Annotated in this window: 56 protein-coding genes, 1 tRNA gene and 2 rRNA genes (2 of these 59 cut by a window edge); 13 read left to right on the top strand and 46 right to left on the bottom strand. The window is 34.9% G+C overall.

The window, feature by feature from the left end; translation table 11 throughout:
- From nifK to modA, 8 genes are all read right to left on the bottom strand, one after another.
- On the bottom strand, positions 1-895 hold the 5' portion of the coding sequence (nifK, locus tag EKH84_RS05525) for a nitrogenase molybdenum-iron protein subunit beta (RefSeq protein ID WP_127065501.1). The gene continues 470 nt to the left of window position 1, outside the view; the window shows 895 of its 1,365 coding nt (coding positions 1-895); it begins with the start codon at positions 893-895; the stop codon falls past the left edge of the window.
- Complete coding sequence (locus tag EKH84_RS05520; RefSeq protein ID WP_127065500.1) at positions 895-2,505, bottom strand: nitrogenase component I subunit alpha; 1,611 nt, start codon at positions 2,503-2,505, stop codon at positions 895-897. The genes nifK and EKH84_RS05520 overlap by 1 nt, the downstream gene beginning before the upstream one ends.
- Before the next feature lie 11 nt (positions 2,506-2,516).
- Positions 2,517-2,909 (bottom strand): P-II family nitrogen regulator, encoded by a 393-nt coding sequence (locus tag EKH84_RS05515; RefSeq protein WP_127065499.1) that lies wholly within the window; start codon positions 2,907-2,909, stop codon positions 2,517-2,519.
- 12 nt (positions 2,910-2,921) lie between these two features.
- Positions 2,922-3,248 (bottom strand): P-II family nitrogen regulator, encoded by a 327-nt coding sequence (locus EKH84_RS05510; protein WP_013655495.1) that lies wholly within the window; start codon positions 3,246-3,248, stop codon positions 2,922-2,924.
- A 125-nt stretch (positions 3,249-3,373) separates the two neighbouring features.
- Positions 3,374-4,192: a nitrogenase iron protein gene (gene nifH, locus EKH84_RS05505; protein ID WP_127065498.1), complete on the bottom strand. Its 819-nt coding sequence runs from the start codon at positions 4,190-4,192 to the stop codon at positions 3,374-3,376.
- A gap of 317 nt (positions 4,193-4,509) precedes the next feature.
- Positions 4,510-5,547, bottom strand: coding sequence for a sulfate/molybdate ABC transporter ATP-binding protein (locus EKH84_RS05500; RefSeq protein ID WP_127065497.1), 1,038 nt, complete (start codon positions 5,545-5,547; stop codon positions 4,510-4,512).
- Positions 5,544-6,245: a molybdate ABC transporter permease subunit gene (modB, locus tag EKH84_RS05495; protein WP_127065496.1), complete on the bottom strand. Its 702-nt coding sequence runs from the start codon at positions 6,243-6,245 to the stop codon at positions 5,544-5,546. The genes EKH84_RS05500 and modB overlap by 4 nt, the downstream gene beginning before the upstream one ends.
- A gap of 28 nt (positions 6,246-6,273) precedes the next feature.
- The gene (modA, locus tag EKH84_RS05490) at positions 6,274-7,152 is read right to left on the bottom strand and encodes a molybdate ABC transporter substrate-binding protein (protein ID WP_127065495.1); all 879 of its coding nucleotides are present in this window, start codon (positions 7,150-7,152) and stop codon (positions 6,274-6,276) included.
- Between the two features lie 351 nt (positions 7,153-7,503).
- On the opposite strand from modA, the gene EKH84_RS05485 reads away from it, so the two are divergent.
- Genes EKH84_RS05485 through EKH84_RS05470 form a run of 4 tightly spaced genes read left to right on the top strand, consistent with a single transcriptional unit; the run spans position 7,504 to position 9,473 of the window.
- A complete protein-coding gene (locus tag EKH84_RS05485; protein ID WP_013655490.1) occupies positions 7,504-7,716 on the top strand; it encodes a TOBE domain-containing protein in 213 nt (70 codons plus the stop codon).
- A gap of 34 nt (positions 7,717-7,750) precedes the next feature.
- Positions 7,751-8,710 carry a helix-turn-helix transcriptional regulator gene (locus EKH84_RS05480; RefSeq protein ID WP_127065494.1) on the top strand — a complete coding sequence of 320 codons (960 nt, stop codon included), beginning with the start codon at positions 7,751-7,753 and terminating at the stop codon, positions 8,708-8,710.
- A 14-nt stretch (positions 8,711-8,724) separates the two neighbouring features.
- Positions 8,725-9,015 (top strand): PqqD family protein, encoded by a 291-nt coding sequence (locus EKH84_RS05475; protein WP_127065493.1) that lies wholly within the window; start codon positions 8,725-8,727, stop codon positions 9,013-9,015.
- 23 nt (positions 9,016-9,038) lie between these two features.
- Complete coding sequence (locus tag EKH84_RS05470) at positions 9,039-9,473, top strand: hypothetical protein (protein WP_013655487.1); 435 nt, start codon at positions 9,039-9,041, stop codon at positions 9,471-9,473.
- Between the two features lie 123 nt (positions 9,474-9,596).
- Here the strand turns inward: EKH84_RS05470 and EKH84_RS05465 are convergent, their stop codons facing one another.
- From EKH84_RS05465 to ndk, 4 genes are all read right to left on the bottom strand, one after another.
- Positions 9,597-11,633, bottom strand: a complete 2,037-nt coding sequence (locus EKH84_RS05465; protein WP_127065492.1) for an amylo-alpha-1,6-glucosidase — start codon at positions 11,631-11,633, stop codon at positions 9,597-9,599.
- Between the two features lie 393 nt (positions 11,634-12,026).
- The gene (locus EKH84_RS05460) at positions 12,027-13,364 is read right to left on the bottom strand and encodes a DUF4179 domain-containing protein (protein WP_127065491.1); all 1,338 of its coding nucleotides are present in this window, start codon (positions 13,362-13,364) and stop codon (positions 12,027-12,029) included.
- Between the two features lie 3 nt (positions 13,365-13,367).
- On the bottom strand, positions 13,368-13,838 hold the full coding sequence (locus tag EKH84_RS05455; RefSeq protein WP_127065490.1) for a sigma-70 family RNA polymerase sigma factor: 471 nt from the start codon (positions 13,836-13,838) through the stop codon (positions 13,368-13,370).
- Between the two features lie 203 nt (positions 13,839-14,041).
- Positions 14,042-14,440: a nucleoside-diphosphate kinase gene (ndk, locus tag EKH84_RS05450; RefSeq protein WP_127065489.1), complete on the bottom strand. Its 399-nt coding sequence runs from the start codon at positions 14,438-14,440 to the stop codon at positions 14,042-14,044.
- A 504-nt stretch (positions 14,441-14,944) separates the two neighbouring features.
- On the opposite strand from ndk, the gene EKH84_RS05445 reads away from it, so the two are divergent.
- The 4 genes from EKH84_RS05445 to EKH84_RS05430 all read left to right on the top strand — a co-directional run bounded on the left by EKH84_RS05445 (position 14,945) and on the right by EKH84_RS05430 (position 17,774).
- Positions 14,945-15,619 carry a DUF969 domain-containing protein gene (locus tag EKH84_RS05445; protein ID WP_127065488.1) on the top strand — a complete coding sequence of 225 codons (675 nt, stop codon included), beginning with the start codon at positions 14,945-14,947 and terminating at the stop codon, positions 15,617-15,619.
- Positions 15,619-16,536, top strand: coding sequence for a DUF979 domain-containing protein (locus EKH84_RS05440; protein ID WP_127065487.1), 918 nt, complete (start codon positions 15,619-15,621; stop codon positions 16,534-16,536). The genes EKH84_RS05445 and EKH84_RS05440 overlap by 1 nt, the downstream gene beginning before the upstream one ends.
- A 36-nt stretch (positions 16,537-16,572) precedes the next feature.
- On the top strand, positions 16,573-17,214 hold the full coding sequence (gene pcp, locus EKH84_RS05435; RefSeq protein ID WP_127065486.1) for a pyroglutamyl-peptidase I: 642 nt from the start codon (positions 16,573-16,575) through the stop codon (positions 17,212-17,214).
- 146 nt (positions 17,215-17,360) lie between these two features.
- Entirely contained in the window at positions 17,361-17,774 is a 414-nt protein-coding gene (locus EKH84_RS05430; RefSeq protein WP_127065485.1) for a gamma-glutamylcyclotransferase family protein, read from the top strand.
- A gap of 194 nt (positions 17,775-17,968) precedes the next feature.
- On the opposite strand, the gene EKH84_RS05425 is transcribed toward EKH84_RS05430, so the two are convergent.
- Positions 17,969-18,439: a HugZ family pyridoxamine 5'-phosphate oxidase gene (locus EKH84_RS05425; RefSeq protein ID WP_127065484.1), complete on the bottom strand. Its 471-nt coding sequence runs from the start codon at positions 18,437-18,439 to the stop codon at positions 17,969-17,971.
- 351 nt (positions 18,440-18,790) lie between these two features.
- Between EKH84_RS05425 and EKH84_RS05420 the strand changes: the two genes are divergently transcribed.
- A complete protein-coding gene (locus EKH84_RS05420; RefSeq protein WP_127065483.1) occupies positions 18,791-19,105 on the top strand; it encodes a helix-turn-helix transcriptional regulator in 315 nt (104 codons plus the stop codon).
- Positions 19,106-19,381: 276 nt separating this feature from the next.
- Here EKH84_RS05420 and EKH84_RS05415 read toward each other — a convergent pair.
- From EKH84_RS05415 to EKH84_RS05315, 21 genes are all read right to left on the bottom strand, one after another.
- A tRNA-Met gene (locus tag EKH84_RS05415) sits at positions 19,382-19,454 on the bottom strand.
- 41 nt (positions 19,455-19,495) lie between these two features.
- Positions 19,496-19,613, bottom strand: a 5S ribosomal RNA gene (gene rrf, locus EKH84_RS05410).
- A 65-nt stretch (positions 19,614-19,678) separates the two neighbouring features.
- Positions 19,679-22,581 (bottom strand): 23S ribosomal RNA (locus EKH84_RS05405).
- 373 nt (positions 22,582-22,954) lie between these two features.
- On the bottom strand, positions 22,955-24,154 hold the full coding sequence (locus EKH84_RS05400; RefSeq protein WP_127065482.1) for a hypothetical protein: 1,200 nt from the start codon (positions 24,152-24,154) through the stop codon (positions 22,955-22,957).
- A 976-nt stretch (positions 24,155-25,130) separates the two neighbouring features.
- Positions 25,131-25,964: an ABC transporter ATP-binding protein gene (locus EKH84_RS05395; protein ID WP_127065481.1), complete on the bottom strand. Its 834-nt coding sequence runs from the start codon at positions 25,962-25,964 to the stop codon at positions 25,131-25,133.
- A 12-nt stretch (positions 25,965-25,976) separates the two neighbouring features.
- Complete coding sequence (locus EKH84_RS05390; RefSeq protein WP_127065480.1) at positions 25,977-26,753, bottom strand: ABC transporter permease; 777 nt, start codon at positions 26,751-26,753, stop codon at positions 25,977-25,979.
- Complete coding sequence (locus tag EKH84_RS05385) at positions 26,753-27,814, bottom strand: ABC transporter substrate-binding protein (RefSeq protein ID WP_127065479.1); 1,062 nt, start codon at positions 27,812-27,814, stop codon at positions 26,753-26,755. Before EKH84_RS05385 ends, EKH84_RS05390 begins: the two co-directional genes overlap by 1 nt.
- 367 nt (positions 27,815-28,181) lie before the next feature.
- Positions 28,182-28,526: a P-II family nitrogen regulator gene (locus EKH84_RS05380; RefSeq protein ID WP_127065478.1), complete on the bottom strand. Its 345-nt coding sequence runs from the start codon at positions 28,524-28,526 to the stop codon at positions 28,182-28,184.
- Between the two features lie 12 nt (positions 28,527-28,538).
- The gene (locus EKH84_RS05375) at positions 28,539-28,865 is read right to left on the bottom strand and encodes a P-II family nitrogen regulator (protein WP_013655476.1); all 327 of its coding nucleotides are present in this window, start codon (positions 28,863-28,865) and stop codon (positions 28,539-28,541) included.
- Positions 28,866-28,932: 67 nt separating this feature from the next.
- Positions 28,933-30,648, bottom strand: coding sequence for an allophanate hydrolase (locus tag EKH84_RS05370; protein WP_127065477.1), 1,716 nt, complete (start codon positions 30,646-30,648; stop codon positions 28,933-28,935).
- 4 nt (positions 30,649-30,652) lie between these two features.
- A complete protein-coding gene (uca, locus tag EKH84_RS05365) occupies positions 30,653-34,243 on the bottom strand; it encodes an urea carboxylase (protein ID WP_127065476.1) in 3,591 nt (1,196 codons plus the stop codon).
- Positions 34,244-34,265: 22 nt separating this feature from the next.
- The gene (locus EKH84_RS05360) at positions 34,266-34,919 is read right to left on the bottom strand and encodes an urea amidolyase associated protein UAAP2 (RefSeq protein WP_127065475.1); all 654 of its coding nucleotides are present in this window, start codon (positions 34,917-34,919) and stop codon (positions 34,266-34,268) included.
- Positions 34,920-34,985: 66 nt separating this feature from the next.
- On the bottom strand, positions 34,986-35,705 hold the full coding sequence (locus tag EKH84_RS05355) for an urea amidolyase associated protein UAAP1 (RefSeq protein WP_013655472.1): 720 nt from the start codon (positions 35,703-35,705) through the stop codon (positions 34,986-34,988).
- A gap of 303 nt (positions 35,706-36,008) precedes the next feature.
- Positions 36,009-36,758: a response regulator transcription factor gene (locus tag EKH84_RS05350; protein WP_190283494.1), complete on the bottom strand. Its 750-nt coding sequence runs from the start codon at positions 36,756-36,758 to the stop codon at positions 36,009-36,011.
- Between the two features lie 230 nt (positions 36,759-36,988).
- Complete coding sequence (locus EKH84_RS05345; RefSeq protein WP_127065473.1) at positions 36,989-38,983, bottom strand: FtsX-like permease family protein; 1,995 nt, start codon at positions 38,981-38,983, stop codon at positions 36,989-36,991.
- Positions 38,976-39,743 (bottom strand): ABC transporter ATP-binding protein, encoded by a 768-nt coding sequence (locus tag EKH84_RS05340; RefSeq protein ID WP_127065472.1) that lies wholly within the window; start codon positions 39,741-39,743, stop codon positions 38,976-38,978. The genes EKH84_RS05345 and EKH84_RS05340 overlap by 8 nt, the downstream gene beginning before the upstream one ends.
- Positions 39,744-40,149: 406 nt before the next feature.
- The gene (locus EKH84_RS05335; RefSeq protein WP_127065471.1) at positions 40,150-40,716 is read right to left on the bottom strand and encodes a hypothetical protein; all 567 of its coding nucleotides are present in this window, start codon (positions 40,714-40,716) and stop codon (positions 40,150-40,152) included.
- Between the two features lie 4 nt (positions 40,717-40,720).
- Positions 40,721-41,026, bottom strand: a complete 306-nt coding sequence (locus EKH84_RS05330) for a DUF4176 domain-containing protein (protein WP_127065470.1) — start codon at positions 41,024-41,026, stop codon at positions 40,721-40,723.
- Positions 41,027-41,062: 36 nt separating this feature from the next.
- Positions 41,063-41,920, bottom strand: a complete 858-nt coding sequence (locus tag EKH84_RS22325; RefSeq protein WP_207669758.1) for a hypothetical protein — start codon at positions 41,918-41,920, stop codon at positions 41,063-41,065.
- 897 nt (positions 41,921-42,817) lie between these two features.
- Positions 42,818-43,828, bottom strand: a complete 1,011-nt coding sequence (locus tag EKH84_RS05320) for a sensor histidine kinase (RefSeq protein ID WP_127065469.1) — start codon at positions 43,826-43,828, stop codon at positions 42,818-42,820.
- Between the two features lie 222 nt (positions 43,829-44,050).
- Positions 44,051-44,728: a response regulator transcription factor gene (locus EKH84_RS05315; RefSeq protein ID WP_013655454.1), complete on the bottom strand. Its 678-nt coding sequence runs from the start codon at positions 44,726-44,728 to the stop codon at positions 44,051-44,053.
- Positions 44,729-44,993: 265 nt separating this feature from the next.
- Between EKH84_RS05315 and EKH84_RS05310 the strand changes: the two genes are divergently transcribed.
- The 4 genes from EKH84_RS05310 to EKH84_RS05295 all read left to right on the top strand — a co-directional run bounded on the left by EKH84_RS05310 (position 44,994) and on the right by EKH84_RS05295 (position 47,626).
- On the top strand, positions 44,994-45,551 hold the full coding sequence (locus EKH84_RS05310) for a manganese efflux pump MntP (RefSeq protein WP_127065468.1): 558 nt from the start codon (positions 44,994-44,996) through the stop codon (positions 45,549-45,551).
- A 201-nt stretch (positions 45,552-45,752) separates the two neighbouring features.
- Complete coding sequence (locus tag EKH84_RS05305) at positions 45,753-46,145, top strand: molecular chaperone DnaJ (protein ID WP_127065467.1); 393 nt, start codon at positions 45,753-45,755, stop codon at positions 46,143-46,145.
- Between the two features lie 12 nt (positions 46,146-46,157).
- Positions 46,158-47,063: a DUF5685 family protein gene (locus tag EKH84_RS05300; RefSeq protein ID WP_127065466.1), complete on the top strand. Its 906-nt coding sequence runs from the start codon at positions 46,158-46,160 to the stop codon at positions 47,061-47,063.
- Complete coding sequence (locus tag EKH84_RS05295; RefSeq protein ID WP_127065465.1) at positions 47,063-47,626, top strand: hypothetical protein; 564 nt, start codon at positions 47,063-47,065, stop codon at positions 47,624-47,626. The genes EKH84_RS05300 and EKH84_RS05295 overlap by 1 nt, the downstream gene beginning before the upstream one ends.
- An 818-nt stretch (positions 47,627-48,444) precedes the next feature.
- Here EKH84_RS05295 and EKH84_RS05290 read toward each other — a convergent pair.
- The 12 genes from EKH84_RS05290 to EKH84_RS05235 form a co-directional block, all read right to left on the bottom strand.
- Positions 48,445-49,008, bottom strand: coding sequence for an HAD-IB family phosphatase (locus EKH84_RS05290; protein ID WP_127065464.1), 564 nt, complete (start codon positions 49,006-49,008; stop codon positions 48,445-48,447).
- Positions 48,996-49,664 carry a hypothetical protein gene (locus EKH84_RS05285; RefSeq protein WP_127065463.1) on the bottom strand — a complete coding sequence of 223 codons (669 nt, stop codon included), beginning with the start codon at positions 49,662-49,664 and terminating at the stop codon, positions 48,996-48,998. The genes EKH84_RS05290 and EKH84_RS05285 overlap by 13 nt, the downstream gene beginning before the upstream one ends.
- Positions 49,664-50,518: a glycosyltransferase family 2 protein gene (locus EKH84_RS05280; RefSeq protein WP_127065462.1), complete on the bottom strand. Its 855-nt coding sequence runs from the start codon at positions 50,516-50,518 to the stop codon at positions 49,664-49,666. Before EKH84_RS05280 ends, EKH84_RS05285 begins: the two co-directional genes overlap by 1 nt.
- A gap of 20 nt (positions 50,519-50,538) precedes the next feature.
- Positions 50,539-51,357, bottom strand: coding sequence for a glycosyltransferase family 2 protein (locus EKH84_RS05275; RefSeq protein ID WP_013655443.1), 819 nt, complete (start codon positions 51,355-51,357; stop codon positions 50,539-50,541).
- Between the two features lie 10 nt (positions 51,358-51,367).
- Positions 51,368-52,303 carry a UbiA prenyltransferase family protein gene (locus EKH84_RS05270; protein WP_127065461.1) on the bottom strand — a complete coding sequence of 312 codons (936 nt, stop codon included), beginning with the start codon at positions 52,301-52,303 and terminating at the stop codon, positions 51,368-51,370.
- Positions 52,293-53,576, bottom strand: a complete 1,284-nt coding sequence (locus EKH84_RS05265; protein WP_190283493.1) for an oligosaccharide flippase family protein — start codon at positions 53,574-53,576, stop codon at positions 52,293-52,295. The genes EKH84_RS05270 and EKH84_RS05265 overlap by 11 nt, the downstream gene beginning before the upstream one ends.
- A 301-nt stretch (positions 53,577-53,877) precedes the next feature.
- Entirely contained in the window at positions 53,878-54,384 is a 507-nt protein-coding gene (locus EKH84_RS05260) for a CarD family transcriptional regulator (protein ID WP_127065459.1), read from the bottom strand.
- A 67-nt stretch (positions 54,385-54,451) separates the two neighbouring features.
- Positions 54,452-54,670, bottom strand: a complete 219-nt coding sequence (locus EKH84_RS05255) for a protein pyrBI (protein ID WP_127065458.1) — start codon at positions 54,668-54,670, stop codon at positions 54,452-54,454.
- Positions 54,671-55,109: 439 nt separating this feature from the next.
- Positions 55,110-55,706: an FMN-dependent NADH-azoreductase gene (locus tag EKH84_RS05250; protein WP_127065457.1), complete on the bottom strand. Its 597-nt coding sequence runs from the start codon at positions 55,704-55,706 to the stop codon at positions 55,110-55,112.
- 38 nt (positions 55,707-55,744) lie between these two features.
- Positions 55,745-56,626, bottom strand: a complete 882-nt coding sequence (locus EKH84_RS05245; protein WP_127065456.1) for a pirin family protein — start codon at positions 56,624-56,626, stop codon at positions 55,745-55,747.
- A 71-nt stretch (positions 56,627-56,697) separates the two neighbouring features.
- On the bottom strand, positions 56,698-57,063 hold the full coding sequence (locus tag EKH84_RS05240) for a MarR family winged helix-turn-helix transcriptional regulator (RefSeq protein ID WP_243118641.1): 366 nt from the start codon (positions 57,061-57,063) through the stop codon (positions 56,698-56,700).
- A 289-nt stretch (positions 57,064-57,352) separates the two neighbouring features.
- A protein-coding gene (locus EKH84_RS05235; protein WP_127065455.1) for a hypothetical protein crosses the window boundary here: on the bottom strand, positions 57,353-57,671 show its 3' portion. Its footprint extends 254 nt past the window's final position; the window shows 319 of its 573 coding nt (coding positions 255-573); its start codon lies off the right edge, out of view; the stop codon is at positions 57,353-57,355.

Here is a 57,671-nt window from a genome sequence, read left to right as displayed (position 1 = left end):
TCATATCCACTAGCTGACCTCTTTCTTCTTCAATGTTTGCAGGTACATCCTCTTTAGAAAATGCTTGAAGTGCTAGCATGAATTCATCAGTTGCTTCAACACCCATAGGAAGAGGTAATGATTTAAAAGGTACACTGCATTTTTTCTTAAGTGCCTCTGCTGAAGCTTCTGAAGTCTGCACCCCTAATGCAATGGTTTCTTTACAATCTCCAAGGGCTTTAATATCATTAATTAAAGTGCCTCCCTTTGGAAACATCTCGTATTTCCCTGTCATTGGTCCATCTAATACACCAGTTGTATCAGGAAGCATAATGAAAGGTACTTTCATAGCATTTAACAGCTTTTTATACTCTCTCATATCTCCTGGATTTACAAAGCCTGGCATCAAACATACTTTTTCATTAGAGGTCCCTGTTTTAGTGGCTAAGTAGTTAATAAATCCTGTTACCATGTTAGTGAAACCAGTGACATGAGAACCTTTATAGCTTGGTGTATTACAATGAACCACATATTTGCCTTCTGGAATGCTCATATCTGTAATCAAAGCATTAAGGTCATCACCAATAGTTTCTGATAAGCAAGTCGTATGAACAGCAATGATTTCTGGATCATATAAATCAAAAATATTCTTTGTAGCTGTTTTTAAATTGCTACCACCACCAAATACAGAAGCGCCTTCTGTGAAGGAACTAGATGACGCCATAACCGGGTCTTTAAAATGTCTTGTTAAATACATTCTGTGAAAAGCAACACAGCCTTGAGAACCATGACTATGAGGTAAACAACCATGCACACCTAAAGCTGCATATAATGCACCTACTGGCTGACAGGTTTTAGCTGGGTTAATACGAAGTGCTTTTCTATCACATATTTGTTTTGGTGTATAATTAAGCATTATGCTTCACCTCCTAATGTACCTTGAATACTAGGAACCTTTTGCCATGGCGCTCTAATATAACTCCAAGCTGGTGTATAAAGTCCCATGACAAGGTCATGACCAAATGTTATAGCTCCTCTAAAACCTGCATAAGGCCCACTATAATCATAAGAATGTAGTTGCCTTGAGAGCATACCATTTTTCTGAGTCACAAATTTATCTTTAATACCTGAGAAAAAGACATCTGGTTTTAATACCTTTAAAAATTCTTCTGTTTCAAAATGATTTAAGTCATCAGTGATAATAGCGCCTTCTTCCATGCCCTTAAACATACCTTCATAATAGTTAAGCGCTACACCTTTTTCAAGGAGTTTTTCTTTTTGCTCCTGTGTTAAAAGTACTTTGTAATATTTGGGATCTGGCTCTACTTCAATACTTTCAATATTCTTGCTATCTGCATCTGGCTTAATATCAGGAATAACTTCTCTTCCTTCATAATCATCTCTATGAGCAAATTCATAACCAGCTAATACTGTACGTACACCGAAATCCTTTAATAAAAGTTGATAATGATGGGATCTGGAACCTCCTACATAAAGAGCTGCCGATTTACCTTTTAGCTTGCTTTTGTAGTAATCTAACTCATCAGTAATGGCCGCTATTTCATCAGCTATCACTTCTTCGATTCTAGCTTTTAGCTCTTCATCCCCAAAATATTCTCCTATGTCTCTAAGAGATTTAGCACTTGATTCAATACCTACAAAATTAACTTTCAGCCAATCAATACCATATTTATCCTGCATCATCTCAGCTACATAGTTAATGGAACGATGGCACTGAACAAGATTTAAGTGAGCTAAGTGGGAATTTTTAAGGTCTCGATAGCTACCACCACCTGTAAATACAGAAACAACTTCTATACCACAGCGTTTTAAAAGTCTCTCAACTTCCCAGCCATCACCACCGATGTTATATTCACCTAATAAATTCACACTGTATTGGGTCTTTGGTTCTTTATCTCCTGTGCCTATGATATAACGAATCAATTGATTGTTAGCAATGTGATGACCTGCTGATTGGCTTACACCCTTGTAGCCTTCACAGCTAAAAGCAATGGCTTTGGTTCCAAGTTCAGTTTCAGTCCACCTTGCTACTGCGTGAATATCATCTCCAATCAGCCCAACTGGACAAGTAGAACAAATAAGCACGATAGCAGGATGAAAAATATCAATTACTTCTGTAATCGCTTGTTTTAACTTTTTCTCACCACCAAATACAATGTCTGGCTCTTGCATATCTGTTGAAAAGCAGTATTCTAAATAGCAATCTGCTTTCTCTCCATCTTTTTCATCTGCAAAAGCTTTATGTCTTCTAGTTCCCCAAGCATAGAAAGCACATCCAATAGGTCCATGCACAATGATAGCTGCATCTTTAATAGGCCCCAGTACAACACCTTTACATCCTGCATAGCAACAACCTCTTTGGGTGATGATGCCAGGTATGGCTCTTGTATTAGCCGTTATGGTATCTTTATTTCCTTCACCAATGGCAATAACATGCTCTTTTCTATTTTTATAAACTCTCGCACTATACTTCTCTAATACTTTTTCTCTTAAATCTGAAGCCATATCCTCACCTCCTAATAGGAAGAATCTATATCGTCTACGGTTTTTCCATCTCTTACACGATATGATTCCATAATAGGTAATACAAATATTTTGCCATCTCCCGGATTCTCTGTACTATTCACTTCCATAATGACTTCTACAAGGCGTTTGATCTCTTCATCAGGTACTACTAACACAAAACACCTTTTAGGAATTAGTCTTGAAGCTTCTGTAATATACTCACCTACTGGTGAAACAGGCATAGCTTCTGCTTCTAGAATAGTCTTTACTACGGATGGGTCTATAGGCTTTTTGCCTCGACCCATCACTTTTCTACAGGTGAATGCAGGAAAACCCGCTTCAGCTAATGCATTTTTTGTAGCATTAACCTTATTCTGTCTTACAATTGCCATGATTTCTTTCATAGACAGCCCCTCCTATAAACCTGATGATTTCGTACTAATGGTGTAAGCTTCTTCTACTGGACTTACGAAAATACGTCCATCACCAAAGTTACCTTTTTCACCTGTTCTTGCATATTTCATAATCATTTTAACCACATCATCTTTATCTTCATCTTTGACAACCATTAAAAGCATCTCTTTTGGAATCTCATCATAGTAAACCTCTCCTACCTTAACACCTTTCTGTTTACCACGCCCAAATACATCCATCTTGGTAACTGCAGGAAAACCCGCTGAAAGAAGTTCAGATAAGACCTCTCCTACTTTATGAGTTCTAATAATTGCACGAACCAATACCATATGTTCTACCTCCCTTAATTTAAAATAGTAGTAAGCAATTAATAATGAATAATTGTAAGTGATTGGTTTGTTTTATCTTTCATTTTCATTCTTAATTCTTACTTTTTAATTCTTAATTGCTCTTCTCAGTCCAAAATACCATGTTGCATTAAAATAGATTCTAGCTTATCTATTGATAATGGTTTAGGAATAACAAACATATCATTGCCATCTACTTTTCTTGCAAGTTCTCTATATTCATCTGCTTGTGGTTCTTGTGGACTAAAATCTATAACTGTTTTTTTGTTAATTTCTGCCTTCTGTACGGCATTATCACGAGGTACAAAGTGAATCATCTGAGTCCCTAACTCCTTAGCAACAGCTTTCACCAGCTCTGCTTCCCCATCTACCTTTCTTGAATTACAAATCAGTCCACCAAGTCTTACACCACCTGTACTTGCATATTTCATAATACCTTTAGAAATATTGTTAGCTGCATAGAGTGCCATCATCTCACCTGAACATACAATATAGATTTCTTGAGCTTTACCTTCACGAATAGGCATTGCAAAACCACCACATACAACATCGCCTAATACATCGTAAAATACATAATCTAAATCTGATTCATAAGCACCCAACTGTTCAAGTAGGTTAATAGAAGTAATAATACCACGACCTGCACAACCAACACCTGGTTCTGGTCCACCTGATTCTACACCTTTGATTCCGCCATAGCCCTCTTTTAAAATTAAGTCAAGATCGATATCTTCGCCTTCTTCACGAAGGGTATCAAGTACTGTTTTCTGTGCAAGACCTCCAAGTACAAGTCTAGTTGAATCCGCTTTAGGGTCACATCCAACGATCATAACCTTTTTTCCCATCTCAGCTAAACCTGCTGTTAAATTTTGTGTTGTTGTTGATTTACCAATTCCGCCTTTACCATAAATCGCTACTTGTCTCATAACCCTACCTCCTATTTTTGAGTACTATGCTTTTATTTTATAAACACTTAGAGAACCTATTTACTTTTACTTCCCGGGCTAGTAAAAATAAAAACAGCGCAGAAAATGATACTACTCATTTTTCTACGCCGTTGTAAAAAACGTTATTTATTTTTGTGATTCCCTATGCTCTCATTATAGGAATCCTTATATGGGCTTTCAATGATATGATATTACTAAAAATTATTCACAATTTACTGAATATTTTTGTTTATAATAACACATAACCTTTTGGAAAAAAAGAGGTAATTTTATCAGAAAGCATTTTGAAAGCCTCTCTACTCTAAGAGTATCAAGGTTTCAGGCGGAATAAAAATATTTATTTCTTTTGAATTTGGCACTTGCGCTTTAGAAAACTTACAGCATAAAGGCTGTGCAGGTCTACTTTTTTTCTCCTGTACTAAATAGTCTATTTCAAAGGGAAATTCTAAATAACTCAGTATTTCCATGTTAAAATAGTTATCGTTTACTTGACCTTCTAACTTAATATCATGTGCTCTAACCCCTACATATTTAGCGGATGCTTTAATTTCTTCTTTAGTGGTCAGCTTAAGATTCCAATCCACTGCCAAAAGCTGATGTTTACCTAATCTTTTTATAGGAGAAATATTTTTACAACCCGTTAACTGTGCTACTGCCATTTTCCTTGGCTGGCAAAAGATATCTTTTGTACTGCCTTCTAATAAGGCCCTTCCATTCTCCATGACAATGAGCTGATCACAAAAGGTATAAAGTTCATCTCTACTATGAGATACCATAATCATATCTCCTTTAAAATCTTCCAAGACTTCTAGAAGTTGTTTCGCTAAGGCATCCTTTAAAAAACTATCTAAAGCTGAAAAAGGTTCATCTAATAGGAGGACCTCTGGCTCATACGCTAAAATTCTAGCTAGGGCTACTCTCTGCTGTTGCCCACCCGAAAGCTGTGAGGGATAATGCCCTTCCAAACCCTTTAATCTGAACCTTTCGATTTGATCACTTATCTTTTCTTTGATTTCCATCTTACTTCCTCTCATGCCTATACTAATATTTTCTTCAACCGTCATATGAGGAAATAATGCATAATTTTGAAACAAATATCCTACCTTTCTTTCTTGAGGGGGTATATTAATTCTTTGTGCTTTATTAAAAAGGGTTTTATCCCCTAATCGAACTACTCCTTTATCTGGCTTTTCCAAACCAGCTATACATTTTAAAGTCATACTTTTACCACAACCAGATGCCCCTAAGATTCCCGTGCATTTTCCCCTTGTTGTAAAAGCCATATCTAGTTCAAAGCCCTTTAGCTTTTTATGAAGTGCCACCTCTATACTCACATAGTCCACCTCCTCATTTGCTTCATCCCCTTACCGGAAATCATGTTAATGGCTAAAACAATCACGAAGGAGAGAATGACTATAACTGTCACCCAAAATCCTGCCACTTCAAAATTTCCTGCTGATACTTCTGAAGCAATAGCTAAAGCTATGGTCTGTGTTTTCCCTAAAATATTGCCTGCTAGCATAGAAGTAGCGCCATATTCGCCAATGGCCCTAGCAAAGGTAAGAACTGTCCCTGATGCAATCCCCGGCATGGCAATAGGCATAACAATCTTCCAAAAGATTTTTCGCTCTGACATCCCTAAGGTTCTACCTGCAGCAATCATATTTACATCTACCTGTTCAAAAGCTGCCCTTGCATTACGATACATAAGTGGAAAAGCAATAACTGCTGCTGCTAATACACATCCTGGCCAACTAAGTACTACCTTCACCCCAGTATTAATCCATAAATATTTGCCAATTGGCCTTTTAAGGCTAAATAGAAGTAATAAGAAAAAACCTGCTACTGTAGGAGGTAATACAAGAGGGAGAGTCAAAATGCCATCTACAATCCACTTCATCGTATTCCCTAATTTCATTACAAATCTAGCTGCTAAAATCCCTATGAAAAAAGCAAGTATAGTTGCTACTATTCCTGTTTTTAAAGAAATAAAAAGTGGACTCCAATTTACTTCTGTAAGCAGTGCCTCCATTGTACTTCCCTCCTTTTATAATCAAAATTTATTTGTTATGACTAGTAAAGCCATAGGCTTCTAAAACCTTGATTGCATCTTCCGTTTGTAAGTAAGCTACAAATTCTTTAGCTGCTGTTGTCTCTGCATCACTGGCTTCTGCATTCTTGATAAGTCCTACTGGATAAACAACTGGCTTTTCTAAACTTCCGGCAGGTGCTTCGGCAATAATGTCAACTGAGTCTTTAACAGAATTAGCATCTGTAGCATATACTACACCTACTTCATTACTGCCTTCGCTGACGGCTGACAGGACTGCTGTTACATTCGCACCTTCATTAATTTCCATAGCCATGACTTGATCTAAGATGCCAAGACTGGTAAAAATCTCTCTTGCATACGAGCCAACAGGTACATCTTCTCCTGCCAAAGCAAGATTAGCAGCTTTCGTAATATCTTCAAAACCAGTAACAGCTGTTTCACCTCCTACTGGTTTAATAAGTACAACTTTGTTCTCTAATAGCTGTACAATTGAATCTGGTAATACATAACCGCCATCATTAAGTACATTCATTTGTTTCATTGCTGCTGAGAAGAAAACATCACACGCTGCTCCTTCTTCAATTTGTTTTTGAAGGGTACCAGAACTATCTGCATTAAATGTAATCTCTACTTCGGGATGAAGCACCTCATAATTGTTTTGTATTTCTGTCATAGCATTTTTTAAACTAGCTGCTATAAATACTTGCAAGTTAACTTTTTCCTTTGGTGTTTCTGTAGGCTCAGCTTCTGGTGTTTTCGTTTCCTTTGCCACCTCAGGTGAAGCTGAGACCTTAGCTTTATTAGCTTCACTTTCCTTGGCACTACATCCAACAAGTACTACTAATAACACTAACATCATCATTAAAAGTCTTACACGTTTCTTCATATGCTCTCCTCCATTTCACTATTTTGTTGTTTTGTTTCCTTTTGTTAAGTTTTGTTCATTTTGGTATAGGAACATCTAACTACATGAGCCCCCTTGTGTCAACGAATGTAAGTCATTTACGTCTATATACAGTAGCCAATTCATTTTTCTCATCCATGTTATACTTCATTATGTACTATCCACGGATTGTTTGAGCCAGTATTTTTATTCATAATCAAGTATGCCTGCTTCTCATAATCATTATGTTCTGCATGAAATTTTACATTCTTTAGCCTTCCTATATACTTTTATCCTTAAACCCCTATAATAAAAACTATATTTTTATATGACTACTTTAGGAGGTGCATAGCCATGAAGGTTAGTGCAAGAAATCAACTCAAAGGAAAAATCGTTAATATTAGTGAAGGCGCCGTTAATTCTATTGTTTCTTTAGATATAGGGGGCGGAAATATTATTGTTTCTACTATTTCAAAATCAGCCGTAGAGGATTTACAGCTTCAGATTGGTTCAGATGCTTATGCCCTGATTAAAGCCACATCTGTTATGATTGGCATAGAAGATTAAGGGTAAAAAATCACTCCAGAGAGGGGGTAGAAAGATGGAAAAACTATACAAACCTCAAGAGATAGCCGATCAGCTCAAAATTAAAAAGCACACTGTCTATGACCTCATTAAAAGAGGTGAATTGCAATCTACCAAGATTGGTAAACAACTTAGAATATCTGAGGTTCAGCTTAATACTTACTTGCAGCTTTCTCCTTCTACAGTAGCCACATCCTCACTTGTTAATCATACTTCTACTCCCTCTTCTCATTACCCGGAAAATGCCCTACTTAAAACTGAGTTTTTAAAGCATTCAAGTGGTCTCATTATTTGTGGCCAAGATCCTGTTCTTGATATGCTTTGTTCCTATATTGAAGCACACCCTTTGGGTCTACCTACTCTTCGTTCTTATATGGGCAGTTATAATAGCCTTTATGCCCTATACTTTGATAAAGTTCATTTGGCTACTACTCATCTTTGGAATGGAACAGATCATTCCTATAACCTTTCCTACATCCATCATTTGCTTCCTGGTGTAGAGACAGTAGTCATTCATCTTTTTAAGCGTATGCAAGGTTTTTATGTACAAAAAGGTAATCCAAAGTTGATTACTGGATTTCAAGATTTAGTTAAACCAGGCATTACTTTTGTTAATCGTGAAAAAGGAAGTGGTACAAGAGTATTGTTAGATGAACATCTTCGTCTTAAAAACATTTCTCCTCTCTCCATTGTCGGTTATGAAAAAGAAGTTTTATCTCATACCACTTGTGCAGGTCAAGTAGCGATGGGTATGGCAGATGTGGCCATAGGCCATGCCAATGTCCTAGAACAATTTCCTACCCTTGATTTTATTCCTATCCAACAAGAAAACTATGATATCGTTTTTAAGAAATCTGCACTCAAAGAACAAGTTTATGAGGTAATTACTCAGATTATCCAATCAAAGACTTTTAAAAATCAACTTTCCTGTTTATCCGGCTACGACTTATCAGAGACTGGAACTATTATTCATTAAGAAAGGAGCCTCCAATGTTTATTAAAACACTTAAAATCAAAAAAGGATTTATACTTAGAGAATTAGGTGGCGAGTTTTGTTTAGCTTATGAAGCAGACACCAATAACGGCGCATTAGATGGCCTACCTTCTATTAATGAAACTGGCATCTTCTTATGGGACCAATTAGAAAAAGGCTGTACACCTGAAGAACTCGTTTCAGCCCTTGTTACTAAAAAGTATTTAGACAGAGAAGATGCTGAAGCAGATGTTAGTGAGTTTTTAGCTAAACTTATTAATGGAAAAGTTGTAGATTATACAAAATAAAAGTGATTTAAAGGGGGATTCATATGGATTGTAGTAAAAAAATAAATTGTAAACTTTTTATAGATGAGAAATATTATAAGAAATTAAATGCTACAGGAAAGGAAATATTCATATATGATGAAGCTTCTGGCCTTTACTATAGTTATTTCCCAGCTGAGGCTTGCAGTGAAGAAATACTTTATAGTTGTATTATTGCTTACTGTGAAATAACCCTTATTGACTTTAATAATATTTATAGTATTACTGACCAAGTGGATTTGAGCTGTGATATTTTTAGACTAGGTACCTCCAAACAGTATTTTACCCTGCTCATCACTATTACTTATCCGGATCAAATAGAAGCCTTTCATGATATGATGACCTTTGAAATTACGAGGCACACTTCTAATAGCTTTAACTTTAAACTTCTTGGTGACCAAACGATTTTTTCCTTAGATCAACTGAGTCATACATTCTAAAATCACTCTAGCCATTTCATTAATATTTTATATATTAATCCCTCCTACTCTTTGTAATAATAAAGGCCTACAAGTGCTGCATCGCTTGTAGGCCTTTATTATTAATAATCGAAATATTATCTTCTAGCAAAACATCTTTTTGTGTGCTTCTTCAAGTTTTATTCTACCACCCAAAAGGTCTTCATAATAAACTCTTAGTAATTCTCCCACGCTCCAAGCCTGGGCATAGCAGCCTCTTGCAAAATGTGGGCTGTCTCCATCGAATATTTCTGCAATCGTTCCCAAACATTGATTTTCAAGGTCTACCTCTTGATCGCTCACAAGACCTTCTACAAATTCTAGTGCTTCTTTACTATACTGATTTACTTTGCAATAAGCCGTAAAAAATGCTCCTATAGGAAAGCCCCAAGTTGTTCCTTGATGATAAGCCATATCTCTATCAAATAGTTTTCCTTTATAAGTCGGATGATAGTCTGGATGAGCAGGGGTTAAGCTTCTTAAACCATATGGCGTATATAAATCTTCAAAAACCTTACGAACCACACTTCTTTCTTTTTCTTTTGGAAGCATAGTAAAAGGAAGTGAAACTGCCCAAATTTGATTTGGCCTTATGCTACTGTCCCCACCTTTTTCATCCACTACATCATACAAACAGCCATCTGCTTCATTCCAAAAAGCCTTATTAAAAGATATCTTTACCTTTTCTGCAAGCTCTTCATAACCTTCTTTTTGCCCATTTTCAAACTTCTGCTCTAAACACGCCATAATCTTTAATGCATTATACCACAAAGCATTAATTTCTACTGGCTTGCCATGTCTTGGTGTCACTACAATATCGTTTACTCTTACATCCATCCAAGTGACTTGGTCTAAGCCTGATCCTGCCCAAATAAGACTATCCTCCCCCATATGTATTGAAAAATGTGTACCTTCCTTATAAGCTTTTATGATTTTCTTTAAATAAGGATAAATCTCTTTTTCTACAAAAGCCGTACTTTCTTCATGATTGCTATAAAGTAAATAACTATAGGTAGCATGTACAAACCATAACGAAGCATCTACTGTATTATAAAGAGGCTTTCCTTGATTACTAGGAAACATATTAGGAATAAGGCCATCTTTTTCATATAATACAAAGCTCTTTAGTATTTCCTTAGCATCCTTAAAACGTCCTGTAGATAAAGTCAGTCCATTAAAGGCAATCATAGTATCCCTACCCCAATCTAAAAACCAAGGATATCCCGCCAAAATCGTTTTACTATTGATGGAATCTCTTTGTACAATAAAATGGTCTGCAGCTATAGGTAAGTATTTAGCCATTAATCTCTCTTCTTTAAAGGTATTTCTAAGTTTACTTATGCGAAGCTTTTCTTGTTTGACTACCTTTGCTGGATTTATGTTTTCTTTTTCTAAAGTACATACAATATAAACAGTTTTCTTTTCATAAGGTGCTATATTTATTTCATAACTCCCAGGCTTATAAAGCTGCTCAGTGCAAGGGTCTCCGGTGGTTTGATCCACATCATAAAAGACTTTTTCAGTAAGCTGCTCTTCATCTTTAAAATCTCCTTCTGTACTCCAAAGACGAATAAGCATTTCTTTATTAAATTGAGGAATAAACTGCTGCTCATTTTTTAATGCTTTACTTGTTTTATTATTTGTTTGATTTCTTCTTTCAAAAGTTAAATTAACCTTTTTAGAACACTCACCAGGATTTCTACATGTCAAAAATGGTGAAACATCTAACACGGCTTCCTTACTATTATTGCAAATGTCATACGCAATAACGACCGTATTTTTTCCATATGCCAAAGCTACTTGCTTATCAATCACCAAGCCATTAATCACATAACGGTAATGTGGGAGGCCATCATAGGAAAAACTTTGCTGATTCTCATAACCCTTTACAATATTTTTTTGATATTTAGTGGTTGTTAAAGGATATCCTTCCCCCTCACAAATCACTTGTTCTTGCAATTTATTTAATATCATATAACGCTCTTCTGGCGAAGTTAAACAAGCTATCAGTAGACCATGATACTTTCTACTATTAGCCCCTGTCATAGTGGCTCCTGCAAAGCCACTACGACCATTCGTAATGAGCCACTCTCTTTCTATGCCTCTTTCATAACTCGTCCAATCTCTTTTTCCATATCTCATTATATTTTCCCCTTAAATGAACTTTATTAATTACTCTATTGTAACTATTCATTTCATTATAATTCATTTTTTGAAAAATTTTAATTAGATAATTATATTCTTGAGTACATTTATATAGATGTATTTAAAATAAAGCATTAAACCAGAGTCTATTCAGCTTAGTTCCTAGATCAGGTGCACCAACTAAACTAAATAGAGCTCCTCCTATTTGATTTAAGCTTTTACTATGAGCTACGCTAAACCTCCAAGAAGCATCAAGGTACTGAGGAGCTACTTATAATGCCTTTTTAGAGGAAAGTTCGCTAATAGTGAAGCTAAAAACAAGGAGCTGGGAAAGTAAAAGCTGAGTTAACCATCATAGGGCTAACTCAGCTTTTTTGTGTGTATTAAGATTTACTTGATCTTTATAGCTACTGGGTTTTCCAGCTGAATATAATGTGAAAAAATAGGTGTCATATAAACTGTATCATATGGATAATCTTCTAGTAATATCTCTACAAAAAAGGTATTTGGTTTACTGATATACTTTTCTTCTTTTTCACTCCAAATCCCACTAACTGTTGACCAACCATTGTATTCATATTCTTTACCTTGTTCATCATAATAGATGCCATTCCATATTTGATAATTTTTATTCTCTTCATACTGGTTTCCACTAAATGTTAAATACCAGCTCTTACCTCTTCTCTCTGCACTTTCAAAAGTCACACCCTCTGGTAAGCTTTCAGCACTTGTATTTGCTAAATCTAGCTTCATCCTTTGCTTATCTTTATCTAGCCATTCTGCTTCAGTAATATATAAAGTAAGCTCTTTACTCTCAGAGAAAAATGCACTTTCCACCCTATAGACATTCATCATAGGAGAATCTATCTTCCCTGTTGCTGAAATACCATTGGCTATTTTATCAAACCGCTCTCCTTTTTCATTTTCTAAGTAAAAGGTCATACTTTTAAGATAAGCAGCGTTTTCTTTTTCATCTTCAAGTATAATTCTCATATGTGTAGGATAAATTTCTACTTCTTCTAATGTTAGTTTTTGCTGATCTATTATAATGGATTGACCTATTGTTAATTTCTCACCTTGTGCTGTGTAATGAGGATCAAATATTAATTTAAAGGTAAACGTACTAATAGGAAGATCATAACTAGACTTCATATCATAAACACCTATTTTTAAGGTTAATCCTTCGGGCACTTCCCCATCCACAAAATCTATGGTTATATAATTAATCTTTCCATCTGGCATACCATAACTACTAGAAGCCAAGGTATAACCCTCTAGTGTATCTCCATTTCTATCGTCTATCTCAGGTTCTATATTCACCTCTCCATAATCCTTAGATTCTAACGAATAAAAAACATTGACCTGTTTCTGATCTACAATAAGGTATTCAATGCGTGCTTTCATATGATTAATCACTTTTTCTTGGTTAATTGGCTGCACATACTTATTTTCAATTGCTGCATCTAAAGAAGGAGAAAAAGCAACAGTCTTTGCTAATTCCTTTATAAGAGGAATATTACCACAACTATAGGCAAAGGTAGGAATACTATTAACTAATATGGTAAACACCAGCAAAAAAGTCAAACCTGTTCCTATCGGTATTCCAAAGAAACGCTGCCATCTATTGGCTTTTACCTTAGCTTCTGTACGCTGAATTGCATATTCTAGCCTAACGGGTGTTACCTCTATTTCTTGCATTAATAGTTCGTATTCTTCTTTTCTGTTCATTCCTTATTCCTCCTCTCCTAATTCTAATTTTAGTAACTTTAAAGCCTTTCTCTGCCTGGTAACTACTGTGCCCTGTGGAATATTTAATGCTTTTGCAGCCTCAGCTAAAGTATATCCAGAAAAGTACCGCAAAATAACCACATCCTTCAGCTGTGTTGGTAAACTTCTAATAGCCTCTTTAAGAGGTAATTGATCATAATCATAGTCTTCACTTTGCTTCGTCACTAATGATTCTTGGCATTTTATCCTAGATAACCTTTTTAGTTCTTTCTTACACTCATTAATGAGAATGCGTGTCATCCATGTGGTAAAATAGTCTTCTTCTCTAAGCTGCCATAGCGCTTTATATCCTTTATAAATCGTTTCATCAACAACATCTAAGGCATTTGCCTCATTACCTAAATATAAATAGGCGGTCTTATAGAGCTGCTTTTTTATTATTTCTGCCTGCCTGACAAATTCCTTCTTGTTCATCTCCCTATTTCCCCTCTTTTATGCATGTTCTACTTATTAGATTACTTTGTATGAATTTTTGATTCAATAAAAATAAATTTTTATTATCGTTATCTGTTAAATCCATTTAGAAAAAGCCTCAACTACTAGACGAAAAAAAGCTAAGTTAAGCACACGGGCCTAACTCAGCTTTTTAATTGATTTCTTATTGTTGTATTTACTTTTTAATTAAACCAAAGGTTTATTTCTCTTTCTGCATGCTCTAAGGAGTCAGAACCATGAATGAGATTTCTAGTTACTGTATTAGCATAATCACCTCTAATAGTACCTGGAATAGCTTTAATTGGATCTTTATCACCCATAATGCTTCGCATAACCGCAATCACATCTTTTCCCTGTACCTCCATAGCCATCACTGGTCCTTCTAATATATACTCTACTAACTCTTCAAAAAACACTTTACCTATATGCTCCTCATAATGTTTCTCTACTAGCTCTCTAGCAGGACTTAGAAGCTGCGCTTTAGTAATTTTAAAGCCTTTTCTTTCAATTCTTCTAATAATTTCTCCCATTAACCCTCTAGCTACTCCGTCACTTTTAATCATAATAAATGTTCTCTCCATAAGCACTTCTCCCTTTTATTTTCTCTATATCATCCAGTATAATCCACTTGCTAGTTTTATATACAAGTTATTGACTAGTGAATTGAGGTTCATTTATGTATCATTTTAAGTAACAAATAAGTACCATCTTCTATTTTTTATAGTATATAAGCATTATACCTTAATTCTGGTAAAAAGGCCAAATACTAATAGTTTGCAATACTAATTTGTATATTTATGCAGCATTAGTTCTATCTAGACCTTATCTATCCCTCCTCCATCTGGCTTGTGTTCTATTTCTCTTAAAGCTAATATCCTATACTTATTTCTATCTATCTTATTTATCTAGTAATTTTTTACTTAGGATGATATTAGTTAATTTATCTTGTAGTTCTATCTGAAGTATTTTTTCGATTTTAATCCATATATTCCAATGGTAATTTAAAGCACATTATGTATTTTTATTTATTCTTTACTATTTTTTGTGTATAATATAATCTAGTTAACATAAATAGGAGGTATTGTATGCAACTTATCGGAATTTTAGTCATCGTCGCTGGTTTTATCCTAAAGCTTGATACCATCGCTGTTGTACTTACAGCTGGTGTACTTACAGGCTTTCTAGGCGGCATGAATATTGTAGAAATCTTAGATACTCTTGGTAGTACCTTTACTACTCAACGTTCTATGGCACTTTTCTTACTCATCCTACCAATCATCGGACTATGTGAGAGATATGGTCTAAAGGAACGTGCTACACACTTAATACAAAAACTTAAAGGAATGTCTGCTGGACGTATTGCAACTCTATATTTGTTTATTCGTGAGATTGCCATTGCAGCGGGTGTCAAACTTGGGCAAGCAGAATTTGTTCGTCCACTTATTGAACCTATGGCTCAAGGTGCTGCTGTCAGCAAATATGGTACTGTAGATGAAAAAACTGAAGAAGATATCAAGGCTATGACTGCCGCTGCAGATAACTTAGGTAACTTCTTTGCCCAAAATATTTTCGTAGCTAATTCAGGTGTTCTACTTATAGTAGGAACTTTAGAAGAACTTGGATATCAAGTAGATGCCTTATCTGTAGCTAATGCCGCTATTCCTGTAGCAGTTATCGCACTTATTTTCGGTTTTATTCAAAATACATTATTAGATAAGAAAATTGCTAAACGTTATGCAAAGAAAGAAGGTGCTAAATAATGAATAACTCTATTTTACTTGAAATCTTTTATGTATGCGTGGGATTATTAATGTATTTAGTAGCCTTTAATATCATAAAAGATCATACTAGTCCAACACGTATAGGTACCACTCTTTTTTGGGCTATCTTAGGAACTATTTTCACATTCGGTAGTCTCTTACCTGGTACTGTTGTTGGTATCTTATTAATAATTATTGGTATCTTAACAGCTACCAAACAAGTTAAGATTGGTAAGGTTAACGCACCTAAACCTGAATTTTCTGCAGCTCAAGCTAAAGTGTTAGGTAATAAAGTTTTTATTCCTTCTATTACTATTGCTATTTTGGTTATCTGTATTGCTAAATTTACTAACTTTAGTGGTACTGTTGCTATAGGTATAGCTGCTTTTATTACGATTATTCTTACGCTCTTTATTACTAAAGCAGATGTTAAGACTGTTTCTGCAGATAGTAATCGTATGCTTCAAGCAGTTGGTGTTACTTGTATTTTACCTCAGCTTTTAGCAGCACTCGGTTCACTCTTTACTGCTGCTGGTGTTGGTGATGTTATTGCTACTAATATTTCTAATTTCATCCCTCAAGGTAACATATTAATTGGTGTGACTGCTTACTGTGTGGGTATGGCTGTGTTTACTATGATTATGGGAAATGCCTTTGCTGCCTTTTCTGTTATTACAGTTGGTATTGGTGTTCCTTTCGTGTTTATGCAGGGTGGAAATATCGTTATTTGTTCAACCTTAGCACTTACAGCTGGTTACTGTGGAACACTTATGACACCTATGGCTGCTAACTTTAATATTCTTCCTGTAGCTTTATTAAATATAAAAAATAAAAATGCAGTTATTAAATATCAAGCTTATGTAGCTATCCCATTGTTACTTGTTCATATCGCTCTCATGTATTTCTTAGGTTTCTAGTTATTCCATTTAATGAATTTGAAAGGAGAACAAATCATGAAAGTATTAATTACAGGGTTTGACCCATTTGGAGGAGAAAGTATTAATCCTGCCTTAGAAGCTGTAATGGCTCTTCCAGACAAAATTGACACTATAGAGGTTATTAAACTTGAAATTCCTACAGTGTTTGGAAAAAGTTTAGCTAAAATTAAAGCTGCCATAGAATTACACCAACCTGATATCGTTATTTCTGTAGGACAAGCAGGAGGACGCTTTGGTATTACACCAGAACGTATTGCGATTAATGTTGATGATGCACGTATTAAAGATAACGAAGGTAATGAACCTGTAGATGTTAAGGTCGCAGATCATGGACCTGCTGCTTATTTTTCTAATTTGCCAATTAAAGCTATGACACAAGCTATGATTAAAGCAGGCATTCCTGCTTCTGTTTCTAATAGTGCTGGAACCTTTGTATGTAATCATGTCATGTACGGTGTACTTCATATGATTCATACAGAATTCCCAACTATCCGTGGTGGTTTCATTCACGTACCTTATATTCCAGCACAAGTAACAGCTAAACCTAATATGCCATCTATGTCTCAAGCTGACATCACTAAAGGTCTTGCACTTTGCATCCAGGCAGCTGCAACTCATACTGAAGATTTACACATTGCAGCAGGTGCTATCTGCTAAGGATGTAAATCACCTTTTATCTAAAACATTTATATTTCATTTTTATGGTGCTGTCTATGATTATTATCTCTCACTTGAGCTAGCATTGTAGACAGTTCCTTTCTCTACGACATTTGATTATTAACTTAGAAAGAAGGAGAAATACAATGGAAAAAATATTTGTTTATGGCTCATTACGTAAAGACTTTTGGAACCATGATAAAGTACTCAAAAATCGCGTTAAGCATATTGAGCCCGGTTGTATAAAAGGATTTTCTCTTTATCACCTTCCTGCTGGTTATCCTGCTATCGTAAGTGGAAATGATATAGTTCATGGAGAAATCTGTACCCTCTCTAATGATAAACATCTTAAAAGTATTGATCTCTTAGAAGGCTATACAGGTGATTCTGAGAAAGATTTATATATCCGTGAGAAAAAACCTATTTTATTATCTACTGGTAAAGAGGAACTTTGTTGGGTTTACTTATATATCAATGAAAAGCATGTGAGAAACAAGGGTAAATATATAGCTCATGGAGATTGGAAAAAATATATGTTTTATAATGCTTCTTTCAAATAATGAGTTTACATCTTAAAAATCAATTTGATGATAATCCAGCTATTTTGATACATCCAAATAATCATCTATACACTGTATCCTATAAATTATTAGATAAAGAAAGTGCGTTCCCATATCTTAGGAACGCACTTTCTTTATGTCAGTATAGAATCTAAAACCTCAAATAGTACACTTTACCTTAATTAAGCTGTACTTTATTTCTTTCTTTTTTTATGACCTTCACCAGTTATTGGAGTAAGTACCATTTCTCCATTTACTATTTGTATAGTAGAAGCTTGTCCAAAACCTTTTACAAGCCTTCCATTCTCTGGTGTCAGCTGAAACATATCAAAATCTAGCTCTTTTAAAGGTGCCATCATCTTTTCACCATATTGTTCCTTAAATAAATCCCATGCAGCTTCATTCATTGCTTCAAGTTTTTTAGCTTTGCAGTTTAGAGTCATTCTAGTTCTTGCGAATAGTATCTTGGCATCCTTTTCATCTTCAATAAGCATAATAGCTATTTGAGGATTATTCACTAAATGATGATAGTGCTCAGCTGTTTCACTAATAAAAATATAAAATTCATTTCCTATTTTTACGTAAGGTGTATAGCTGATAGCTGGCATACCTTCCTTGGTTACTGTACTCATCATTATAGTTCTTTGATTATATAATTCTTCCACTCTCTTTCCTCCATTTCTTTATTTTATTATTTATTACCTTATTGGCGAATATCTCGTCATTAATATGTCTTTAAAAGGTTAATCACTAAATATAGCATTTTGAAATATATTTAATCGTCTTATACATCTCAATCATTCTAATTTATTTTAATCTTTGTCATCATTATAGTCTTATAATAATTATTATTCAAGACTAATTAGTGTTTCTTAACAGCTTGTAGCATTTATTGAGAAACAACCTTTCCTTTTGGAATGTTTAAACTTAAGTCTTCTATAATAATGAAGTCCTCATAACCAACTTAAAGATATCTTATTGAAAAACATGAAAATCCAATCATAAAAAAAGCACTCATGTTTATACATGATCACTTAACTATGAATTTATCTTTAGCGCAGATCGCTAGTTTTATCAATATCTCGCCTACATACCTTTGTACGCTTTTTAAAAGTCAAACTGGTTATACCATTACAGACTATATCCATCTTAGACGTTCTGTGTTAGCAAAAAAACTTATTCTAGAAACCATTTTACCTTTAGAAGAAATTGCTATTAGATGTGGCTATAATAACTATTCTTACTTTTGTAGGCAATTTAAATATCATATGAAAACCTCCCCTGTTTCTTTTAGAAAAAAACATAAGCGTTTCATACCTGATTCTGAATAAGCATATAATAAACCAAACAGTAGAATATCATGCAATAGAGATTATTATTTTTTATCTGAGGATAAATGTAATAAAAATATTACTTAACTCCCTTGTTATTCTTTATCATATTGTTATAATCTTTCACTCTTATGCACCCTCCACAACATACATCAACCTCAAATGAAAATTTTATAATCACAAAAGCCTTCCATTTTAACTTATAGATATTAATCTACGCGTTAAAATGGAAGGCTTTTTAGCAAGAAAACGAGCATTACCGTTCTTCTTTTTTAATAGCGGGAACAGGACTTGAACCTGTGACCTTCGGGTTATGAGCCCGACGAGCTACCAACTGCTCTATCCCGCGTTATTGTTTATACTTATATTAATGATTATTAAAAAATAAAAATTTGGCAGCCACCTACTCTCCCAGTCCGTCTCCAGACAAGTACCATCGGCCGCTTAGATCTTAACCTACGTGTTCGGAATGGAAACGGGTGTTTCCCCTAAGCGCATCGCCACCAAAAACTATTAGAGTTTTATTATCATACTCTCAAGAACAAATACTACAACCATTTAACCTTCATTATCTAGGTCAAACCCTCGAACCGTTAGTATTGGTCACCTTAATGTATTACTACACTTACAGCTCCAACCTATCTACCTCATAGTCTCTAAGGGGTCTTACTCCTTTCGGATGGGAAATCTTATCTTGTGGTCTGCTTCACGCTTAGATGCCTTCAGCGTTTATCAGATCCAGACTTGGCTACTCTGCTATGCCTTTGGTAAGACAACAGATGCACCAGTGGTCCGTCCATCCCGGTCCTCTCGTACTAAGGACAGCTCCACTCAAATTTCCTGCGCCCACGACGGATAGGGACCGAACTGTCTCACGACGTTCTGAACCCAGCTCGCGTACCGCTTTAATGGGCGAACAGCCCAACCCTTGGAACCTGCTTCAGCTCCAGGATGCGATGAGCCGACATCGAGGTGCCAAACCTCCCCGTCGATGTGAACTCTTGGGGGAGATAAGCCTGTTATCCCCGGGGTAGCTTTTATCCGTTGAGCGATGGCAATCCCACTTTCATACCACCGGATCACTAAGTCCTACTTTCGTACCTGCTCCACCCGTCGGTGTCGCAGTCAAGCAACCTTATGCCTTTGCACTCTTCGAATGGTTTCCGACCATTCTGAGGTTACCTTTGAGCGCCTCCGTTACTCTTTAGGAGGCGACCGCCCCAGTCAAACTGTCCACCTGACATTGTCCCAGACCCGGGTAACGGGCCATGGTTAGAAGTTAAGTATTACAAGAGAGGTATCCCACCGGCGACTCCACCTAGACTGGCGTCCAGATTTCTCAGTCTCCCTCCTATCCTGTACATGTAATACCCAACCTCAGTATCAAGCTACAGTAAAGCTCCACGGGGTCTTTCCGTCCTGTCGCGGGTAACCAGCATCTTCACTGGTACTACAATTTCACCGGGTGCGCTGTCGAGACAGTGCCCAAATCATTACGCCTTTCGTGCGGGTCAGAACTTACCTGACAAGGAATTTCGCTACCTTAGGACCGTTATAGTTACGGCCGCCGTTTACTGGGGCTTAAGTTCAAAGCTTCGTCCTTAGACTAACCTCTCCCCTTAACCTTCCAGCACCGGGCAGGCGTCAGCCCTTATACATCACCTTTCGGTTTAGCAAAGACCTGTGTTTTTGTTAAACAGTTGCTTGGGCCTATTCTCTGCGGCCTACCTAAGTAGGCACCCCTTCTCCCTAAGTTACGGGGTCATTTTGCCGAGTTCCTTAACAACGCTTCTCCCGTCGGCCTTAGGATTCTCTCCTCATCCACCTGTGTCGGTTTACGGTACGGGTACCTATCACGCAATAGCAGCTTTTCTCGGCAGTGTGGATTCAGCAACTTCTCTACTTTTATTTCGATCCCCATCACACTTCATCCTCGCCTAACGGATTTGCCTGTTAGGTGCGACTTTGTGCTTGGCCCAGGATACCATTCCTGGGTTTGCTTATCCTCCTGCGTCCCTGCAGTTCTGATAATAGGTAGTACTGGAATATGAACCAGTTGTCCATCGACTACGACTTTCGTCCTCGCCTTAGGTCCCGACTTACCCAGAGCAGATCAGCTTTACTCTGGAAACCTTGGATATTCGGCCTACAAGATTCTCACTTGTATCTCGCTACTCATTCCGGCATTCTCACTTGTAATTACTCCACAGCTCCTTACGGTACTGCTTCTGCGTCGTTACAACGCTCCTCTACCAATCCACTATTGTGAATTCCATAGCTTCGGTGGTGTGTTTTAGCCCCGGACATTTTCGGCGCAAGATCTCTCGACTAGTGAGCTATTACGCACTCTTTGAATGAGTGGCTGCTTCTAAGCCAACATCCTAGTTGTCTTCGAAATCTCACATCCTTTTCCACTTAACACACACTTGGGGACCTTAGCTGATGGTCTGGACTGTTTTCCTTTTGACCACGTGTCTTATCACTCGTAGTCTGACTGCTGACGGTATCTTGATGGCATTCTTAGTTTGATATGCTTCGGTAAGCTTGTGGGCCCCCTAGGCAATTCAGTGCTTTACCTCCATTAGACTCCTATCAACGCTAGCCCTAAAGCTATTTCGAGGAGAACCAGCTATCTCCGGGTTCGATTGGAATTTCTCCGCTACCCACACGTCATCTCCACCTTTTTCAACAGATGTGAGTTCGGACCTCCATTACCTTTTACGGTAACTTCATCCTGCACATGGGTAGGTCACCCGGTTTCGGGTCTACTAACAATGACTATTTTGGCGCCCTATTCAGACTTGGTTTCCCTTCGGCTTCGTACCTCCTGGTACTTAACCTTGCCACAGCTAGTAACTCGCCGGACCGTTCTACAAAAAGTACGCGGTTGCGCATCATATGGCGCTTCCACTGCTTGTAAACATAGAGTTTCAGGTTCTCTTTCACTCCCCTCCCGGGGTTCTTTTCACCTTTCCTTCACAGTACTATGCGCTATCGGTCACCGAGGAGTATTTAGGCTTGGGGGGTGGTCCCCCCGGCTTCCCACAAGGTTTCTCGTGTCTCGTGGTACTCTGGATACTGCTAGGCTTCACTTGGATTTCGCTTACGGGATTATCACCCTCTTTGATGAGACTTTCCAGACTCTTCAGCTATCCGCATTCTTGCCATGACGCAGTCCTCAACCCCAGATTACAAGTAATCTGGTTTGGCCTGTTTCCCTTTCGCTCGCCGCTACTTAGGAAATCGATGTTTCTTTCTCCTCCTGAAGGTACTTAGATGTTTCAGTTCCCTTCGTTCCCTTCCTATAGTTATGGATTGGCTATAGGATGACAGAGGTTTGCTCTGCCAGGTTTCCCCATTCGGATATCTACGGATCAATGTTTATTTGCAACTCCCCGTAGCTTTTCGCAGCTTATCACGTCCTTCATCGGCTCTCGGTGCCAAGGCATCCACTCTACGCTCTTAGTAGCTTGACCTATAATGATTAACTTTCGTTAATCGGTCGTTTGTGCCTTGTTAATCAACTTTACGTTGAATACAAAGAATATTTATTATCGGTTAAATTGTAGATTTTACACCCTGACAAACATTTTTGCACTAATGTGCGTGTACATTTATCGTTAGGCGCAAGTTATATTGCTATAACTTACAAATCTATAATTGTTGTAGTATTTGTTTTTCAAAGTACGATGATTACTTATTAAGTAATCTTTGTTTTGTCGCTGCTTACTGCTGACGACTTGTATAATATTACACCACTGCATTACATAAGTCAATACTTATTTGTCTTTTTTTGTTTTTTATTTAAAAGAACTTAACGATAATTATTGTTTTCTTGAATTGTACTTGTTAGCTATTATGACTTTCTATTACTTTTATATGACTAACTATAGGAAGATCTACTATCTTTTCCTCTTCTTCATTTTCTATAACTTTAACAAGGTATTTACCATTTGAATAAATGATAGATCCATTTGAATATATATCAAAGGCAAGTACTCCTTTTTTTATAGAAATCAACTCTCCTGTTGGTGTGTATTTCATAAGTTCCCAATCCCGAGGCAAGATGCCTGCGTATTTTTCACCTTTTCTTTCATTAGCTTTTTGGTTTTGGTCAGCTTTTATCAGATTTCCTTCTATAAAGAGCTCTTCTTCACTTTTCTTTTTAACCTTAGTGCCATTCTTAGTGTTAGTAGAAAGGTTATCTCCTGTATAGCGTATCGTAAAGAAATTAAGCCACATAAATAGCGCTCTTACGATTTTAACTGGTATAAATAGGAGGTTAATAAGCATATCTATCGGATTAGTTTGCCTGCCTTTATAAGTCTTTGGCCTTCTAATAAAATAAATATTGCCTTCTGCATCTTCTTTAGGTTTAATACAATCAAAGCCTTCAAAACTAATAACTTCCTCTATCTCACAAGTATCTAAATTTAATCTACATATATTATGCTCACTAAAAGCTATGGGAATACCATTACTATCTATCCCAATCCCACAACTATCATATACAATGGTATTTGCTTTAGCCTTTGACCAACTTGGATTAGCATCTATGCACTCTCCTTCTGTAAGCACTTGATAGTGAGCTGTTTTGGGATCAAGAAGTGCTAAATGCCGGCTTATGCCATCTTGTCCTAAAGAAAGTATTACCTTTTGATTGGCACTATTATAGTCTAGGTCATACATCTGAATATTATTGGTATGTATAATATGACCTTCTGCCTCTTCTTTATTATCTAGACTTTTAGAAAACACCCCAAAGAATTCATCTACTTGAATGGCATAAATAAAATACCCTGGAGTATCTGTAAGACAAATGCCCGTAGGACGTTTAAAAGTTTGACTTGCTTCTAAGTGAGAAAGATCTTTGTCCATTCCCATAAACTTTGCTCCTGCCCCTTGAGTCTTCCACTGCTGACGTAATTTGATGGACTGTTTATTTTTGTTATACTGTTCTACATATTGACTATTAAAGAAAGATAGAGTTTTATCTTCATTAATACTTCCCATCTGCTCATTAGTCATAAATAAAAGGGTATCTTTCATATTATTTCCCATTACATAAAACCTAAAATTATTTATGTTCTATGTCCTTTCTTTTGAAATTAGTCTTGAACACTCTTTATCCCATACAACTATTACAACTATTTTTCTTGATTTTCGCTATAATTATTTTAATTTTCTCACTATTATTATACATCCTAAAATATATTGGTACAAGTTTTATAACACATGCTATATTGCTCTATTGATGTATCTTATTAGGGCTTATTTACCTTATTAATATTATTTATCTTATTAGCATTTACTTGTCTTGTTAGCATCTACTTATCTTATTAGCATTCATTTGTCTTATTGGCTCTATTTATCTCATTAACTCTAGCCTATCCTAATCAATATTTATTCACTTCATCAACTACAGACATGGAGAAAAGAGAGTGAGCGAATCATATAATCAAAGAAACTATGATCATAAGTACAGTAACTAAGGAAGGTATCCCAGCCATTAGCTGTACGCCTTACATAAAACTAGAAAATTGACTCTTATTCCTCCCATTAGCCTTTCTTCTTTATCCTATTAACTCGGATTGTTATTAAGTAAAAACTGTCATCCCCCCTAAACTCAAAAATACGCCTTCATTAGGCATTTATCAGCCTTTTGAAGACGCGTTCTCATTATCTTTAGATAAGTTCCGTTTATATCATTTACTATTGTAGTTTGTTACTGTCAAGTAATCCTTAAATCTATTAGAAAATATCTCCGACTTCTTTCTAAGTATACTATCTATAGTTTTTATAGATAGTACTACATTTGTATATATTGCTAGATACTTATGTGTTTCTAGATGTCCGTATGATTCTAGCTATTTGTATGCCTACAGATATCCGTTTTGTCCTAGGTATTCGTATATTTACAGATCTTCGTTTGATCCTAGATATTCTTATAGCCCCAGATATCTGTATGTTCCTAGATATTCTTATATTTTTAGCTATCTGTATGGTCATAAATATTCTTATATTTCTAGATATCAGTATGTTCAATTAATCCATTGACTTCTTTTCTAATTGTAATGAATTGTTGTGTGTCTTTTAAATCTAGATTTCTTTCATACGGCAAGAATACCGGTACTTCTTTTTTTATGGTTCCTGGCCTTGAGGTCATGACAAAGATTTTAGTGGAGAGAAAAACTGCTTCTTCAATGTCATGGGTTACAAAAATAACTGTTGGTTTTTCCACTTGCCAGATTTGGCGCATTAAAAGCTGCATATCAGCTTTTGTTTGAGGGTCTAATGCACTAAAAGGTTCATCCATTAACAAAACATCTGGGCTATTCGCCAAAGCCCTTGCAATAGCTACCCTTTGTTTCATACCTCCTGAAAGTTCCTTGGGATAACTATTTTTAAACTTTTCTAGTTTAATGATCTTTAAGTATTTATCAACGATTTTTTCTTGTTCTTCTAATGGCATCTTTTTTAGCTTTAGTCCATATTTAATGTTGTCACTCACTGTCATCCATGGGAATAAAGTATAGGCTTGAAAAACCATACCTCGATCTGCACCTGGTCCTATAATATCTCTATCTTTAATGACTATTCTTCCTGAAGTTGCCTCATCAAGTCCACCTATCATACGTAAAAGTGTAGATTTGCCACATCCAGATGGACCAACAATTGAGATGAATTCATTTTCCAATACGTTAATACTAACATTCTGCATGGCCACAACATCACCTTTAATAGAATGATAAGTCTTGTTAACGTCTTTCACGTATATTTTACTATTTGCTAAGTTTGCCTCTATTTGGCTATTTTGCTGCGGAAGTATTTTTTTCTTTGATAATTGAAATAAACCCATTCTTCTACCTCCTTATGCCCAATGGAATAATTTTTTATTAATATAAGCAAATAGACGGTCTGTAATAAGACCTAACAGTCCAATGACAATAATGCCTCCAAAAATAGCATCTGTTTTTATAAAACGCTGTGATTTTAGAATGGTATAACCAAGACCACTATTAGCGGCAACTAGTTCTGCACTCACTAAGTAAGTCCAAGCCCATCCTATCATCATACGAAGTGTTTCCATCATTCTTGGTAGCATTGCTGGGATTAGAATCGTAAAGATCGTCTTATTCGTATTTGCTCCCAGTGTATAACTTGCATTAATAAGGTCCTCTGGTACAGACTTAACATCATCTGCTATCATTAATACTAATTGAAAAAATGTCCCAATAAAGATGATGGCAATTTTTGCTGATTCGCCTATCCCAATCCATACCATAATAAGTGGTACAAAAGCTGGAACCGGCATATAACGTATGAATTCTGATAAGGGTCTAACAATAGCCTCTGCTTTTTTAAAGGTTCCTGCTAATATTCCCAAAGGAACACCTAGGATAACAGCAAATATAAAACCTAGTGTAATACGATAAACACTAATGCCCATGTTAGCCCACAAGGACCCATCTGCTATTGAAGAAATAATATAGTCAATAACCTTTGTAGGCGTTGGTAGAAAAATAGATCCTACCAAGCCTGAATAACTTAATATACTCCATAGGGCAATAACAAATATAAAAGAAGCAATAGCAAAAGTGGTGTATTTACTTTTACCAATATCTTTTCTGATTTTAATTTTAATCATTATTTTGCCCCCTTAATAAAAGTATCATCTAAAATAGATGTTACATCCTCCGGTATTTTATCAATCATTTCTGTTGCTTGTAAGAATTCAGCTGATTTTTGTAAAGTATAAGGAAGAGAAGTATAGTCATTTCCTTCTTTAAAAGTTTCTTCATTCATGACTTTATCAAAAAGTGTTATCCCATCTAACATCACTAAATAATCTTCTTTTTCAAGCTCAGCACCTTTAATAGTTGCTTCAATAAAAGCATCATCTCTATTATCTAACAATTTTTCACCGTCGAACCAAGATTGAACGACTTTTTGAACCACATCACTATTGTTATCAATAATATCTTGTCTAACAGCTAAAGTATCTGGAATTAAACCTGGTTCACTAGCTGTACTATAGATGACTTTACCACCTGCATTAACTGCCATGGATAAGGTTGGTTCCCATAATACTGCTGCATCAATGCTACCTGCTATAAAAGCTGGACCTGCATCATTAATAGTCATATTGGTAAAGTTAACATCATTAATAGTCATGCCATTGTCTTCTAGAATTTTTAGGAAGAACATATGCTCTAAGGTACCAATCTCTGTGGCAACTGTTTTATCTTTTAAATCTTGAACACTACTAATGCCATCATGAACAACAAGGCCATCTGCGCCAGAAGAGTTATCATTTACTAGAACAATTTTAAAATCAACACCTTCATTAAGTGGCGCTACTGCATCAGAAGCGGCAATGCAAATACCATCTACTTGATTAGAATAGAAAGCTGTAAGTGAATCACTATATACTGGGAAATATTTAATTTCTACAGATACCCCATTCTTTTCAAAAATGCCTGTTCCTTCTATGCCATACCAGCCATACCAACCTGACATAGGACTTACACCTAGAATAAATGGATTTTCTTTAGTTCCCTTTTGTCCAGCACTAGAAGTCTCTGAAGCATCTGATGTACTACTTGCGTCATTACTAGTTGCTTGACCTAGATTATTACATCCTGTCATAGTAAACATCGTCCCCATTATTGTTATTGCTGCTATTAAACTCATTAATTTTCTTCTCATAAATTTGTCCTCCTTATTCTTGTAAATGACTTTTCGTTATTCCCTTCCCTACCTCTCTTTTACCAATGCATTTTATATAGAAATAAATTATACTTTTTTCTCTAGCAACTAAATGTTTAGCTTACTGATTTTTATATATCACCATGGCCTTGGGATAAAAGTAATGTAATCTATTAAACTGTTTCTATTCAGATTGTTTCTCTTTATACTATTTCTGTTTATACCATTTCTGTTTAGTCCAAATAAGCGTATGATTGTAGTAAAGAAGCTAAAAATAAATGCGAATAAATAGGAATAAATGATAGCTTTAAAAGGATAAATCCTCCCTTTGAAATCACTTATTATCCACTTTATCAGTTGCCTAGCATTAGATAACAGCTTCGTTGCCTTTTTCATTGGTTCTAATGCGGATAGCTTCTTTAACTGGTAGTACAAAAATCTTGCCGTCTCCTGCATGATTGGTTTGGTTGATCTTAACAACTGTTTCTATAAGAAAATCAACGTCTGAATCTCTTACATACATCTCGATAAGCCTCTTAGCCACTAAACGATGCTTAATTGGTCCATTCTCCTGGTCCATGTCATATTGAATTGGTTTTTTACCCCTTCCGATAATCTCTTTAACAGTCATTGAATGAAAGCCGGCTTCAACCAATGCTTTTTTCGTTTTAAAGTACATTTTAGGACGTAAAATAATCATGACTTCTTTCATTTGCCTTACCTCCTATAGCTCTTCTTTTCCACTACTGATTGTAACGGCCTTCTCTACTTCCATTACAAAAATCTTACCATCTCCATAGGTTCCGCCATTTGGTGTTCTTGCTGCATCTGCTATGATTTTTTCTACTTTAGCTTCATCTTGATCTTCTACCACAATCATAATCATCTCTTTTGGAATCTCATCATAGTAGGTATCTCCTACCTTTAAGCCTTTTTGTTTACCTCTTCCTAGCACATTCATTCTTGTTGCAGCTAAGTAGCCTTTTTGCATTAAGGCATCTAATACGTCTTCTACCTTTTCCGGTCTAACAATTGCTTTAATCATTTTCATAGTCTCATTCACCCTTCCTATTATTTGACTTACTTATTGTTGTTTCAGTTAACCTCTATCGCATCACTCACTTAGTAAGTGTAAATTTTCCTTTTTCGGTAATATCCTTTGCAGTCCTGGTGGCATAGTCTTCACAAAGAAAACCAACTACCTTTTCATTGTCTTTTAGAGTGACGGTTCCCATGGTTAAAGGTTCACTAACGTTTTGCATGAAAGCCCCAAATTTAGCAATAGGAATATCATATAAATCTACTTCAATAGCTTTTCCTCCCTCACCCACATGGCACATTCCTGGTTTGATTGGTCTTGTATCTAGTGAGTAGAGCTTATAAAAAGCAGCAGTCTGTGTGCTTTCTAAATAATGCGCTCCTAATTCTACTAGCTGACTTTCTAATGGATAGCCTTTTTTGTGTAAACCACAAACTGCTACTTTCATTGGCTCTGCTTCTAGGAAAGTTTTTGCTGCACCTAGTATCAGACCTTCTGAATCTGCTAAGCCAAAAATGGTAATACCAAATGGTAAATTTGTCTCTTTCATCTTAGTTGGGATTGAAATAGCACAAAGATCCAGGAGATTACAATGATTAGTGTAAAGCCCCATCTGGCTATTGGTTGCAATTGGATTATTTCTTACCTCTTCTCTAGTAAACGTACCACCTGCTGTTGGCATTATTAAAACCGCATCTTTAAGTAACCTTTTAGTTTTCATACGATAGTCCTGTAATTCATGAATGGCACTAAATAAGCTTTCTGCTGTATGCTCTGGTTTACTACCAGATTTGAGTATGGTCTTAGTAACTGGGAAGATTGCTTCTAAGTGGCTGTCTACAAATTCTCCAAGATCTTTCCATCTTTCTGCTACCCATGGTCCATCGTATAAAATAGATGCTGCTTTTTGGAACATGGTGTAGTCAATGTACTCAACTGTTATGCCTAAATCTTTAATTCTACTGACTGCTTCTTCCCATTTTTTTTCATAAACTGCTTTAAAGGGACCATAAAAGCTAACACCATTTTTAGCTAGGCATATTTTTTTAGGTAGCTGTTTAAAAGGCATGTCGTATACTCTAGACCATGCACATGCTTCGTCAAAGCCTCTAGCTACTCCATTAACTAGTTCTGCATCTTCAAGAGAATTGGCAAATACATTAATGCAATCTAGGCTAGCACAAGCAGGTACAACACCTTTAGTTGACCATGCTCCTAGTGAAGGCTTATAACCTACTAAACCATTAAGGGCTGCTGGCACTCTTCCTGAACCTGCTGTGTCTGTTCCCAGTGAAAAAGCTGCCATCCCTAAGGCTACTGCTACTGCTGAGCCTGAGCTAGAGCCTCCACTAATAAGCTCTGGATTTAATGCATTATGTACTTCTCCATAAGGACTTCTAGTCCCTACAAGGCCTGTTGCAAACTGATCTAAGTTAGTTTTACCTACCGGAATTGCTCCTGCATCAATTAGCTTTTGTACTACAGTAGCGCTTTCTTTTGGAAGATAACCATAAGACTCACAAGCTGCTGTTGTTTGAACACCTGCTAAATCAATATTGTCTTTAATGGCAAAAGGGATACCCCATAGTGGATAGTCGCTTTGCTTCTTATCTTCTAATGCCTCAATATAGTCTTTCATCATAGCAAGTGAAGGTGGCACAATCCAAATATTTTTTCCCTTATTAGCCTCTGCTCTTTTAACGATTTCTTCTGCTAATGCTAAAGGCGTTAATTCCTCATTTTTATAGCTTTCTTTTATCCAAGTTATTGTTAGTTTTAAAGGAAAATAATTCATCTCACTACTCCTTTACTTTAATTGATACAGCTAACTGGCCTGCACTTACTTGATCACCAGGACTTAGATAAAGCTTTTGAGCCTGGCCTGTAAACTCTGAAGTAATAGGGAATTCCATTTTCATACTTTCAAGAATCATAAGCTCCTGTCCCTCTTTTACCTCTTCTCCTTCTTGTACAAGCACTTTCCATACGCTTCCTGGAATATTCGTTCTTACTGCTTCACAGCCTTCTGTAAGGTCCTCTTCCACAATAGCTGTTGCTTCATGATGCTCAGAAACAAATTCATCTAAGCCTTGTTCTTTCCAGCGCTGCCTTTCTGCTTCAAAGGAAGCTTCTTGATGATCTTTAAATGCCTTACTACTTTCTTTAATCTCCTCTAAGAATTTTTTGTACTCTCCAAGGTTAAAAGTAGTTTCTTCTATTTCTACTTTGAATTTTCCTCTTAAGAAATCTTCTCTGTATTGTAATATTTCTTCTGCTGATACGGGATAAAACTTAAGTTGATCAAAGAAATTAAGTAACCAAGGTTTTCCTTTTTTAAAGTTATCTGTTTCTCTAAGAGCGTTCCACATTTGTACGGTTCTTCCTACAAATTGATAGCCACCAGGGCCTTCCATACCATAAACGCAAAGGTAAGCACCACCAATACCTACGGCATTTTCTGGGGTCCATGGTCTTGCAGGATTATATTTAGTAGTAACCATCCTATGTCTTGGATCAACTGGCGTAGCTACTGGTGCTCCTAGGTAGACATCCCCAAGTCCCAATACTAAATAATTGGCTTCAAAGACAATACGACTTACATCCTCTATGCTGTCTAAACCATTAATTCTTCTTATAAACTCTGGATTACTTGGACACCAAGGTGCATTAGGCCTTACTGTTTGCTGATAACGCTCAGCAGCAATTTTAGTTTGCGGATCATCCCATGAAAGAGGTAATTTAATAATTCTAGAAGGCACAGTAACATCTGTTAAGGGTGGAAGAGCCTCATTAATTTTTATTACCTTATCTACTAAGTCTTTAATGGCAATCTTATCTGGATCAAAGTGAATTTGAAGTGAGCGAATACCTGGTGTTAAATCAATAATAGGAAGTCCTACCTTTTCTAGTTCTTGCATTAAAATATGTACTCTAAAACGAAGTTCTATATTAAGCTCCATTTTTCCGTATTCTACAAGTATGTTTTCTTCTCCAGCTAAACGAATCATAATAGCTGTATCTGCTGCGAACCCTCTAGCTAATATAGCGTACTGTGGTGTCAGCTTTTTATTAGGCTTAGGTAATTTAGGAATAGCGTTTCTAAACTTAATATTGGCATCTTCTGTTTTTCTAATCAGTTCTGCTTCTTCTAGAGAAAGAAGTTGGAAACGAACCTTATCTCCTGGATGAAGCTGTCCTATTTTCCAAAGCTCACCTTTAGCTGTTGTTACAGCACATACAAAGCCTCCAAGGCTTGGTCCATCAGGTCCAAGTAAAATAGGCTGATCACCTGTAAGGTCAAGAGTTCCTATGGCATAAGCATTGTCATGAATATTGGATGGATGAAGCCCTGCTTCTCCCCCATCTTCACGTACCCATTCTGGAATAGGACCATTTAATCGGATACCTGTTCTGGCGCTATTAAAGTTGACTTCATATTCTGAGTTAGTCAGCGTCTCTAGATACTCTGGTTTTAAATATTCCTCTGTTGGCTGCGGTCCTGGAATTACACCAATTGTCCATTCATTTGTAAGGATGGGTTTATACTTATCAGGCACAGATTCTATAGAATCGATTAAACAATTCTCTGTAACCCTTAGCACATCCCCTGTTCTTAAAGTCCTTCCGCCATGTCCACCAAATTTACCATCTATAAAAGTAGAGCTACTGCCCATAATCTTTGGCATATCAAAACCACCGGCTACAAGTAAATAGGTTCTCATCCCTACTTTACAGTCTTTAAACTTAAGAATTTGATTAGGCATGGCATGAATGACTTGATACATCCCAATAGGTACACCATCTAAGGTTGGCTGCATATCGGCTCCGGTAATACAAAAGCTTATGGCTGCTCTAAATTTATAGCTACCTCCTCTTAAAGTAAGCTCCAACCCCGTGTCACCTTCAGCATTACCTAATAAACTATTGCCTAAGCGGAAGTTGTAACTATCCATAGGCCCACAAGGTGGAACGCCTACTGACCAATAACCAATCATACCTGGATAATCTTGAACAGTGGTTTGCACCCCTCCATCAAGTACTTCTATTGCTTTTTCACTAGGTAAGAATTCTTTTAGCATGCCTGTGAAAAGTAAGCCTTTCTCATAACCTTCTGTTTTTAAAAGTGCTTTTAAGTACTGAAGGTTCGTAGTAATACCATATACTCTAGAATTTTTTAATACTTGATTCATTTTCCAAATGGCATCTGCTCTGTCTTTACCATGTACAATTAACTTAGCAAGCATTGGGTCATATAAAGAAGTAACTTCAATGCCTTTTCTAATCCAGCTTTCCACTCTACAAATAGGGTCAAAATAAACTTCGTCTATCTTTCCTGAACTTGGTCTAAAACCATTTAAACAATCTTCTGCATAGACACGTACTTCAATAGCATGACCATCTGGTTTTTTAAGCTGTTCTTTCATACCTTTAAGCTCACCAGCTGCTTCTTTAATCATCCAAGAAACAAGGTCTAAGCCAAGTACCTCTTCTGTAATCCCATGCTCTACTTGAAGCCTTGTATTCACTTCGAGAAAATAGAATTTTTCTTCTGCCTCATCGTATAAAAATTCCACGGTTCCTGCACTTTGATAGGATGCTTCTTTAGCTAAATCCTCGGCTGCTTTATACATTGCTGCCCTCACTTTTTCTGGTAAGTTTGGAGCTGGACTTTCTTCTACTACTTTTTGATTTCTTCTTTGTACAGAGCAATCACGTTCGCCAAGTGCTACAGCTTCACCATAGGCATTACCAAAGATTTGTACTTCCACGTGTCTTGATTTTTCAATATATTTTTCTAAGAAAACACCTGCATTATTAAAGTTAGCTGCTGCTAAATAACATACGCCTTCATAAGCTTCTTTTAGCTCTTTAAAGGAATAGCAAATGCGCATACCAATACCACCACCACCAGCTGTACTTTTTAAAATAATAGGATAGCCAATCTTTTTAGCTTCTTTAACCGCTTCCTCTACGCTGCTTAAAAGCTCTGTTCCTGGAAGTAAAGGTACACCTGCTTTTTTTGCAAGGGCTCTAGCAGAATGCTTGAGTCCAAATAACTCAATCTGCTCAGGGGTAGGTCCAATAAATTTAATGCCTTTTTCTTCACAGGCTCTTGCAAACTCTGTATTTTCACTTAAGAAACCATAGCCCGGATGGATTGCTTCTGCTTTAGTCTCTACGGCAATGCTTAAAATTTTATCCATGTCCAGATAGGTTTCTTTAGCTGTGCCTTCTCCTAGCAAAATAGCTTCATCTGCATATTCTACATGAAGGCTATCTTGGTCAGCCTTAGAATAAACAGCTACGCTTGAAATTCCCATTTTCTTTAATGTTCTCTCTATCCTTACAGCAATAGCTCCTCGGTTAGCAATCAAAACTTTTTTAAACATAGACACTTCCCCTCCTTCACATTTATTTTGTATCCCAAATAAGTAATCTTACAGGTGTAGGATTGTATGCATTACATGGATTGTTAAGCTGTGGACAGTTACTAATGAGTACCATGGTATGTTCTAATGCTTTCATCTCTACATATTTACCTGGCGCAGATACACCATCATCAAATTTTAATCCACCTTCTTTGGTAACCGGTACGTTCATAAAGAAGTTAATATTAGGTGCTAAATCACGCTTTTGAATACCACTATCGCTTTTTGCTAGTTGAAGCATAAAGCTATCTCTGCAGTTATGCATGTCAATTTTTTCTCTAGCATATCTCACCGTATTACTTTGAGAAGAACACGCACCACCTAAGGTATCATGGCGCCCTGTAAGATCGGCTGTGATCTCAAGTAGGGGTTTTCCTGATTCCGTTCTAAGAATGCTCCCTGTCGTTAAATAAATGTTTTGTTGCATGACAATGGTTGTTACTGCTCCATAATGATCTTCTGGATTCGTCATATCATAAAAGGTTGTATCCACTGCTTGATTACCTTCCATATCTAAAATACGAAAAGTTTGCCCTGGAAGAAGCTCATGCATCCAACCATCACCTGCATCTACTACCTCATCATAAATAGCATCTTCTATTTTTAAGTCACTTTCTTTTTTAATAAATCCGTACATATTCATTCCCTCCTATTTTTCATTCACCTAACAGGCTTTTTTCTCCACCATCATTTGTTATCTCATTTATAGGCCAAGTAAGTTATAGTAATCCCAAGTGTTTTCAAATGCTCTATAGTTTTCTGGTCTATGATTCACACATTCATCCGTTAAATCTACAGGTGGCGCATCATAAACTTCAACAGTAACTGGAACACTTGGATAAGTCTCACTTGGATTAAGTGGATTAGGTGTATTTGAAAGAATAATAATCATATCCATCTCTGTTCTTAAGGTAACAGTAGCGCCTTCGGTGCAGTGACCTGCTTCATAATGCATGCTGCCATCTTCTTCTACATAAACCTTTGAGAAAAGATTGACACATGGTACTAAATCTCTAGGCCCCATATTATTTCTGACTAGCTCTACTGCAAAGTTTTCTTCTCCACTTCTAAGCCAATCATTTCTTAAATCTTGATAAGTGGTCTTTCCATACTTTTCATCTGTCATCATTCTTGTTGTATAGCCTGAAATCGTATCATGCCATCCCAGGCTATCTTCTACGATACTAGCAAAAACTCTACCATTATCGCTCATAAGTACATTTCCTTTTGTTAAGTGGGCAGTATACTGAGCCTTCAAAGTATCTGGCATATTGTAACGTTCTGAAGTATCCCTCATGTTATAAAGTAATAAAGATACATTGGCATCTTTTCCTAATGCTTTAAAGTGAATGTATTTACCTCTTCCAATATTGCCTGACCATTTTTCTCCTGGTTTTAATGTCTTACTCCAAATCTTTTTCATAGCACTTACCACCTTTCATCCTTACATTAATAATTAATTAACTCATAACTGTTCAGTCTTTTGCATCCAAGTATCTTTCACTCTACACTTTGCCCTGACTAAATAGTTACAAATAAAAAATGCAAGGGCGCTTTATAAAAATAAATGCGCCCTTGCATCTTGTTTTCTTGTATTCCTTTATTAATTAATATCTTAGTCCCTTCTCTTCGTCTTCTCAATTAGCCTTCAGCATGATTTTAAACGAAAAAAATAGAACTTAAGTTATCTCTCTACTACTTAAGTTCTATTTCTATCCATTTTAGTTTACTTTAATAATACCAAAAGCTGCGTTCGATTTTTAACACCAGTCTTATTATAAATATTATAAAAATGCTTCTTTACCGTAGAAATGCTAATAGACAGCTTTTCACCAATCTCGCTATTAGAGCACCCGTCATTAACCAATTGCACAACCTCTCCTTCTCGCTCTGAAAGATCATATTGCTTGCAGACTGAATCTAGTTTACTTTCCTTTCCTTCTATCTCCTTAGCGCATAAATGATATTGAATATTCCTAAGGTGAAGCTTTAAAGTATCTAGGATATATAAATCTTTATCTGAAAAATCTCCCAACTCACTGCTTCTAAACAGATTAATAATGCCTATTATTTTTTCTTCTTTTAATAAAATAATGCCACAGCCATAGGGAATATTTTTAGGCCTTAAGAAATCCCTATAAAACTCTGTTTTCTTTCTTATATCTTCATCTAGTATGTCTGTATCTCTATAAGTTACTGTCTTTTTGGTAAAGTCAGATACATATTTCAGGTAGTCCACATGATAGTAGTGCTTAAGGTATTCATCTACACTATTATCATCGCTAAAGATAAAACTAGATTGCTTAACATCTATTTTCCCTTCCTTATTAAAAATAAGATAATAACCTTGCGTATAGGGTATCAACATGCGAAACGTCTTTAACAATCTATCAGTTAGTTCATTAATATCCCTTATTTCGTACATATCTAATAAAATGTTATTCATCGTATTCCATTCGTTCTCTTTTAGTATCATGTTGTTCATCCCCTACTCCCATTGTCTTTTCTTTCAGTAAGACTAGCCTCTGTATAAATTAGAAGCTAGTTTTTACTTTCATCAATTGATATATCTATAAAATATACAATATGAAAAATATATATGAATTACGGATAGCCTATATACCAAAAAAAGGCAATATATCTCCTGATATATCGCCTTTGATAATATGATTATAGCATATGTTTTTAGTTATACAATATGTCTTTTTAATTCATACGTTTTACAATTTTATAATAAGCTTTCGCTGTAAACAGATAACTAATTACATAAAGTAGGGTAAATGCAACAATGACTACACCACTGCACGCATAAATTAATGCATCATTGTATAAGTTGAGTACACCTAATAAATTTTTCACGACTTGTAAGCCAAAAGCCATATGAATAATAGCAAAAATAAGAGGTAAGAAGAATACAATGAGAATTTGCCTTTTAATTGTTGCTTTTACCTCCTCATCACTCATCCCTACTTGCTGCAAAATTTCAAAACTCTTTTTATCCTCAAAGCCCTCTGATATTTGTTTATAATACATCATTTGCACAAGGCAAACACTGAAAACAATACCAAAGAAAATCCCTAAGAAAATGAAACCACCATTCATAGACCTTGTTTCTTTTCTCCATTGTCCTACATAACCTGATGAACGATGTCCATAAGCTGTATCTATATAGGTATTTAGATTTTCAATCAATAAATCCTTATTCACTTCTGCCGCTTCTATATTAAAATGAATATTGTATAATTCATCTTCTTTTGGTGATGCGCTAAACTTAGCTGCTAGAGTGTCTATTGATTCCTTATCCTTTAAAATAATATAGTAAGTTTCATCCACCATATTTCTTTCTTCTTTGGCTTCAATGGTAAATGACTTAAGTTCTTCTTTTACTTTAAAGGTCTCATCCTCCAAAATCACTTCATTACTAGCAAAATCTTCACTTTTGCTAAAAATGAGAACTTCATTCTCTGCTAAAGTTTCTTGTTTATTTTCTATACGGTTATAATCTGATAGGGTCATAAAACGCAGTGCAAAAGTATCTTCCCTACTTCCACCATGTAAATCCACATTAAGAAAAGCATTATCTTGCTTATAACCTTTTACCTTTTGAAACGTAAACTCTTTATAATCTGTTATTTTTGAAGAAGCAGCTTTGGCTATTTCTTCCACCTTTGCCTTAAAAGCTTCTTGCTTTTCTAATGTATCAAACTCATCTACATTAAAATGATACTCGGCGTCCATAGGATAATTAAAACGTACAGCTCCTTCTTCTCCTGTTAAAACCGTTAACGTACAAATTAAAGTAATAATAATCATGGTACTAAAAATACAAATATTTGCTAGGCCTTGTGCATTTCTTTTCATACGGTAAAGCATGCCTGATATGGTAACAAAATTCTTCTTTTTATAATAAATGTTAGGTTTGCTTTTCATCCATCTTAAAATAGCAATGGTACCTGTTTTAAAAATAGATCTGGTCCCCCAAATAACCAGCATTACTGCTAAGAAAAAGTTGACAAATATCATACTATCTAACTCTGTAATCAGTGCTATATAATATCCTGTGGCCAAAATAAGGAATCCCATAACTGCCCTAAAGCCTAAAAACCTTACTTCTTTTTCTCCTTTTTTATTGCTCTTAAGAAGTTCGATAGGTTTAGTAATAAAGACTTGCCATAAGCTAACTCCTAAGTTAACTAAACTAATCACACCAAAATAAACAATGGTGTACTCATAGCTTTTGAAACTACCCACAAACTCAGTATCTACCGGAAGTCCTGAAACATTTAAAAGGAGTAAATAAATCAGTTTAGAAAAAACAGTTGCTACCAGTATACCTAGACCTGTGGTTACTAGATAAATAAATATACTTTCAAGGCACATAATGACACCTATATACTTTTGATCTAAACCTAATACGTTATAAAGCCCCAGTTCATTTTTCCTTTGTTTCACTAGAAATTCATGAGTAGAAAAAAGAATAGGTGCTAAAATAATCCCTAGAAGCACACGGCCAATTTGCATCAGAACCATTACATAGCCTGCATAAGGTAAATCATACAGTATTTTATTATCACAGATGGCACTAAAAATAAAAAATACAAAGACTGAAAAAGTAGTAATCAGCATGTAAGGTACATAAACCGAACTATTCTTCTTAATACCATTAAGGCTTAGCTTTGGTAAAAGGACAGCTTTATTCATTGTCACCGCCTCCTGCTTGTAAAACTGTTAAAGTATTCGAAATGTGCCTATACATTTCCTTATCGTTCATTTCTCCTCTATAAATCTGATTAAAGAGATTCCCATCCTTAATAAAAAGTACACGACTTGCATGGCTTGCAGCTCTAGTGCTATGTGTCACCATAACAATAGTTTGTCCTTCTTTATTAATCTCACCAAACAAGTCTAAAAGCTGATTAGAAGCTTTAGAATCCAGTGCTCCTGTAGGCTCATCTGCCAAAATAATTTTAGGCTGTGTAATGAGAGCTCTAGCAACTGCTGCTCTTTGTTTTTGTCCTCCTGAAACTTCATAAGGAAACTTAGGGAGGATTTCTTCAATCCTTAACTGTTTAGCTAATGCTTCCAGCCTCTCTCCCATTACTTCATACTTTTCCCCCTGCAAGACAAGAGGCAGTATAATATTATCTTTAATTGAAAAAGTATCTAATAAATTAAAGTCTTGAAATACAAAACCTAAATGATCTCTACGAAAAGCACATCTAGCACTAGGCTTAATGGTAGCAAAGGATTTGCCCTCTAATAAAATCTCACCTCTAGTAGGTGCATCTAAAGATGCAAGTAAATTGAGTAAAGTCGTCTTCCCTGAACCTGATTCACCCATAATGGCTACATATTCACCTTTTTCTACAGAAAAGCTTACATTATCTAAAGCCTGAACCTGTGTGCCTCCAAACCTAGTAGTATATACTTTATTTAAATTTTTAACTTCTAACAATGACATGGTTGTCTCTCCCCTTCTTACTTGATTAATGATTACTGAGCTCTCACTTCAAAAGTTATTATAGCTGCGCTGCTAATCATTAGAAGTGCTTAGATGCAGTCATACTATGCTCATGTAATGGTTGTAATAGTAAGTATTATGATATCTCACTTACTCTTTTAGTATAGAAAAAAAAGAAATGCTCTGCCATTTCTTTGGCTTACATTTCTTTTTTCAAACATGACATTTTTGTAACCTTCATCCTATCGGAGAATGGAATATAGTAAAAGCTTCATAGCCGCAATAGGCATTTGGGTTTGATGTACTTAAAAAGTATAATAATCTATCATTTCTACTTGCTGTCTCCCTAATTACATATGCACCTTGCATTGATTCTTGTAAAGATCATTAATAAACTCCAGTCATATCATTCTTTAATATCTTTCTTCAATTTACTAACAACCCTTATTCTCTTGCTTAAGTTAAATTGAATCAACATATAGGTAAAGGCAAACCATATGATGAAATAGGTTATAAAAAGTATGGGATCGTTTACCTTTTGAATAAGAATAGGTTCAAAAACCACTAAAAAAAGTAGAATAACTCTTAAATAAATATATCCTACTGTAACATTTCTAGCTTGCTTCAGTAACTTCTCCCAATCACTTTTATCCGACACTAAAAAAGGCTCACAATTAGAGAAAAACTCTTCATTGACATTATCTACTCGCTTTGAACATATGATTGCTAACACTACTCCAATTATGGCAGATATTATAACATATAACATTATTGGGAAGTTCAAAGATTTTAATACAATTCCCCTACCAATAACATATAAAATGATACTAACTACCGCAAAAATAGATGCCTGCCCAAAAGAGCCATTATAAGTATTTTTCCCCACATAAAGTTCTTCTTTTGCTTCACTATAAAATACTCTTTTACTATTATATAGACCCATATATATGTACCTATGTCTCTTCATATCCATAATCTTATCTTCCCTCTATTTGTAACTTTAGTCTTGGGTAATTACCTTTATCTATTTCCTCTTTAAACATGGTGCAGAACTTTTCTTCATCCTCATCACTATATCCCATAAATAAAACTTCAGCAATATTTTCTTCATTAAAGAAAAACACATTTTGATTAGTTTGCCCATTAGGATAAAGGCATCCTGAATATTCGAAATATCCTATACTTCCTTCATTATTATATAGTGGTGCACGATTAATAATCATTAACTTCTGATTACCATTATTTAACCTTACAATACTTCCAATTGGTAATATCTGTTCCATTTTATTCTCCTTATCGTTAATTACTCAATATTTTCTTTAACCAAATACTGTGCCTAAACTATTAAAAATGCCATCAACTGCATCTCCTATTCCATTGGCTACATTTGAAACAACATCTGTGACAGCCTCTTTAATGTAGTTATCATAAACATAATCAAACCCTGCATTAACTGCATAAGTAACTACCGTTCCTATTACTAATCCTGCCACAGCTCCAACTACTGTACCCGCTCCTGGAATAACAGACCCAATTGCCATACCTATCAATACCCCATTCACAGTATGTACTGTAGACTTCACTACAGCATGAGTTGTATCTTCCCCTTGCTTAACCTGTGAAGTAAAATCTAGAATGCCTCCTAACACAGGCAAGCCATATTTTGCACCTGTTGACATCCAATTTCCAGCCTTAATCATCTTTGAAGTAGTATTCAAGACATTAGGATTAACTATAACAAACCCATTTTCTCCCCCATTTTTTGCTATGGCTGTCCCTACATTAATAAGCCCTCCAAATCGTGAAACTAAGCCACCACTTGATTGAATGGCACTAAAAATAAAATCCTGTTTTAAATTAGACGAAATCCCCCCTACAATATTCGTAATAGTATCTGACTCTTGTTTCTGTTCATTACCATTAATGAGCTTATTTTCTGTTTGTAAATACAGCTCTATACTTTGTTGTAAAGCTCCTTGCAACACAAATAAGTTACTTATTTCAAGCTCCACATTATTGCTCTCTTTTTGAAGCATTTGTCTTAAGTCTACGAACGTGTCATCATTTCCTAAATTAATATTATCTATACCTTCTTTACAGCTTTGCATCACTAATGCAATCTCATCCATAGTATTCAACATTTCTTTTGTATTTTCAATGTTAATTAGAAACTTCACCCTTTCTCTCCTTCCTCCACATTTTAAATATCCTAATTATACTAACTTTACATATCTAATATAATACATTTTTTTGTCATTCATTATTTTCAATACCAAATACACTTTTAGATGTCTGAGTAACCATTTTATAGTATTATAAAGATACTTGTTATCCTTCACCCTCTACTGAGAAAACTTTGATTCTATCATTTTTTCTACTACAGGTTTTACTAAGAATACGAACAGATTCAAAAACCACTAAAAAAAATAGAATAGCTCTTAAGTAAATCGCTGGCTGTCTTTCATTACTATAATTATGGATAGTATGAAAACCTTAATCAATCCGCCAGATTATTAGGCACTTACCTTTATAATGTTATAAAACGGCTATTCAGACGTCTAAAAATATTTTTGGTACGAAAAAAAGAAAAATAATAAGGTATACTACAACCTGTGCTAGACGCACTAGTTGTAAAATGACGTGATTTAGGAAATGGTAGAGTTCATATAAAGTGATGGAGGAGTGAAAATGGAAAAATTATTACCAATTGGAAGCATTGTTATATTAAATGCCGGTAAGCAAAAATTGATTTTTATTAACGGGAAATGTAGAACCTTTTTTCCTGATTTTTAATGTATTCATATGGTGGGGACTTACCTATTCTTTGATTACTATAAGTATAATAAAGATGGTCATAATCCTTAGATATTTAGAAACAAATCAAGATTATGCAAAATAGGGGACTTGAGCAGTTGTAGATGAAGCATACCCATTTGGCAACCTTTAGTAACAAGTGCAAAGAAACTCTGTGAGATATATAATTAATAGAGGTGAATCATATCACAAGCAAGTGATAAATCATTTTTATCCTAAAGGCTTATATTTCTTTTTCAAACATGACATTTTTGTAGGTTCTATATTTTTTTATTTTTACGAAAGCCCAAAGTAACTATTGTTCCCTTTCCAACCACTGAGGTTATTTCTAAGTGATGTGAAAGTCTAGTTGTCACCTGCTTGCAAAGGTATAAGCCTATACCCGTTGACTTCTTATCCATTCTACCGTTATACCCTGTAAAACCTCTATCGCAGATTCTAGGCAAGTCTTCTGGACTAATGCCAATACCAGTATCCTTAATCATAAGTTTTGTTTCTTCTTCCGTATCTTCTACTGAAATAGTAATACTTCCTGTTTGTGTATACTTTAAGCTATTTGATAAAATTTGCTCGATTACAAAACTAATCCACTTCTCATCTGTTAATACGGTTTCCTCAAAAGGCTCTAACTGAAGTGTTAGCTTCTTCCCAATAAAACTCATAGCATACTTCTTCACGGCTTGTCTTACGATATCTTGAAGGGAATAGGGTTTTAGGACCAAATCTGATGAAATACTCTCTAGCCTTAAATACTGCAGCACCATTTCCACATATTGTTCTATTTTAAAAAGCTCTGTTTCTAACATATAACCATTTTGTTCTTCCTTTTGTTCCAGTAAAAGCTTCATAGCTGCAATAGGTGTTTTAATCTGATGTGCCCACAAGGTATAGTAGTCTGACATCTCAGTCTTTTGCTCACCTAATTGCATTTTTGCTGCTTGTTGATTATCATAAAGCGCCTTTAAAATCTCTTGATACGTTTCCTCAATAAGATTCTTTGACATAGGTAGCTGTTCTAATGAAATCCCTCTATTTTCATAGACATTTAATAAAGTATGATATTTTTTAACGTATTTTTGATAATCCCACAAGCAAATAACTATACCTATAAATCCAAATACATAGGTACTATATATAATAGGCCCCATAGGAATCTTAGATAAAGCTGCTACTACGCAGTAAAGAAACATCAGTACTAAATAAAGAACTATACTCTTCCTATGGTCCTTTAACCATAAGAAAGCTAAGGCTCCCACACTCTTTTTCTCCATCTAAGCTCTTCTCCTTCCCTATCTCTTCCCTTTTAATTTTTATTCTTTATTTTATATGCTTGATCGTTCACTGTTTACTCGTCATATTTTGTTTTTTGTTTTTTATGTTTTATCTCTTATCTCTTATCTCTTATCTCTTATTTCTTATCTCTTATCTTTTATTTTTTATCTTCTATCTTTTATCTTCTATCTTTCATTCTTCGTCTTCATTCTTCGTCTTCATTATTCATTCTCCAAAATATATCCCATTCCCTTTTTAGTGGTAATAAAATCTACTAAACCTGCTTCTTCTAATTTTTTACGTACTCTCCCCATATTCACAGTTAAAGTATTATCATCTATGAAATAATCTGTATCCCAAAGCTTTTTCATAATCTCTTCCCGAGATACAACCTTCCCCTTATTTTCAAATAAAATTTGAAGCATTAAAAATTCATTTTTTGTTAGTTTAATTTTATGACTTCCTACAACAAGTGTGGCATCTGATAAACTTAAAATAGCGCCTTTATGCTCTATCTCTGTACATTCTTCTATAAAATCATAGGTTCTTCTAAGCATAGCTTGTAGTTTAGCTGCAAGTACTTCTAGTTCAAATGGCTTCGTTATAAAATCATCTGCCCCCATATTCATGGCCATAACAATATTCATACTATCACTAGCAGACGACAAAAAGATAATGGGGACCTTAGATTTTTTTCTTATCTCTGTACACCAGTAGTATCCATTAAAAAAAGGTAAACCTATATCCATCAACACTAGGTGAGGCTCTATAGCCATAAATTCCTCCGTCACCTGGGTAAAATCTTTTGTTTGATGAACCTCATACCCCCATTTCATCAAATGTTTTGCTACTTCTTCACTAATCACCTTGTCATCCTCAACAATGAGTATCTTGTACATTCTCTCACCTCTCTAATAGGTCCTTGTTTATTTTTATATTATATACTTACTTTCCACTCTTTCAAATTTTTATACTTTCTTTTAATTATTTAACTACTTCATTAAATATTTAGCACCTTCATCAAATAATTTTTTGCATAATCACCTTGCTTCTTAAAAAGAATAATGTTAAAATTCAATCTCATGCCAATTGGCCTCACACGTATGAATCATTTTTATAACACATACACTATATGAATATTGAATTGCGTAAAAGGAGCTTATCATGAATTTACTTGAATTATTTATTTTAGCAGTAGGTTTATCCATGGATGCGTTTGCTGTAGCTATCTCAAAAGGCTTATCCATGAAAAAAATGTCCTTTAAAAATGCCATTATTATTGGACTCTACTTTGGTATCTTTCAGGCTGTAATGCCCCTCATCGGTTATTGCTTAGGCACTCGATTTGAAGATAAAATCACTGCCTTTGATCACTGGATTGCCTTTTTTCTTCTTGGTTTCATCGGCATTAATATGATTAGAGAAGCTTTATCTAAAGAAGATGATGAAGCTGAAGAAGATGTCTCTTTAAGCTTTAAAACCATGTCGGTCTTAGCTATTGCCACAAGTATTGATGCCCTTGCAGTAGGTGTAACCTTTGCTTTTCTTAATGTTAATATTATTCCTGCTGTGTCCTTCATCGGTATTGTCACTTTTGCTTTATCTATTCTGGGTGTAAAAATAGGAAACGTATTCGGTAGCAAGTACAAGTCAAAAGCTGAACTTGCTGGTGGACTGATTCTCATTGGTATGGGTCTTAAGATTTTACTATCTCATTTATAAAAAACATTACTTCATATAAAAAATAAAGCCTAAGGAGTCTGCAGACATATCACCGCAAGCTTCCTTGGCTTTTATTTTTATGGTTATATTTAAATGATAACATGGTTGGTCTATTCTTTTTTTCATACAAACAAAGTCTATCATTTTCTCTTACTTTTGTTATACTAGTAATATATAAATCGATTAAAGGAGTGATACACATTGCATACCTTTGAAGAAATTCAAACACTTATCTCAGCTAACAACCTTTCGGTTGCTGAAAGTTACCTTAATACATTCACTGAAAAAACTGCTAAATGGCATTATTTATACAGTCTTATTGCCCTAAAAAAATCTTGGTTTGACTCTGCTCTTTCTCATTTAGAAACAGCTATTAGTCTTGCTCCAAACGAAACACTTTATGCAGAAACAAAAGCTGCTCTGATGAGCCGTCATCACCCTTATAGTGATGATTATTATCATAGACCAAGACGCAGACATAATGATTGCTGCTGTTGCCTTGATGATTGTTGTTGCCAATTTGACTGCTGTGATTTAATCTGCCTCGATACTTGCTGTGAATGTATGGGCGGCGACTTAATTAGTTGTATTTAAAAGGAGTTTACTATGTTTGGTTATGTCACTCCACTAAAAGATGAACTTAAAATCAGAGAATACGAAGAGTTTAAAAGCTACTACTGCGGCTTATGCTTTCATATTAAAAAGCATTTTGGAAATCTGCCTCGAATGATTTTAAACTATGATATGACATTTTTGGCTCTGCTTTTAGATAGCTTAAGTCCTAAAGAAACCTTTCCTACTCCTAAAGTTTGTATGACTAATCCTATTAAAAAGAAGCCGGTTTTACTTGATAACCAGCCTCTTTTCTATGCTGCTGCTATGAATGTTGCATTGGTTTATTTTAAACTTTTAGATGATGAACATGATGATCACAGTTTAAAAAGTAAGACGTTAGCTACTATCTTAAAACCCTATAAAAATAAATTCCCTACTTCTATGGATGACATTTATAGCATCATCGAAACCAATTTAAACAAGCTTACTTTGTTAGAGGAAACTAAAAGTTTTTCTTCTATAGATGAGATTGCCGATCCTTTTAGTTTGATCGTAGCTCATATTTTTAAAGATTATCCTTTTGAAATTGTGGAGGATAATGCCACTACCCGTGAGCACCTCTTTCATTTTGGCTATTGCCTAGGGAAATGGATTTATATTATCGATGCTGTTGATGATCTAAAAAAGGATATGGAAAAAAATAAATTTAATCCTTTAGACTTTCTCTATAATAAAGAAAACTTAAGCTTTGAGGAACTTTTCCCTAAAATCAAAGACCGTGTCAGCTTTACCTTACTTAATTGTGGTTCTTCAGTAAAAGAACATTTAGAAAAATTGCCACTTCAAAGAAATGAAGCCATTCTTCATAATATCATTTCTCTTGGTATGATGGATAAGTATACTAAGGTAACCCATAACTGTAACTGCAAAGACCAAACGAAGAGGAGGAAGCGTTAATGAAAGCAAGTTCTATTGCCTTTGGTGGTATTTTAACGGCTATAAGTCTTATTTTACTTTATCTAACAAGATTGATTCCTACTAATACCCTAACCCTTTTAGCACTTCTTTCCTTTATTCCTCCCATTGCACTAATGGAAAAAGGCGTTAAAACTGCTATACTTGTATATGTTTGCTCCAGCATTGGAAGCTTGCTTTTTGCGCCTCCTAATATTAGCTTTCTCTATATTCTTTTCTTTGGCATTTATGGTATTATAAAAGGCTTCATTGAACGTATGAATAAGCCTTTTATAGAGATTGTACTTAAGCTAGTATTTTTTAATATTGCCTTTTTGATAACCTTCTTTTTAATCAAAGCAATACTAGGTATAGATTTACAAGCTATTTTTGCTAAACTTTTATCTCGCCTAGCTTCCTTGGGGCTTAATTCAACTTCTAGTTCTATACTCATCTATCTACTTCTCCAACCTGCCTTTTTAATTTTTGACTATGCATTAACACTTTTAGTTGGTTACTATGATGACTATATCAAAAAATATATTAGGCAAGGATTTAACAAATAGAAATTTGCCTTGGCGTTTATGAGAATTACGTCTGTGAGAAAATGAGGGGGAGGGCTGCCTTCCAGAGTTCCGGTTCAAATTTTTAGAGGCACTAGGCTCACTTATTTGGATGAACGCACGAAAACTCCCGCTGGTCAGACACTCGTGCTAAAACCCATCCAAAACATTCACCAAGTGCCTCTAAAAAATTCTCCCAAGTCACTCTTCCAGGCAGCCCTCCCCCTCATTTTCACAAACGTTATTGACATCATAAACTTCTAGGACAGTGATACTGTAGGGAAAGAAGGCATAACGACAGTTAAAAAACACATAACGCATTAAGCTTCTCATAAGTCTGTTTTTACCAAGAACTAGCTAAAGAGGGAAGCTAGAGGCCTTATAAGCATTATTGACCTCCTAAACGTTCAATACCCTAAACGAGAAGTGCAGAAAAGACTTGATAGCAATTTTTCTTTTCTATTTTTCTTTTTTCTTGAAAACACTGCAGGAGAGTGGCTTTACGCGTTATTGCTGGTAGAACTGAGAGAGGGTGGCTGCCTGACGGGGTGACTTCGGAGTATTTTTAGTAGGCACTTAGCGAACGTTTTGGATGGGGCTTAGCCCACGTGTTTGAGCATAGCGAGTTTGTGGGCGTTCATCCAAAAAAGTGAGCTTAGTGCCTACTGAAAATGCGGAGTGGAACCACGGCAGGTAGTCACCCTCTCTCAGTTCCGCCCAAATAGCCAGTAAAGTCACCGACAAATTTCTATTTATTAGAGATAACCAAAAGGGACCCCACGTACTGAAATAAGTACGTGGGGCCCGCTTTTTATAATATCTTATCTCCAAGGTCTAATCTCTTCTTTTCTTACTAGATAGCTTTGCTGCGCCAATCTTGCCATAGGCGTATCTGATAAAGAATCGGAGTAAAACGTCTTAATTGGCATATATCCAAACCTCTCTTTAAATCGTCTTACCTTTTCTTCTCCTTTGCAATTAAGACCTATTAGCTCTCCTGTTTTTTCATTTACTTCAGAAGCAATAAGCCCTTTTACTTTTAAATCCTTACATATAGGTTCCAGTAAAAACCTTGGCGAAGCTGATATAATTATATCTCTATTCTTCTCTCTTATGTTATACCAATGCTTTATTTTTCTATAGTAGCTAATCCAAAATATCTCTGTTTCCTCTTTTAAATTAATTTCCTTTAAGAAACATAAGAATTGAGATTTAAAATAAACTATGTCTTCTTTTTTTAAATAATACTTAATCCCGGATAGCGTCTGCCTTGGTACATATTTCATGAGCCGTGGATGCCTCATTAAGCAAAAGAAATAAAAATCTAATGTTGCATCCCCATTATAGATGGTACCATCAAAATCAAATACCTCTACATACTCCACTCATTCTTCTCCTCTGTACGCTTCTCAGTTAAACCTATCTTTTCAAACCATTTATCTAATGGTAACCAAATAAATAAAACAATTAATGGAATATGACATAGTGCAAATATAAAGCCTTCTTTCCAGGTTAATGATCTACCAAAAATAATAATAATATGGTATGCATAATCTAATGATTCAGCTAGAGGGCGTCCATTAGCCGTATTAAAACACAAATCTAATAGACCTGAGAAAATGAGTGTAATACCTATTAAACAAATCTTTATAGATTGTCCTGGCTTTCCGCCTCCCATACGATGTGCAAAAGCTATAGACATCATAATGAGTGGATAACATAGCAAATACAGTACTGTATAAAATTCTCCTTGTTTAACCGGATCTTCTATTGTTCCAAAAATCCCACTAAAGCTTAATCTAGGAATGATGTAACATAGGAAAGGAATAAAAGGCAAACAGCATAGCAAATGACTTGCTCGTAATTTATTCGGGAAGAAACTTATACCTATTATTGCAAAAGCAAACACAGCAAATTTGACTACTAACCACCACCACTCATCTATTTGAGATTGCCTAGGAAGACAAAACCAAATGAATAAGGTTCCAAAGCCACCAATACATAAACTAATAAGCCATAAATATTTCTTTAAAAAATTCATTATTCTTCACCTCTTAATTTATATTTGTTTTGTTGATTTTTGGGTACATAAATACCGAATAACTTTTGCTTAATCATAATTGCTGTAAAGATCATTTGAACATCTATCTTTTTTCTATGTTTCTTCATTAGGTATTTCATATTATTAATAGAAGCTTGCCTCTTATCAGCAAAATTGCTGGGATGCATCATATGATAATTAACTGCATCCTCACATCTCATGATTTTTACCTTGTTGTATGCCATGCGGATTCCCAAATCCATATCTTCATGGCCCCATTGTTTAAAGGCTTCATCGAAACACCCTGCCTTTAGTAAATCTGCTTTTTTTACTGATACATTCCCAGTAAAAAAATTAATCCAAGGAACAAACTGAGCTATCAGAGGAAAGATGCTATAGCCTTGATCGTTGTCACCTTCAGCTTCACATCTTCCTATACAGGCCTCAAAGTCATTATAATAATTCTCTATCTCCTTATCAGCTAAATAGAGTTCTTTACGTTTACCTAATACAGCTACATGGCCTACTTCATGGTGCCTTATATGACTTTTGATGTAATTAGGTGCAGTAATACGATCATCATCTAAAAATATAATAATTTCCCCTTTAGCTACTTCAATACCTCTATTTCTTGCGCTTGCTCTACCTATATTAATTTCACAAATGACCTCAATAGGTTTAAAAGCAAACTCTAGTTCATGAAATGCACTTATCACTTCCTTATCACATCCATCAAACACAATAATAACTTCTATATCATCTGTTATTTGCGGCTCTAAGGATTTAAGCACTAATCTTAGTCTAGAAAGTTTATTCAGAGTCGGAATAATAACACTTGCTTTTATTTGATCCATTCTAAACTCCTTTCTCCTACTTATAATCGCAAACTTGCTTTTATAGTATATAGTCCAATAACTTTTTGTAGCGTCTTGTCTCTAGGAAATTTAGCTTTAAAGTAATCGAGGTTCTTAAGTTCCTCATTACTTTTTTGCCCTCGTACATGGCTATGTAACATGTGATAACAAATAATAGAGTAATCAGCTATGTATTTAACATTCTCTTTGGCTAATCTATATCCTAAGTCTGTATCTTCATAGCCCCAGCCTTTAAACGACTCATCAAATCCTCCCAGCTGTTTAATAAGGCAAGTATCGATTGATACATTTCCTGTGATAAAAGCAATATATCTTAGCGCATGTCTAGGCTTTCGTAGAAACCATTTTTTAATATTATAGTAAAATTCCTTATGTGCTCCTTTTTGAATCTCACTTAATGTCTTCTCGATTGTCTCTTCTCCTGCCAAATCTAAAATAGCTTCTTCGCTATATTTAAGGTCCATTCTTTCCCCTAAAACAACACAAGGCTCTTCTTCATGATACGATAGATGCTTATTAATAAAATCACGTTCTGTAAGTCGGTCGTCATCTAGAAATATAATAACATCACCTATAGCCTCAGCAATTCCTAAGTTCCTCGCTGCTGCTCGACCTACATTTTTTTCGCTGATAATCGGATCTATCTCATAAGATAAATTGAGATTTGAAAAACCTTCTATTGTTTCCTCTTTACATCCATCAAATACAACTATTACTTGAACATCTTCTGTCACTTGAGGCTCCAAACATTTAAGTGTCAATGCTAGTCTAGATAATTTGTCCTTGGTTGGTATGACTATGCTACAACTTTTTTTCATATGTTTCCTCCTACACCCCAGCGATTAATCTCTCAATGGCAGCTCCAATATAAATAAATCCCCAGACTAAAATGCAAATTCTCATAGGACGATCTATAAAAATAATATTTTCAGGTTTACCAAGCGCATATATGTTGTTGTAAAGATATTGATATCTTAAGATACCGTAAAGTAAAAATACGGTTGAAAAAACAATCATTACGTTTTTACTTTCTATGGTATACATGATATATGTTATTAAAGTGCAAGTTATTAAAATCGGCATCACTTCACTAATAAGCTCCAAAGAATACTGCTTTAAACTTCCCCTATGCGAGCTTGACTGAGCTGATAAAATAATCAGTTCACTTTTACGTTTGCCTAATCCAATAAACAGTGTAAAAAACATAATAAAAAGTAAGAACCATAAACACTTATACTCTGTTATGGGTAATCCTAAAAGAATAAAACCTAGTAAAACACGCAATGTAAAGCCTACTGAAATACAAAACAAATCAATAAAGATATATTCTTTTAACTGCAACGAATACATGATGTTGACAAGTACATATACAGTTAAAATGATTCCACAATTTCTATTGAAGAAGTACCCACTAATGAGTGTTATAGTCCCTAGTACTACCATTAAACTTATAGCGACTTTCTTACTAATCTGCCCTGAGGCAATTGGCCTCTTTTTCTTTTCTGGATGTATTCGATCTTTTTCAAAATCGATTAAATCATTAAAAATATATATGGTAGAACTAATTCCGCAAAACAAAATTGCTCCTATTATCACTTGAATTATTTGGCTCCAACTTGGAAACCTTAGTTGCAATAAAATACCTAAAAAGACAAAACCATTCTTTATCCATTGCCGAGGTCTTAATATAGCTAAACCCATGCATATTTGTTTTGACTCTAATGATGCAGAAGAAGAGAAATAGGGCTTTGGTCTAACATCCATTTGTATCACCCTCTCGATATCTCCTAGTCTTATATAGCAGCAGAATTACTAAAATAAGCTGATTCACAGGGAATGCAATTAACGTTCCTATCTTCCCAAATAAATAGGTTAATAAAAATATATTGGCTACAAGAAATGGAAATGGCTTGCTCATAATAGCTAGGGATAATTTAGCTCCCTCCATACCTTCTATAACCAAAATTGAGTTTATCAAAAAGAATATACTCTGAAATCCAATTCCCAATGCTACTAATGCTACATATAAAAAATTCAATTCATATTGTTTACCGTAGCTTATAATAAATAAGCTGCATACAGCAGCCGTTCCCATAACAATGATTCCAAATATGGCAGGAATCCATTTGTTAACATTCCTATATATTTCATCCTTTTTAATCTTCATAGATAAAATAGTAGGTAAAAATACAGCTGCAAATACATCATGATAAAAAATAGAAAAATAATTTCTTACATTTACTTGATAAGCACTGTATACACCAACTTCATAATGATCTGATAAATAAGCTAAAATATAGATATCTGCATTATATAAAAATGTAGATAAAAGCCAGCTTAACATATATAGCACACTAAGAGAATAAATATCTTTTGCTACTTTTAAACTAAAATGAATCTGATGAAAATCAACTTTTACTACTAATATTAAAAATAATATAAGCTGACTTATCACATTAAATACTAAAAATAGTTTCACATCTACCAGCTTTAGATAATAAACACCTATAAGATAAGCCAGTAGTAAAACAATGCTACTTATAAGCTTACCTAAACCGATATTTTTAAAGTCCTGCTGATGTTTCAAAAAGGTTTCTGTCACAATACATAAGTTACTTGTAATAGCAATAATAACTGCTAAATACCAGCTCATACTGGAAATCTTTAATAGGCCACTTCCCCAAAAGGAGAAGCTACAAAATAAAATGCCTCCCAGTATACACATAAGTCCATTACAAAGAAAAACCGTTCCAATTACCGTCCCTTTCTGGTTCTCCCTTGTCTCAGGTAAGATTTTAAGCACGCTCGTATTCGTTCCAAAAACTAGCGGTATAACTAGAACATTGGATAAATTAATTGCCAAATTAAATTGCCCCATATCCTCTACTGTCAGTACTCTTCCATTTAATATAGTAATAAAAATGCCTATAATAATCCCGATACTTCTACAACCAAATAAAATTGAAAGCTGTCTTAAAAATGTCCTTATACTGCTATTTCCCTTTATTAAACTTTTTTCTAGTTTAAAGCTAAACATCTCTCTCCTTTCTTCGTATATCCCCATCCTATAGATAGAACATATACATGAATTTGGTTCTAAATATCTCCTGTTGTGCCGAATAGTGTCGTCCATTGTTCCCACATTTTTACATTATAAGTATTTTTTATAATTTTCAATACAATATTCACATCATGTCATAAAAACATTCATAAAATAACTTTTTACTACTTTTCTTGCGCTAATTTCTTTCAAGATTCTACTTAAATATAAAGACACAAATAAGAGCTACTTATAAGATTGTTATTCAATCATCTTATAAGCAGCTCTTATTTTCATATTAACTGATATGGGTCATTTTTTGTTGTATGATACTTGCTATCTTGTCTTTAGAAAGATGAAGCGCAAGCTCTAATTCCGTAAATAATCTAGCCTCTACTGTTTTGATATATCTTTCATCTGTAGCTGTAACTTTCTTTCCTTGTGAAAGACGTTCTTGCTTACGTAAATAAAGTATTTTTAAAATCCTAGCCCATTCTTTACTATCACAGCTGTGTAGTGCCTCTTTATAGACTTGCTCTCTTAATTTATCATTAGTGATGTCCATCACCTCCATATGAGGCATATTTTGAATCAACGTCTCCGCCTCTGCTTCTGACATAATTTTTCGCATCACAATCTTCTTATTGTCTATAGGAGTAAATACTTGGCTACTTGGCTCCTGAAACGGTCTCATAATATAATATAGCTCACTTGTCTTTTTTTCTTGAATATCTAACTTCTTAATATCCACTATCTCACATATGCCTATATTGCCATATACAATATGTTCTCCTATTTCAAACATGATATCAACTCCTTTCAAAAAGATTAAAATAGCACCTTAGACATTATTCCAAAGTGCTACTTCTTTTCTATTTCATATATCCATCTGTTTTATACTCATTGTATTGTCTTTTTATTTTCACAATCAAGCATCCGTCTTCATCTTTTTTCTTCTCTTCAATCATATACTTAGTCTTCCTAGTATCTAGCTTCTTACAGTAAAGTTCAAACTCTTTCTCTGGATTCAAATCGCTCATGGTGTCAAATTTGATAGTTTGTGATAAACATGCACTTACAATTCTTCTCATTTTATTTTCTTCCTTTCTATGATTTACCCTTCTGTCACCATTATTAAAGTAACTAGCTGTCAGATGATTATTAGAAACTGGGGATAGTCCTTGCTTGTTCTTACTTATAAATAAATTTTATCACTTAAAATTTTTTATTCGCAAACGAAATTTTTGATGCTTACAAAACTTCGTCACTTTAGCCTATTATAGGGCCTATCATTTTTGTATAAAACGTCCTTTGACATTTTTATTTTTAGTTTACAGATAACAATAGCCTTTAGGACACTAAGACCCTAAAGGCTATTGTTTAATCTAAAACTCTTACACATAAAATAAAATTTTTCAAACTTACGTATGACAACTATTAGCTTACTCTCCTTTAACTCAAAGGGAGAGCTACAAAACTATAAACTAAGCTTTGTAGCTCTCCCTTTCATTATATCTATCCTTATTATAATTAAAATTCTTTTGCAAGCAAACTAGCTTTGCGTATGCCTTCTTCTAGCTTTTCCTCTACATTTACTCCTATAACATCTAGATTTTCTATGGCAATGGTTTCTATTTCTGCTATACCGAAGAAGCCTAATATAGTTCTTAAGTATCTATCTCCCATTTCATATGGTGCATTACCATACTCGCCGCCTCTAGATACTACATGAACTGCTTTTTTATTCTTTAAAAGCCCTACTGGACCTTCCGCAGTATATGCAAATGTTATGCCTGTCACACTTACATAATCTATATAAGCCTTTAAAATAGCTGGAATACTTAAATTCCACATAGGTGCTGCAATGACATACTTATCTGCTTCTGCAAATTGATAAGCATATTTTAGTATTGGATGATTTTTACTTGCCTCATCCTTAGGTCCAAAAATCCCTCCTAGATCTTCTAACCTTAGAAAATCTATATTCTCCTTATATAAATCTAATACAATAACCTCATCTTCTGGGTTATTTTTCTTATAGTCTTCTATAAAACTATTAGATACTTTAAAAGTTCTTGAATCCTCTTCATTTTTAACATCTGCTTTAATATATAATACTTTACTCATATCTCATTACTCCTTCTTATTATTAATAAAATTCTATTTTAAAATATTTCTGTTCCGAATTTACCATTTTTTAAATCTTCATAGGCTTTATATATTTCTTCTTCTGTGTTCATAACAAATGGACCATATGATATAATTGGTTCATCTATTGGTTCTCCGCTCAGTACAATAAATAGCGTTTCTTCACTCATAGATTCAGCTAAAATACTGCCTTCTACATTATCAAACAAAACAAAATCGCCTTCTTTGCATACTTTTTCTTCATTTACTTTAACTTGTCCTTTTAATACCAGTATGCCTGTGTTAAAACTACTTGATTCATTTAATAAAACTTTTCCGTTATTCTTTAGGTCTACATTATAAATGTTCATCTTAGTAAATGTACTTGCTGGCCCTTTAACACCATTAACCTCTCCAGCAATAATACTTATCTCACCTTGGTTATTTTCAAGCTCAAATTTTCCCATTTCTTCTTTTAACAGCGCTTGATATTTAGGTTCAGTTCCTTTTTTATCCTTAGGCAGATTAACCCATAGCTGAATCATATGTAAAATGCCGCCTTTTTTACTAAACTCTGTTTCATGATATTCCTTATGCATAATCCCCGATGCAGCAGTCATCCACTGTACATCTCCAGGTCCTATAATGCCACGATTTCCTTTATTATCATGATGCTGAACTTTGCCCTCATAAGCAATTGTTACAGTTTCAAACCCTCGATGAGGATGAGCTCCAACACCACGAACAGTTGATGCTGGTTCATAATAATGAGGTGCATGATAATCTAATAACAAAAATGGGGATAGACGTTTCATGTCATTTGTTCCTGCTGGTAAGTATTGTGATACTCTGAATCCATCTCCAACCATATGAATCTCTGGTCCTCTAAATACCTTTTCTATTGTTCTATAGCTTTTCATTGCTCTCCTTCCTTTCTTCTTTTGCCTTTGCAATTATCACTAATTAGTGATAGTTATTTTAAAAAATATTTCTATATGTTTTTAAACTTTTTAAGGATAGTCTTCAAAGTCATTTTCTCTTCATCCGTTAATGTATCAAAAATATTTCTTATATTTTCAATATGGTCTGGTAGAATACTTTCTATAACCTGCTTTCCTTTTTCTGTTAATGATATAATACATGATCTTTTATCTTGAGGATCTGGATTTCTTTTTACTAGTTCATCCTTTTCTAAATTTTTTATTACTACTGTTATATTTCCAGATGTGGTTAATATCTTCTCTATTAACTCACAGATTCGTAAATCTCCTTTATTATATAGTGCTTCTAAAACGCCAAACTGAGCTGGTGTTAATCCACTCTTTTTCACTGTTTCAAGTTCCTTCTTATGAATCACATGCTCAGCCCTTGTGAAGACAACTAAAGTGGATAGTGCTAATTGATTGTCGTTAATTAATTTTTTAACATTGTCCATGGGTTAAATATATCACTAACTAGTGATATTGTCAAACAAAAGAAAAAAGACACTCCATCCCTAAAAGTAGTGTCTTCATTCATATTACTTATTGGATTCACCTTCTCATATACTCAGTGCTATGCTATCAGTCATTAAGCTTCTTTTCAAATACCATTCCTTGAATCATAAGACCTATAATATTTATTGATTGTATTTTTTGGTAACTTAATCAACTTGTTATCTTCCATTCATGTAAGAGCTGGCGATCTTTCTTAAGAGAACTTCGACGCAATGCCTCTTTCTTTGTAAGCACCTCCAGAAGATCATAATATGATTTCTCAAATACTTCGTAATCATTAAAGCTTCTTGTCTCATACCCTTTTACACTGGTCAGTGTTTCTATAAATATATGGCCATGTGCATCACTCCAGTCAGGCTTAATCTCATTCCATTCAGCTATTAAAAATCCCTTCCATTTTTCACCTTTAATAGATTGAAGTAAGTGCTTGTTCATCTCATCTGTCTCTGGCTGAAATGCCTCTAAAGTA

It is taken from the genome of Cellulosilyticum sp. WCF-2, assembly GCF_003990395.1.
In the GTDB taxonomy this organism is placed as follows: Bacteria; Bacillota; Clostridia; order Lachnospirales; family Cellulosilyticaceae; genus Cellulosilyticum; species Cellulosilyticum lentocellum.
Note: the sequence above shows the minus strand (reverse complement) of the source record. Positions and strands in the feature narration are given on the sequence as shown.

Bases quoted from the DNA above. Each gene is read 5' to 3' on its own strand.
- EKH84_RS05520 (WP_127065500.1), bottom strand. From the start codon at position 2,505: ATGGCTTCAGATTTAAGAGAAAAAGTATTAGAGAAGTATAGTGCGAGA.
- EKH84_RS05515 (WP_127065499.1), bottom strand. From the start codon at position 2,909: ATGAAAGAAATCATGGCAATTGTAAGACAGAATAAGGTTAATGCTACA.
- EKH84_RS05510 (WP_013655495.1), bottom strand. From the start codon at position 3,248: ATGGTATTGGTTCGTGCAATTATTAGAACTCATAAAGTAGGAGAGGTC.
- nifH (WP_127065498.1), bottom strand. From the start codon at position 4,192: ATGAGACAAGTAGCGATTTATGGTAAAGGCGGAATTGGTAAATCAACA.
- modB (WP_127065496.1), bottom strand. From the start codon at position 6,245: ATGGAGGCACTGCTTACAGAAGTAAATTGGAGTCCACTTTTTATTTCT.
- modA (WP_127065495.1), bottom strand. From the start codon at position 7,152: ATGAAGAAACGTGTAAGACTTTTAATGATGATGTTAGTGTTATTAGTA.
- EKH84_RS05485 (WP_013655490.1), top strand. From the start codon at position 7,504: ATGAAGGTTAGTGCAAGAAATCAACTCAAAGGAAAAATCGTTAATATT.
- EKH84_RS05480 (WP_127065494.1), top strand. From the start codon at position 7,751: ATGGAAAAACTATACAAACCTCAAGAGATAGCCGATCAGCTCAAAATT.
- EKH84_RS05475 (WP_127065493.1), top strand. From the start codon at position 8,725: ATGTTTATTAAAACACTTAAAATCAAAAAAGGATTTATACTTAGAGAA.
- EKH84_RS05470 (WP_013655487.1), top strand. From the start codon at position 9,039: ATGGATTGTAGTAAAAAAATAAATTGTAAACTTTTTATAGATGAGAAA.
- EKH84_RS05465 (WP_127065492.1), bottom strand. From the start codon at position 11,633: ATGAGATATGGAAAAAGAGATTGGACGAGTTATGAAAGAGGCATAGAA.
- EKH84_RS05460 (WP_127065491.1), bottom strand. From the start codon at position 13,364: ATGAACAGAAAAGAAGAATACGAACTATTAATGCAAGAAATAGAGGTA.
- EKH84_RS05455 (WP_127065490.1), bottom strand. From the start codon at position 13,838: ATGAACAAGAAGGAATTTGTCAGGCAGGCAGAAATAATAAAAAAGCAG.
- ndk (WP_127065489.1), bottom strand. From the start codon at position 14,440: ATGGAGAGAACATTTATTATGATTAAAAGTGACGGAGTAGCTAGAGGG.
- EKH84_RS05445 (WP_127065488.1), top strand. From the start codon at position 14,945: ATGCAACTTATCGGAATTTTAGTCATCGTCGCTGGTTTTATCCTAAAG.
- EKH84_RS05440 (WP_127065487.1), top strand. From the start codon at position 15,619: ATGAATAACTCTATTTTACTTGAAATCTTTTATGTATGCGTGGGATTA.
- pcp (WP_127065486.1), top strand. From the start codon at position 16,573: ATGAAAGTATTAATTACAGGGTTTGACCCATTTGGAGGAGAAAGTATT.
- EKH84_RS05430 (WP_127065485.1), top strand. From the start codon at position 17,361: ATGGAAAAAATATTTGTTTATGGCTCATTACGTAAAGACTTTTGGAAC.
- EKH84_RS05420 (WP_127065483.1), top strand. From the start codon at position 18,791: ATGTTTATACATGATCACTTAACTATGAATTTATCTTTAGCGCAGATC.
- EKH84_RS05400 (WP_127065482.1), bottom strand. From the start codon at position 24,154: ATGAAAGATACCCTTTTATTTATGACTAATGAGCAGATGGGAAGTATT.
- EKH84_RS05395 (WP_127065481.1), bottom strand. From the start codon at position 25,964: ATGGGTTTATTTCAATTATCAAAGAAAAAAATACTTCCGCAGCAAAAT.
- EKH84_RS05390 (WP_127065480.1), bottom strand. From the start codon at position 26,753: ATGATTAAAATTAAAATCAGAAAAGATATTGGTAAAAGTAAATACACC.
- EKH84_RS05385 (WP_127065479.1), bottom strand. From the start codon at position 27,814: ATGAGAAGAAAATTAATGAGTTTAATAGCAGCAATAACAATAATGGGG.
- EKH84_RS05380 (WP_127065478.1), bottom strand. From the start codon at position 28,526: ATGAAAGAAGTCATGATTATTTTACGTCCTAAAATGTACTTTAAAACG.
- EKH84_RS05375 (WP_013655476.1), bottom strand. From the start codon at position 28,865: ATGAAAATGATTAAAGCAATTGTTAGACCGGAAAAGGTAGAAGACGTA.
- EKH84_RS05370 (WP_127065477.1), bottom strand. From the start codon at position 30,648: ATGAATTATTTTCCTTTAAAACTAACAATAACTTGGATAAAAGAAAGC.
- uca (WP_127065476.1), bottom strand. From the start codon at position 34,243: ATGTTTAAAAAAGTTTTGATTGCTAACCGAGGAGCTATTGCTGTAAGG.
- EKH84_RS05360 (WP_127065475.1), bottom strand. From the start codon at position 34,919: ATGTACGGATTTATTAAAAAAGAAAGTGACTTAAAAATAGAAGATGCT.
- EKH84_RS05355 (WP_013655472.1), bottom strand. From the start codon at position 35,705: ATGAAAAAGATTTGGAGTAAGACATTAAAACCAGGAGAAAAATGGTCA.
- EKH84_RS05350 (WP_190283494.1), bottom strand. From the start codon at position 36,758: ATGATACTAAAAGAGAACGAATGGAATACGATGAATAACATTTTATTA.
- EKH84_RS05345 (WP_127065473.1), bottom strand. From the start codon at position 38,983: ATGAATAAAGCTGTCCTTTTACCAAAGCTAAGCCTTAATGGTATTAAG.
- EKH84_RS05340 (WP_127065472.1), bottom strand. From the start codon at position 39,743: ATGTCATTGTTAGAAGTTAAAAATTTAAATAAAGTATATACTACTAGG.
- EKH84_RS05335 (WP_127065471.1), bottom strand. From the start codon at position 40,716: ATGGATATGAAGAGACATAGGTACATATATATGGGTCTATATAATAGT.
- EKH84_RS05330 (WP_127065470.1), bottom strand. From the start codon at position 41,026: ATGGAACAGATATTACCAATTGGAAGTATTGTAAGGTTAAATAATGGT.
- EKH84_RS05320 (WP_127065469.1), bottom strand. From the start codon at position 43,828: ATGGAGAAAAAGAGTGTGGGAGCCTTAGCTTTCTTATGGTTAAAGGAC.
- EKH84_RS05315 (WP_013655454.1), bottom strand. From the start codon at position 44,728: ATGTACAAGATACTCATTGTTGAGGATGACAAGGTGATTAGTGAAGAA.
- EKH84_RS05310 (WP_127065468.1), top strand. From the start codon at position 44,994: ATGAATTTACTTGAATTATTTATTTTAGCAGTAGGTTTATCCATGGAT.
- EKH84_RS05300 (WP_127065466.1), top strand. From the start codon at position 46,158: ATGTTTGGTTATGTCACTCCACTAAAAGATGAACTTAAAATCAGAGAA.
- EKH84_RS05295 (WP_127065465.1), top strand. From the start codon at position 47,063: ATGAAAGCAAGTTCTATTGCCTTTGGTGGTATTTTAACGGCTATAAGT.
- EKH84_RS05285 (WP_127065463.1), bottom strand. From the start codon at position 49,664: ATGAATTTTTTAAAGAAATATTTATGGCTTATTAGTTTATGTATTGGT.
- EKH84_RS05280 (WP_127065462.1), bottom strand. From the start codon at position 50,518: ATGGATCAAATAAAAGCAAGTGTTATTATTCCGACTCTGAATAAACTT.
- EKH84_RS05275 (WP_013655443.1), bottom strand. From the start codon at position 51,357: ATGAAAAAAAGTTGTAGCATAGTCATACCAACCAAGGACAAATTATCT.
- EKH84_RS05270 (WP_127065461.1), bottom strand. From the start codon at position 52,303: ATGGATGTTAGACCAAAGCCCTATTTCTCTTCTTCTGCATCATTAGAG.
- EKH84_RS05265 (WP_190283493.1), bottom strand. From the start codon at position 53,576: ATGTTTAGCTTTAAACTAGAAAAAAGTTTAATAAAGGGAAATAGCAGT.
- EKH84_RS05260 (WP_127065459.1), bottom strand. From the start codon at position 54,384: ATGTTTGAAATAGGAGAACATATTGTATATGGCAATATAGGCATATGT.
- EKH84_RS05255 (WP_127065458.1), bottom strand. From the start codon at position 54,670: ATGAGAAGAATTGTAAGTGCATGTTTATCACAAACTATCAAATTTGAC.
- EKH84_RS05250 (WP_127065457.1), bottom strand. From the start codon at position 55,706: ATGAGTAAAGTATTATATATTAAAGCAGATGTTAAAAATGAAGAGGAT.
- EKH84_RS05245 (WP_127065456.1), bottom strand. From the start codon at position 56,626: ATGAAAAGCTATAGAACAATAGAAAAGGTATTTAGAGGACCAGAGATT.